54 protein-coding genes and 1 pseudogene (1 of these 55 cut by a window edge) are annotated in these 56,374 nt (G+C 58.8%); 16 read left to right on the top strand and 39 right to left on the bottom strand.

The features are described 5' to 3' along the window. From ACSBQS_RS18735 to purM, 18 genes are all read right to left on the bottom strand, one after another. Positions 1-30: the beginning of a hypothetical protein gene (locus ACSBQS_RS18735; protein WP_047025625.1), read on the bottom strand. The gene continues 1,536 nt to the left of window position 1, outside the view; the window shows 30 of its 1,566 coding nt (coding positions 1-30); it begins with the start codon at positions 28-30; its stop codon lies off the left edge, out of view. Next, positions 27-4,028 carry an amino acid adenylation domain-containing protein gene (locus ACSBQS_RS18730; protein WP_434991273.1) on the bottom strand — a complete coding sequence of 1,334 codons (4,002 nt, stop codon included), beginning with the start codon at positions 4,026-4,028 and terminating at the stop codon, positions 27-29. Before ACSBQS_RS18730 ends, ACSBQS_RS18735 begins: the two co-directional genes overlap by 4 nt. A 354-nt stretch (positions 4,029-4,382) precedes the next feature. Beyond that, positions 4,383-5,510, bottom strand: a complete 1,128-nt coding sequence (locus ACSBQS_RS18725; protein WP_434991272.1) for an ABC transporter permease — start codon at positions 5,508-5,510, stop codon at positions 4,383-4,385. Positions 5,511-5,548: 38 nt separating this feature from the next. Further along, positions 5,549-6,643 (bottom strand): ABC transporter permease, encoded by a 1,095-nt coding sequence (locus tag ACSBQS_RS18720; protein ID WP_434991271.1) that lies wholly within the window; start codon positions 6,641-6,643, stop codon positions 5,549-5,551. A gap of 59 nt (positions 6,644-6,702) precedes the next feature. Then, entirely contained in the window at positions 6,703-7,413 is a 711-nt protein-coding gene (locus ACSBQS_RS18715; protein WP_047025626.1) for an ABC transporter ATP-binding protein, read from the bottom strand. Then, positions 7,406-8,440 (bottom strand): efflux RND transporter periplasmic adaptor subunit, encoded by a 1,035-nt coding sequence (locus ACSBQS_RS18710; RefSeq protein WP_434991270.1) that lies wholly within the window; start codon positions 8,438-8,440, stop codon positions 7,406-7,408. The genes ACSBQS_RS18715 and ACSBQS_RS18710 overlap by 8 nt, the downstream gene beginning before the upstream one ends. 6 nt (positions 8,441-8,446) lie before the next feature. Beyond that, positions 8,447-8,662: a hypothetical protein gene (locus ACSBQS_RS18705; protein WP_033644030.1), complete on the bottom strand. Its 216-nt coding sequence runs from the start codon at positions 8,660-8,662 to the stop codon at positions 8,447-8,449. Then, on the bottom strand, positions 8,655-11,192 hold the full coding sequence (locus ACSBQS_RS18700) for a lantibiotic dehydratase (RefSeq protein WP_033644029.1): 2,538 nt from the start codon (positions 11,190-11,192) through the stop codon (positions 8,655-8,657). The genes ACSBQS_RS18705 and ACSBQS_RS18700 overlap by 8 nt, the downstream gene beginning before the upstream one ends. Beyond that, complete coding sequence (locus tag ACSBQS_RS18695; protein WP_033644028.1) at positions 11,189-12,220, bottom strand: PqqD family peptide modification chaperone; 1,032 nt, start codon at positions 12,218-12,220, stop codon at positions 11,189-11,191. The genes ACSBQS_RS18700 and ACSBQS_RS18695 overlap by 4 nt, the downstream gene beginning before the upstream one ends. Before the next feature lies 1 nt (position 12,221). Then, on the bottom strand, positions 12,222-14,624 hold the full coding sequence (locus tag ACSBQS_RS18690) for a nitroreductase family protein (protein ID WP_060660375.1): 2,403 nt from the start codon (positions 14,622-14,624) through the stop codon (positions 12,222-12,224). After that, a complete protein-coding gene (locus tag ACSBQS_RS18685; RefSeq protein WP_021504405.1) occupies positions 14,624-15,241 on the bottom strand; it encodes a hypothetical protein in 618 nt (205 codons plus the stop codon). Before ACSBQS_RS18685 ends, ACSBQS_RS18690 begins: the two co-directional genes overlap by 1 nt. A gap of 12 nt (positions 15,242-15,253) precedes the next feature. After that, a complete protein-coding gene (locus ACSBQS_RS18680; RefSeq protein ID WP_050594440.1) occupies positions 15,254-16,600 on the bottom strand; it encodes a YcaO-like family protein in 1,347 nt (448 codons plus the stop codon). Further along, entirely contained in the window at positions 16,587-17,495 is a 909-nt protein-coding gene (locus ACSBQS_RS18675) for a thiopeptide-type bacteriocin biosynthesis protein (RefSeq protein WP_071841623.1), read from the bottom strand. The genes ACSBQS_RS18680 and ACSBQS_RS18675 overlap by 14 nt, the downstream gene beginning before the upstream one ends. A gap of 19 nt (positions 17,496-17,514) precedes the next feature. Then, positions 17,515-18,570, bottom strand: a complete 1,056-nt coding sequence (locus ACSBQS_RS18670; protein WP_197666702.1) for an ABC transporter permease — start codon at positions 18,568-18,570, stop codon at positions 17,515-17,517. Between the two features lies 1 nt (position 18,571). Continuing rightward, positions 18,572-19,582 (bottom strand): ABC transporter ATP-binding protein, encoded by a 1,011-nt coding sequence (locus ACSBQS_RS18665; protein WP_052133767.1) that lies wholly within the window; start codon positions 19,580-19,582, stop codon positions 18,572-18,574. A gap of 72 nt (positions 19,583-19,654) precedes the next feature. Beyond that, positions 19,655-19,897, bottom strand: coding sequence for a hypothetical protein (locus ACSBQS_RS18660; protein WP_127897176.1), 243 nt, complete (start codon positions 19,895-19,897; stop codon positions 19,655-19,657). A 725-nt stretch (positions 19,898-20,622) separates the two neighbouring features. Next, complete coding sequence (gene purN / locus ACSBQS_RS18655; protein WP_197666703.1) at positions 20,623-21,261, bottom strand: phosphoribosylglycinamide formyltransferase; 639 nt, start codon at positions 21,259-21,261, stop codon at positions 20,623-20,625. Then, positions 21,261-22,298: a phosphoribosylformylglycinamidine cyclo-ligase gene (gene purM / locus ACSBQS_RS18650; protein ID WP_025303843.1), complete on the bottom strand. Its 1,038-nt coding sequence runs from the start codon at positions 22,296-22,298 to the stop codon at positions 21,261-21,263. The genes purN and purM overlap by 1 nt, the downstream gene beginning before the upstream one ends. A gap of 255 nt (positions 22,299-22,553) precedes the next feature. On the opposite strand from purM, the gene upp reads away from it, so the two are divergent. Further along, positions 22,554-23,180, top strand: coding sequence for a uracil phosphoribosyltransferase (upp, locus tag ACSBQS_RS18645; protein ID WP_004941642.1), 627 nt, complete (start codon positions 22,554-22,556; stop codon positions 23,178-23,180). Positions 23,181-23,256: 76 nt separating this feature from the next. Further along, complete coding sequence (uraA, locus tag ACSBQS_RS18640) at positions 23,257-24,546, top strand: uracil permease (RefSeq protein WP_046687617.1); 1,290 nt, start codon at positions 23,257-23,259, stop codon at positions 24,544-24,546. A gap of 47 nt (positions 24,547-24,593) precedes the next feature. Here the strand turns inward: uraA and ACSBQS_RS18635 are convergent, their stop codons facing one another. Both ACSBQS_RS18635 and ACSBQS_RS18630 read right to left on the bottom strand, forming a co-directional pair. Beyond that, on the bottom strand, positions 24,594-24,842 hold the full coding sequence (locus ACSBQS_RS18635) for a GlsB/YeaQ/YmgE family stress response membrane protein (protein WP_016926728.1): 249 nt from the start codon (positions 24,840-24,842) through the stop codon (positions 24,594-24,596). 33 nt (positions 24,843-24,875) lie between these two features. Next, the gene (locus tag ACSBQS_RS18630; protein WP_016926729.1) at positions 24,876-25,391 is read right to left on the bottom strand and encodes a hypothetical protein; all 516 of its coding nucleotides are present in this window, start codon (positions 25,389-25,391) and stop codon (positions 24,876-24,878) included. A gap of 272 nt (positions 25,392-25,663) precedes the next feature. On the opposite strand from ACSBQS_RS18630, the gene hda reads away from it, so the two are divergent. Further along, positions 25,664-26,365: a DnaA inactivator Hda gene (gene hda / locus ACSBQS_RS18625; RefSeq protein ID WP_025159568.1), complete on the top strand. Its 702-nt coding sequence runs from the start codon at positions 25,664-25,666 to the stop codon at positions 26,363-26,365. Positions 26,366-26,378: 13 nt separating this feature from the next. On the opposite strand, the gene ACSBQS_RS18620 is transcribed toward hda, so the two are convergent. The 4 genes from ACSBQS_RS18620 to ACSBQS_RS18605 all read right to left on the bottom strand — a co-directional run bounded on the left by ACSBQS_RS18620 (position 26,379) and on the right by ACSBQS_RS18605 (position 29,206). Continuing rightward, positions 26,379-26,918: a helix-turn-helix transcriptional regulator gene (locus tag ACSBQS_RS18620; RefSeq protein ID WP_197666704.1), complete on the bottom strand. Its 540-nt coding sequence runs from the start codon at positions 26,916-26,918 to the stop codon at positions 26,379-26,381. Between the two features lie 13 nt (positions 26,919-26,931). Further along, entirely contained in the window at positions 26,932-27,162 is a 231-nt protein-coding gene (locus ACSBQS_RS18615; protein WP_033644019.1) for a hypothetical protein, read from the bottom strand. 200 nt (positions 27,163-27,362) lie between these two features. Next, entirely contained in the window at positions 27,363-27,716 is a 354-nt protein-coding gene (gene arsC, locus ACSBQS_RS18610) for an arsenate reductase (glutaredoxin) (protein ID WP_047025632.1), read from the bottom strand. A 20-nt stretch (positions 27,717-27,736) separates the two neighbouring features. After that, positions 27,737-29,206: a beta-barrel assembly-enhancing protease gene (locus ACSBQS_RS18605; protein WP_033651532.1), complete on the bottom strand. Its 1,470-nt coding sequence runs from the start codon at positions 29,204-29,206 to the stop codon at positions 27,737-27,739. A 340-nt stretch (positions 29,207-29,546) separates the two neighbouring features. Here ACSBQS_RS18605 and ACSBQS_RS18600 point away from each other — a divergent pair, with 340 nt between their 5' ends. After that, complete coding sequence (locus tag ACSBQS_RS18600) at positions 29,547-30,086, top strand: RrF2 family transcriptional regulator (protein WP_033644016.1); 540 nt, start codon at positions 29,547-29,549, stop codon at positions 30,084-30,086. A gap of 159 nt (positions 30,087-30,245) precedes the next feature. Beyond that, on the top strand, positions 30,246-31,454 hold the full coding sequence (locus ACSBQS_RS18595) for an NAD(P)/FAD-dependent oxidoreductase (protein WP_434991269.1): 1,209 nt from the start codon (positions 30,246-30,248) through the stop codon (positions 31,452-31,454). A gap of 34 nt (positions 31,455-31,488) precedes the next feature. Here the strand turns inward: ACSBQS_RS18595 and ACSBQS_RS18590 are convergent, their stop codons facing one another. Then, positions 31,489-31,950: an Lrp/AsnC family transcriptional regulator gene (locus ACSBQS_RS18590; protein ID WP_021504394.1), complete on the bottom strand. Its 462-nt coding sequence runs from the start codon at positions 31,948-31,950 to the stop codon at positions 31,489-31,491. Between the two features lie 192 nt (positions 31,951-32,142). Between ACSBQS_RS18590 and ACSBQS_RS18585 the strand changes: the two genes are divergently transcribed. Continuing rightward, positions 32,143-32,760, top strand: a complete 618-nt coding sequence (locus tag ACSBQS_RS18585; RefSeq protein WP_047025633.1) for a LysE family translocator — start codon at positions 32,143-32,145, stop codon at positions 32,758-32,760. 2 nt (positions 32,761-32,762) lie between these two features. On the opposite strand, the gene ACSBQS_RS18580 is transcribed toward ACSBQS_RS18585, so the two are convergent. Continuing rightward, positions 32,763-33,215 (bottom strand): GNAT family N-acetyltransferase, encoded by a 453-nt coding sequence (locus tag ACSBQS_RS18580; RefSeq protein WP_033651529.1) that lies wholly within the window; start codon positions 33,213-33,215, stop codon positions 32,763-32,765. 30 nt (positions 33,216-33,245) lie between these two features. Continuing rightward, positions 33,246-33,554 (bottom strand): hypothetical protein, encoded by a 309-nt coding sequence (locus ACSBQS_RS18575; RefSeq protein WP_230328417.1) that lies wholly within the window; start codon positions 33,552-33,554, stop codon positions 33,246-33,248. Between the two features lie 772 nt (positions 33,555-34,326). On the opposite strand from ACSBQS_RS18575, the gene ACSBQS_RS18570 reads away from it, so the two are divergent. Next, the gene (locus ACSBQS_RS18570; RefSeq protein ID WP_033644006.1) at positions 34,327-35,403 is read left to right on the top strand and encodes an AI-2E family transporter; all 1,077 of its coding nucleotides are present in this window, start codon (positions 34,327-34,329) and stop codon (positions 35,401-35,403) included. 43 nt (positions 35,404-35,446) lie between these two features. Here the strand turns inward: ACSBQS_RS18570 and bcp are convergent, their stop codons facing one another. Both bcp and ACSBQS_RS18560 read right to left on the bottom strand, forming a co-directional pair. Beyond that, positions 35,447-35,911, bottom strand: coding sequence for a thioredoxin-dependent thiol peroxidase (bcp, locus tag ACSBQS_RS18565; RefSeq protein ID WP_033635500.1), 465 nt, complete (start codon positions 35,909-35,911; stop codon positions 35,447-35,449). A 2-nt stretch (positions 35,912-35,913) separates the two neighbouring features. Further along, positions 35,914-36,519: a glycine cleavage system transcriptional repressor gene (locus ACSBQS_RS18560; protein WP_369795937.1), complete on the bottom strand. Its 606-nt coding sequence runs from the start codon at positions 36,517-36,519 to the stop codon at positions 35,914-35,916. 110 nt (positions 36,520-36,629) lie between these two features. Between ACSBQS_RS18560 and dapA the strand changes: the two genes are divergently transcribed. The 6 genes from dapA to ypfH all read left to right on the top strand — a co-directional run bounded on the left by dapA (position 36,630) and on the right by ypfH (position 43,422). Further along, a complete protein-coding gene (dapA, locus tag ACSBQS_RS18555; protein ID WP_033644005.1) occupies positions 36,630-37,511 on the top strand; it encodes a 4-hydroxy-tetrahydrodipicolinate synthase in 882 nt (293 codons plus the stop codon). A 16-nt stretch (positions 37,512-37,527) separates the two neighbouring features. Further along, positions 37,528-38,580, top strand: coding sequence for an outer membrane protein assembly factor BamC (gene bamC / locus ACSBQS_RS18550; RefSeq protein WP_033644004.1), 1,053 nt, complete (start codon positions 37,528-37,530; stop codon positions 38,578-38,580). Between the two features lie 170 nt (positions 38,581-38,750). After that, on the top strand, positions 38,751-39,464 hold the full coding sequence (gene purC / locus ACSBQS_RS18545; protein ID WP_033644003.1) for a phosphoribosylaminoimidazolesuccinocarboxamide synthase: 714 nt from the start codon (positions 38,751-38,753) through the stop codon (positions 39,462-39,464). 209 nt (positions 39,465-39,673) lie between these two features. Further along, a complete protein-coding gene (ypfJ, locus tag ACSBQS_RS18540; RefSeq protein WP_033644002.1) occupies positions 39,674-40,543 on the top strand; it encodes a KPN_02809 family neutral zinc metallopeptidase in 870 nt (289 codons plus the stop codon). A 56-nt stretch (positions 40,544-40,599) separates the two neighbouring features. Next, positions 40,600-42,612 carry a tRNA(Met) cytidine acetyltransferase TmcA gene (locus ACSBQS_RS18535; RefSeq protein ID WP_047025634.1) on the top strand — a complete coding sequence of 671 codons (2,013 nt, stop codon included), beginning with the start codon at positions 40,600-40,602 and terminating at the stop codon, positions 42,610-42,612. Between the two features lie 120 nt (positions 42,613-42,732). Continuing rightward, positions 42,733-43,422, top strand: coding sequence for an esterase (gene ypfH / locus ACSBQS_RS18530; protein WP_197750041.1), 690 nt, complete (start codon positions 42,733-42,735; stop codon positions 43,420-43,422). 28 nt (positions 43,423-43,450) lie between these two features. Here the strand turns inward: ypfH and ACSBQS_RS18525 are convergent, their stop codons facing one another. The 7 genes and pseudogenes from ACSBQS_RS18525 to ACSBQS_RS18495 form a co-directional block, all read right to left on the bottom strand. Continuing rightward, a complete protein-coding gene (locus ACSBQS_RS18525; protein ID WP_004941720.1) occupies positions 43,451-43,636 on the bottom strand; it encodes a YpfN family protein in 186 nt (61 codons plus the stop codon). 2 nt (positions 43,637-43,638) lie between these two features. Beyond that, positions 43,639-44,313, bottom strand: a complete 675-nt coding sequence (locus ACSBQS_RS18520) for a M15 family metallopeptidase (protein WP_033643999.1) — start codon at positions 44,311-44,313, stop codon at positions 43,639-43,641. Continuing rightward, positions 44,310-45,437: a succinyl-diaminopimelate desuccinylase gene (dapE, locus tag ACSBQS_RS18515; RefSeq protein ID WP_033651525.1), complete on the bottom strand. Its 1,128-nt coding sequence runs from the start codon at positions 45,435-45,437 to the stop codon at positions 44,310-44,312. The genes ACSBQS_RS18520 and dapE overlap by 4 nt, the downstream gene beginning before the upstream one ends. Further along, on the bottom strand, positions 45,434-45,820 hold the full coding sequence (locus ACSBQS_RS18510; protein WP_197666705.1) for an ArsC family reductase: 387 nt from the start codon (positions 45,818-45,820) through the stop codon (positions 45,434-45,436). Before ACSBQS_RS18510 ends, dapE begins: the two co-directional genes overlap by 4 nt. Before the next feature lie 256 nt (positions 45,821-46,076). Then, the gene (locus tag ACSBQS_RS18505) at positions 46,077-46,628 is read right to left on the bottom strand and encodes a LuxR C-terminal-related transcriptional regulator (protein WP_434991268.1); all 552 of its coding nucleotides are present in this window, start codon (positions 46,626-46,628) and stop codon (positions 46,077-46,079) included. 729 nt (positions 46,629-47,357) lie between these two features. Continuing rightward, a complete protein-coding gene (locus ACSBQS_RS18500) occupies positions 47,358-47,789 on the bottom strand; it encodes a GNAT family N-acetyltransferase (RefSeq protein ID WP_042785169.1) in 432 nt (143 codons plus the stop codon). 9 nt (positions 47,790-47,798) lie between these two features. Then, a pseudogene (locus tag ACSBQS_RS18495) lies at positions 47,799-48,277 on the bottom strand (tetratricopeptide repeat protein). Between the two features lie 216 nt (positions 48,278-48,493). Here ACSBQS_RS18495 and ypfM point away from each other — a divergent pair. Continuing rightward, complete coding sequence (ypfM, locus tag ACSBQS_RS18490) at positions 48,494-48,553, top strand: protein YpfM (RefSeq protein ID WP_100396732.1); 60 nt, start codon at positions 48,494-48,496, stop codon at positions 48,551-48,553. Between the two features lie 124 nt (positions 48,554-48,677). On the opposite strand, the gene acrD is transcribed toward ypfM, so the two are convergent. Further along, positions 48,678-51,812 (bottom strand): multidrug efflux RND transporter permease AcrD, encoded by a 3,135-nt coding sequence (acrD, locus tag ACSBQS_RS18485; RefSeq protein WP_434991267.1) that lies wholly within the window; start codon positions 51,810-51,812, stop codon positions 48,678-48,680. A gap of 292 nt (positions 51,813-52,104) precedes the next feature. On the opposite strand from acrD, the gene ACSBQS_RS18480 reads away from it, so the two are divergent. Beyond that, the gene (locus tag ACSBQS_RS18480) at positions 52,105-52,383 is read left to right on the top strand and encodes a winged helix-turn-helix domain-containing protein (RefSeq protein ID WP_004941750.1); all 279 of its coding nucleotides are present in this window, start codon (positions 52,105-52,107) and stop codon (positions 52,381-52,383) included. A 31-nt stretch (positions 52,384-52,414) separates the two neighbouring features. On the opposite strand, the gene ACSBQS_RS18475 is transcribed toward ACSBQS_RS18480, so the two are convergent. Both ACSBQS_RS18475 and narQ read right to left on the bottom strand, forming a co-directional pair. Then, positions 52,415-53,047 carry a response regulator gene (locus ACSBQS_RS18475; RefSeq protein WP_033643992.1) on the bottom strand — a complete coding sequence of 211 codons (633 nt, stop codon included), beginning with the start codon at positions 53,045-53,047 and terminating at the stop codon, positions 52,415-52,417. 161 nt (positions 53,048-53,208) lie between these two features. Beyond that, entirely contained in the window at positions 53,209-54,885 is a 1,677-nt protein-coding gene (gene narQ / locus ACSBQS_RS18470; RefSeq protein WP_060660384.1) for a nitrate/nitrite two-component system sensor histidine kinase NarQ, read from the bottom strand. A 386-nt stretch (positions 54,886-55,271) separates the two neighbouring features. Here narQ and nudK point away from each other — a divergent pair, with 386 nt between their 5' ends. Then, positions 55,272-55,847 (top strand): GDP-mannose pyrophosphatase NudK, encoded by a 576-nt coding sequence (gene nudK, locus ACSBQS_RS18465; protein ID WP_197750044.1) that lies wholly within the window; start codon positions 55,272-55,274, stop codon positions 55,845-55,847. Positions 55,848-56,374 lie beyond the last annotated feature (527 nt).

Raw genomic sequence — 56,374 nt, 5'->3', positions numbered from 1 at the left:
CAGGTCCTTAAGTAAAAAAGAATCGCTCATTGGGTGATGTACTCTATGGTGTAGTTCAGTTCTGATACGGACGTGCGCTGCGCGAAACGAGCAAAAGCGGCGTCCAGATGCCCGGCGATATCGCGCAATGCTTCCGCCCTGGCCATCGCGGGGTGATCGCAGTCGATGTCGATATTTTGTATTCGTCCATGTACATAGGGGCGCCAGGCCTCCAAATCCAACCAGTCTTCTGCGCGCGGCGCTGCTGCCGTGAAGAACAGCAAATTACCGTAGAAGTGGCCGTGTTCCGACTGGCCGACCAGGCGGCGGCTATTAATCACCACGTCAATCAAGCGGTCGAGCGTGCCGTCATCCAGACTGGCCAGGGCGCTGCCGTGTTTTCGCAACAGGGCGATTGTTTCCGCGCGTTGCAGGATCTCGCCTTTCGGCACGACCAGCGAAGGCAATTCTTGATCGAAGGGCAAGGCGATGCCCGCAATGAACAACAGGGCGGCCAGCGCCAGGCTCTCCTCCTCTTCGCCATTGAGCGTTTCAAAAGCGAAGCGTCGCCACAGATCGCTGGGATAGGCATCCATCATCGCCAGCAATTCGACCTGCTGATCTTGTTGCTCTAGGTGGATGGCGACATTGTGGGCGATCATGCCGCCAACCGACCACCCGATGATCCAGTAAGGCCCCTCGGGCTGATGGGCGCGTATGCGCCTGGCATATTCTGCGGCCATTTCATCCATCGTTCGGGTGATATTGCTGCCCGGCGTCAGGCCTTGAGCTTGCAAGCCGACGATTTCACACGGCGTTTTGAGAAAACGCGCCAGGCCGCTGTAACACCAGGCGATGCCACCGGCCGGATGGATGCAAAACAGCGTCGGCAGCGCGTTTTGCGAAGCGCCGGCGCCAGGGCGCAGCAGCAGTGTGGCATCGAGCATATCCGGCGCTGAGTGCTGGCCTTGTTCGGCCAGCGCCCGGGCTGAAGGATGAGCAAAGATACTGGCGATGGTGATTTGCCAACCCAGGCCGGCGTTAATGCGGGCGGCGACATCAACGGCGCTCAGCGAGTTGCCTCCCAGTTCGAAGAAGTTGGCTTCAGGCGCCACGGCAGGCAGGCGCAGCGCATCGGCAAAATATTCGCACAGCCGTTGCTCCGTCAGGGAGGAGGGAATGCCACCGCCCTGTGATTGCGGGCTTTGCGGAGCGGGCAGCGCTTTTCTATCCAGTTTGCCATTGCGGCTGAGCGGCAGTTCGGAGAGAAACACCAGGCACTGCGGCAGCATGTAGGCAGGGAGATATTCCCGGCAGAGCGCTAGTAAGGCTTTTTCATCGGCCTCGGCGCCGCTGGCCACGACATAGGCGACAATGCGCCCGTCATGCATGTTGGCGCAGGACTGGAGCACCTGCGGATGTCGATTGAGAACCGCGTCAATTTCCTCCAGCTCAATACGCTGCCCGTGTATTTTTATCTGGTGATCCAGCCGCCCCAAATAGTCTATTTCGCCATTCGGGCGCCAGCGCGCCAGGTCTCCCGTGCGGTAAAGGCGCTTGCCGTCCGCCGTGGCGAAAAACCGTTCTGCCGTCAGCTCGGGTTGGCCCGCATAGCCGTCAGCGAGACAAATGCCCTCAATGTGCAATTCCCCTTCGATGCCAATGGGGGTGGTGTTGCCGAAGGGATCCAGCACGTGGATGCGCGTATTCCAAATGGGGCGGCCGATAGGCACGCTGCGCTTCTCGTCGCTGCAGCTCAGCGCGTGGTAAGTGACATCAATGGCGGCCTCCGTCGGGCCGTAAAGATTATGCAAAGGCGCCGTCAGCAATGTCCGCTGCCGTTGGGCCAGCTCCGGCGACAAGGCTTCCCCGCTGGCGAATACCCTGAGCAGCGGCAGCGGTTCGGGCCTGCGTTCGACTGCGTCGAGAAACAGCGCCAGCATCGATGGAACAAAGTGCAGCGTTGTGATGCGATGCTGCACGATGCAATTCAGCAGGTACGCCGGATCGGTATGGCCGCCGGGCCGCGCCATCACCAAGGTTGCGCCCCCGATCAGCGGCCAGAAAAACTCCCAAATCGACACATCAAAGGTGGCCGGCGTTTTCTGCAGCACGCGATCCTGCGTTCCGAGAGGATATTCGGCCTGCATCCATTGCAGGCGATTGGCCAAGGCAAGATGGCTCACGATCACCCCTTTTGGGGCGCCGCTGGAACCGGAGGTGAACAGAATATAAGCCGGATCTGCGCCGCTTTGCCGCGTGACGAGCGGCAATGCCGCGTCGCCCTGATGGGCGGCTAGTGAGTACAGCGCGGCGAGATCGAGCCGGGGAACGCTGTCCGGCAACCTGTCGTCATCGGCGCGATCGGCTATCAGCAATGCCGCATTGGCCTGCTCGAGCATCTTTTGCTGTCGCCGCGTCGGCAGTTCGGGCGACAGCGGCAATAGCGTGGCGCCGGCACGCATAATGGCCAGCAGAACCACTTCTAAGGCTACGCTGCGTTCAAGTGTGACGGCGATCACCTGGCCGCGAGCGCCTTGCAGATGGCGTTCAAGGGCATGCGCGCACCGCCGTGAGCGCAGTTCCAGCGCCGAATAGCTCAGCCGTTCGTTTTCGTCGAGCACGGCTAGCTGATGCGGAGTGGCTTGAGCCTGTTTGAGGAACAGGCCGAGGATCGTGTTGGCGGGTAACGGCTGGGCGGTGTCGTTCCATTGCGCGATTAACGCCAGTTCCGCCGGTGCTGGCAGCGTCAGTTGTTGCAGCGGAAGGGTCGGCGCCGCAACCAACTGCATGATCCAATGCAACAGCCGCCGCACATGCAATTGCAGCTCTGCGTGATGATGGCGCGCGGCATTGGCGATAAGACGCAGGCGGCGCGGTTGCAGGTCCGTACCCAGTTCCAGGTGGAGGTTAAGATCGCGTACGGGGCCGGTGGCGATATGTTTGACCGTGGCGCTTAGCTCCGCAAAATCGAGCGTCGCAGGCGGAGGCAAGATGTTCAGTTCGATGCCGTAAAGGGGCAGAGTATCGCCTACCCTGCCGATGGCTCGGCCGATCCATTCTCCGCGGTAGCGCTGGTGCGCGAGCAGCTCGCGCCGGCTGCGGGCGACGGTGGCGCAAACGTCGCGAAAGTGCGCGTGTTGCGGCAAATCCAGCAGAAGCGGCAGGATATTGCTGCGTGTGACCGCCGCCTGGGCGCCATAAGTATCAAGCCGCCCCATGCAGGGCAGGCCGAACAACAGTTGCCGCTCGCCCGACTGACAGCGGGAGAAATAGCTGGCGAACGCGCTGAGCAAGATGTCGGATAACGCGATCCCGCTGCTTTGGTAGAAGCAGCCCAGGGCTAGCGCCAGCTCGGTATCGATAACGGTCTCGACTTCCAACGTGTGCTCGGCCATGGCTTGCGCTGGCGCACCCAGAAAGGTCGGCGCAGGCAACTGCGCGCAGCGCTGCATCCAGTAGCGGTGATCGTCCGCATATTGCGCGCTCTGCCTGTAGAAGACGTCGTCCTGGCAGAGCGTGGTCAGTTTGACAAAGCGGCTGGGGAGAGGCGGCGTTCCTTGCAACAGCGCTCGGTAATGCTCCCCCGCACGGCGGTGGAGCAGGGAATAGGCGTAGGCGTCGAAAGCGATATGGTGTATTCGGGAAAACCATATCGCTTCGCGTTCATTCAAAACATACAGCTGATGTTCATGAAGATGTAAATTCTCCGGTCCCTGTTCCCGTTGCGTTATCTGTTCCATCGCGCGCCAGGCGAGCGCCTCCGGGTCTGCGTGATGGCTGAGATCGCAGACGGTCACGCGGCCAGCAGGCTGGCGGATGCCGAAAGACGGAGTGCCATCGATATCGAGGAAACGGTGGTTGAGCACCTCAATATCCTGCAGAGCCAGTTCGATGGCGTTGAGCAATAATGTCCGATTAATTTCACCGTGCAGGCGCAGGGCTTGCGCCGTCGCATAGAGTTTGGAAGAGTGGCTCGCTTGCGATGCGTACCATACGCCCTGCTGGGTGTCCGCCAGGGGGGTATTATTAAGGGATGAATCATTCATTTTTTCTCTGGCTCCTGTTCTGGAGTGGTACTCAAGTGCCTTGTCACCAGGCTTTCCATTTTCTTTTGGCCTGCAAAATCAAATCAATATCTCTGTGTAATTGATATTCAGTGCTTTGGGTTTTTCACCTAGCGCGATTTCATTCAATGAATGCCCTGCGCTCTTCGTTGGCGACAATGACCGGCGGGGGAAATTGCCTTGCCCTTATCGCCAAGGTCATCGCAAAATCTTCTGCCGCGTTTCGCCGGGCATACCGCAATAAATTAAGTAGCTATCATTTTTTAATCGCTATTGGGCCGCACCCCGGCGGCGACGCGCGGCTTGCTTTTCGCCGGCTCTCTGTTGCGCCCGGCATTATTTTCCCTTTGTCGCTGCGCGAATGGCCGGCAGCACAAACAGTGAGGCGATAAAGCTGATGAATACGCCATAAGCGATACTGATCATCTGCATTTTTCCGCTGACCATCATGGGGAACACCAGCTCATGCGCGTGGCCAAACGTGGTGAACGTGATGTCGTTGAACAGCAACATGCTCAACAAGGCGCCAATGGAAGAGCCTGCCAGGCCCAGCAAGAGGGTTTGGCAGAGATAAGACACATCAATAACCCTGCCGAATCCCAGCAACAGCGTTATTGCCAGCTGGTCTTGTTGGTTGGCAATGAGCGATTCACACAGCGCGATGATGCCCGCAGTCACCGACACCCCCGCCAGCAATGAAAATAACAGGCCGAACCACAGCAGCACCTGGCCCAACCCTTCGCTGCTGCCGGCATAGTAGGTTCGGCTGTCGCTAATGGCGACTCGGTCATTGAGCGTCCCCTGGATGGCTTGTTGCAGTTGCTCGACAGAGGTGACATTGCTGGTCAATGCCACCAGGTTGTAATCGAGTCCCGCGCCCCAGCTGGTGCGGATATGTTCCAGATCGGCCATGAACTCGGACTGCCGCGGCGAACCGCCGGTGGTAAATTCACCGACGATTTTCCAATCGCGGTCGTGCAGGCGTATGGTCTCGCCCACGTGGAACGCCGGATAATGCCGCGCCAATGACGCGCCGACGACGAGCTCATTTTGCCCCGGCTGAAATGCTCTGCCGCGGGTGAGGGTGACCAGCGGTTGCCCGTTGTTCGCGTTCATCAGCGTGAATGCCGCCGGCGTTACGCCGCGCACCAGATACTCTTTCTCCACGTTGTCTGGGCGGAGCCGCACCAGGACAACCCACTCCGGCGAAGCCGCAACAAGGCCGGGCAAGCGCGAAAGTTGCGCCGCCTGCGTTCGCGTTATCGTGCTGGTCAGTTCGGAAGAGGAGTCTTTGCTTTGCGCAAAATACAGGCCGGGTTCCGCACTCGACTCCAGCGCGCCGATCAGCCCTGCGCGCAGTGAAAATAACGATGTCACAATGACCGCGAGAAAAATGAAGCTGGATAGAATCGCGGTGAAATAAAGCGGCCGCCGCCACAGGTTGCGTAATCCAATGCCCAGCAATATCCCGAGCTGGTGGATTTTCGAGGATGAACGCGGGTTCATTTTCTCTCCTCCTGCAGGCGAGCGATTTGCAAGAGGGAGGGTAATGCGCAGACCAGGGATAAAATAAAGACCAGCAGGAGGCCGATGGCATAATCCTGGAAATGCGGCTCAACGGCGTTTAATACGGCGGGGAACAGCGTCGGCAACAGCAGAATAAAAATAACCGACAACACTATGCCCACGATGGCACCCGCCAAGGTGATGGCGCCGAGTTGCACGGCAACCGCTTTAATCAACTGTGATTTGCGAAAACCCAGATAATTAAGGGTGCGGTAGTCGCTCAAGGCTTTATGCGTCATGACATAGAAGTTGGTGCTGAGCAGCAGCGCCAATAACAGGCACAGCGCCAGATTGACCCAAAAAATCACGCGATGGAAATCGAACAATTTACTCATAAACAATTTTATATGCAGGCGTACGGGGGCTGTCTGCGTGGTGCCGCGCAACCGCTCCGCGCCAAACAGGGCATCAATCTGCCGGGATAGGTTCTCGGCAGACATGCCGGGTTTAGGGGTCGCCATGAAAAAACTCACCAGCCGCTTGCCATTTTGTCTCACGCTGTCGAGGTAGTCATAATGCATCCAGACCGCGGGAGGGGTGTCGGTTTGGGTTTCTTCAACGATGCCAGTAATGTAAAGATCGAGAATGGGGTTAGGCGCGAGCTTCCAAATCGCGGATGAAAGCGGCAGCCGATCGCCCGCTTTTAAGCGATATTGCGCCGCAAAACGGCTGTCGACCAGCACGCCTTGCCGGTCATTCTGCCAACGCTCCAGTAAGCCCGGCGCTATTTTTAAAGAGGGGATCATGGCGAAGTAGTGTTGGTCTTCTACCGCGATAGCGGGCACGAACCATCCGGGGTGGCGATAGTAAGCACCGACCCAAACTCCCCAGCTCAGCCGATCCAACGCCGGCAGTTGACTCATTTTCTGATGATAAAACTGCGGCAGCAGCATTTGGGAACTGAGTGCATTCAGCACCAGTAGCCGGTTGTCTGCGCCGGGCGGATCGCTTGCCTTTAAGCTGAAGGCGCGATCAAAGGTCAGCATGAGCAGCAGCAACATGACGCCGCTGGCGATAAACAGCAAGATCATGATAAATCTTCTCGACTGCTCAGTGGCGGAGCGCCACAACCAGAGGTAAAACACGGCTCTCATGGCATATCCCTACGGATCAGCTTGCCGTCCCTGAGTTGGAATTGGCGCTGTGCCCGCGCGGCGACCTGAATATCATGCGTCACGACGATGATAGCCTTGCCCTGCTCCCGGCTCAGTAGCGTCATAATATCCATAATTTCCTCCCCCGCCTCCTGGCTGAGATCGCCGGTAGGCTCATCGCACAGCAGCAGATCCGGATTAGTGACTATCGCACGCGCAATGGCCACGCGTTGGCGCTCTCCTCCGGAGAGTTCATCCGGCAAGTGGCGGCGCCGGTGTTCCATCTGAACCAGCTCCAGCGCGGCGTCGACGCGTTGCCGGCGCTGTTTGGCGTCCATATGCCAAAGGTGCAGGGGGAGGGCGACATTCTCTTCGGCGCTGAGCACGGGCAACAGGTTATAAAACTGAAAGACGAAGCCAATATGGCGGGCTCGCAGCGAGGTGCGTTCTTCAGGTCGCAGCCGATGCAGCGAATGCCCTTGCAAAAATACCTCGCCCCGATCGCAGACATTAACGCCGGAGATCAGATTGAGCAGCGTCGATTTCCCTGAGCCGGATGGCCCCATGATGCTGACCATCTCGCCGCCGTGCAGGCTAAAATCAAGATCGTGCAATACCGTGATGTGCTCGCGCCCTTTTTTATAGTCTTTGCCGGCCTGTTGCAGTTGTACGACCGGATCGCTCGGCGCGGTTGCCGTTTTATTCATAAAAATCTACCTGAATTGACATATTATGTTTCAGCCAGGGCTGTTGCTGAGCGAGCTTGATAATGACTAAAACCGCCGCGCGTTGCTCATCCACCACCGAAGAGATAAGGCTGACGGTGCCTGAGATCTGTCGATCGGGGAGGCCATCCGGCTTGATTGTCACTCGTTGTTGGGGCGCGACTTTCGCCAGCTGGCTTTCGGGCAGCCAAACTTCGGCATCAAAATCATCCAAACCGACAATGGTGGCGATCCCCGTGCGGGTGAAACCGCCGCCGGCGGAAATGGGCGAGACCGTTTCCCCCGGGGAGGCGTCTAACGACACCACCTGGCCGTCGAAGGGCGCGCGGATAATCGTACGCAACAGGTCGATTTCACTGGCTTTTATCTGCCAGCCCACTTGTTGTAATTCTGCCTGATATTGGCGGCGCTGCGCCTCGAACGAATCCAACTCCGCTTTGGCGCTATCGACATCATCCTGGCTCACATAGTTGAGCGGCAACAAACGGTTCAATCGCTGCAGCTGATTGCGCGCGCGCGGCAGGCGGGACTCTGTCTGCGCGAGTTTGCCCGCCGCGATTTGCTGGCTGGCCTGGAGCGACGCAAGCTGCGCTCTTAGCGAACGCCCGTCGAGTGATGCCAATCGCTCGCCTTTTTTTACCTTGTCCCCGCGTTGCACATAAATCTCTTGCACCGTTCCCGTAATCTCTGCCGAAACGGTGGAGAGGCGCGAGGCCTTGATGAATCCTGCGGCCGTGACTGCAGATGCGGCCGCCGCAGGGGGCGCTGGCTCGACAGGTGCTGCGGTGTTGGCCTGAGGCTCGGCGGCGCTGGCGCGCTCGGCCGCTGCTGGCTGGGTAAACCATGCCCTGCCGGCAACGAGACCTAAGGCTAACGCCAGCGCAATCGCTCCGACGAGCGCCGCTTTGCGCCATGGCCGCCCGCGCGGCGGAGTATGAGGCGAGTTCAGCAGGTGCAACGCCTGCTGGCGGACGGCGTTGCGCGGTGCCTCTGAAGATGGGGAACGCATAGGTGCTTAACGATCCCCTACTGTCAGACGCAAGATCACACCAATGAAGAGCAGAGCGGCTCCCGAAGCGTAAAGTGGGAACCAGCGCGCCCACCAGTTGGTGGAGAACAATGACGCACCGTTGGCGTTGCTCGCCGTGTAGCTACTGTAGATATTGAGGGCCAGGGCGACAGCGAACATGACGAGGCCGATAATAAGCAGCAAGCCTGATACTTTATGCATGGGATTTCTCCTTCAGAGGGGACATAAGAGAGGCGTCGAGGTAATCGCCAGGGATGACCATCTCAGTGTGAATTTCAGTGAGATAGGTTTCATTCTTCACTTCCATCCAACTGTTTTCCGGTGACGGGAGAGCCTCTCGGAAGACTAACCAGTCAACTTTTCGCGCCAGTAGCAGCAATTGGTCAAGGCAATGTGAATTGCCCAGCCTGCACCACATCGGCTTGCGAATCTTGTCGTTGTTAAATGACTGCCAGCTAAGATGATCGTTGAATTGCCCGTTCACATAGCTGTCTGTCGGAATGCCGTTCTTCAGTAACAATGCCAACAGGCGCGCCGGATGCTCCGCCGCCTGATGCCCGGACAGCTCATGGAAAATGCGGGAAGAGCGGACCCACCAGGTTTCACGGATCAGGACACAGTCTTCCTCCTCCATGCGCGGGGCATGGCGGAAGTCATGATCCAGCTCATTGGCCATCAATCGCTTGTAGGCGGGGCGGCCAATCTGCACCGGTTCGGCCAGTACGGTAAGCAGGTATTTGGTTCCCCAGGCCACCATCGGCGTCGCCGCGCCGAGGTAACATAATTGGAACGCTTGTCCCTGGTTGTCCGTCAGCTTCAGCAGGCCGCTCTGCGTATCATGATGCAGTTGGAGCCGGTCGAGCGTCAGGTCGCCGGCAACCTGAGGCGGCTCATCCAGGCACAGATGATGAGCCGCCAGGCGGGCCTGAGCCTGGAGATTGCTGGACTCGCCGCTGACGCTGAAGGTTAATGGCAGCGCCGGCGCGGCGAACTGGCGCAGCCAGTTTTGCAACTGATGGCGCCTGTCGTCGGCCTGGCTGTCGTTGGTCAACGTGGTGCGCGCCAACTGCCAGCCGATACGCGAATACGCATTGTTGATGACCACTTTGCCCCGGGGATGCGCTAGCTGCCCCACATGACGGGCATCCAATTGCAGGAAGAGCGTTACCGGCAGCTTCAGGGCGGCGGGATTGATATTGTGCTGCCGCCAGCGGGCCGTTGTGGCGGCGGACTGCGAGATACGTTGTTGGGTGAATTGAATAAATCCCTGCCAGCTCTGCTGCAAAAACAATGAGACATCGGTGCAGTGGCCACCTGCGCCGTATTTGTCGATAAAGTTCTGCAGCAGCCAGAGGTACTCCTGCGACAACGTGGCGCGTTTGGCCACCGCTTTCGCTACGCGGGCAAGTACATTGGGAATGAAAGCGTCAGGCAATGTCATCCTGATCCCTTCCCGCCAGGCGTCTTCATATAAAATATTGCGAATTTCGGGCATCTGATGGCGGGTCAGCCGCTCCCAGCTCTGTTGAATCGTCTGTTGAGCCTGCTCAAGCAGCGCAACGCGCTCCGCGTTTTCTGCCGCACCAAAGCGTTCGGGCAGTTCGGGCAGGTTGCGCAGAGCGTCGCTGGAGAGCTCCGCCGGCATCAGCGCCAAAACATCGGCCAGAGGGGCAGGATGATGCGTTCCCCACTGTAATGTCGGGCGCAAGACGTCCTTGCGCACCAGCTTTCTCAGCAGTCTTTCCGCTTCGGACGGGGCCATCCCAGCCAGTTCGAAATGCGTTCGCCACGCGCTCCAGCTTTGCTGGTGGCTGGCGCTCAGAACGGCGTCGATTTCCGCCGCCTCCAGGCCCAGGACAAATTGCTGCTCTTCGTTCCATAACAAACCGTGGCGTTTCTCATAGCGATAGAAATGGCCGCGCATCTGGCTGGCGGAAATGCGTTGCAAGGAGGGGTTACGGCACAGCGGCAGGTCATGTTTCGCCAACCAGAGCTGCGTATACAGCGCGTCGCGCAAGGCTAATGCGATGGAGCGGTTGAGGTGTACGGTCGAGGTCACCTTGCCTTCACCGGTTTGCAGAGTGGCTTCGCCGGCCGAGCTTTCAAACGGGACCAGGCTAAAAGAGGAAAAGGTGCTGAATGGGCTGACTTTGCCCGCCGCTCGAATCATGTAGGCAAACAAGGAGCGCTCTACGCGCCGGCGCCGTTTGGCCGGCCAACTCTGCCAATTTTGTTCCAGATCGCAAAGCAACTGCGGGGAGGCAAGGCAGAGCGCCCGGCGCAGAGCCGGTTCGTTGGCGGCTTTGAGCAACAAGGCCTGCGTCTGTTCGTTGACACGCTGCCAGCGTTGGTTAAAGGTTGCCGCCAACTGCCGGCGCTCATTCGCTATCGCCAACCATTCGGTCAGTTGCTCCAGAGCGGCTGAGTCGTAATGCGCCAACCAGGCGCGCACTTCGGCAGACAGGTTGAAATAGCGATCGTTGAAGATATGGCGGCGACAGCGAATCATATCCTGGCGAACGCTGTCCGCCGAGGGTAATGCGATATTCGCATGCAGCCTGGCGATAAGCGCCTGCCCGAGTTGCCGCCAGGCCGGCTCCTGCAAGTGGTGTTGCCGGATAATCGCGGATAAATCATCCGGAAGTTGGCTGACATAGTGCGCCGGCAGGCCTGCGGTGCGCAGCATGATAAAAGGGGCGACGAGCAACAAAGGCTGCGCGGGTAACGTCATGATAATACTCCAGATGCCAACCAGTTATTCACCTTCTGCCAACTCACGAAGCTTAACCAACCCATCGCCGCCGCCATGCAGAGGCTGTAAAGCAGGCAATAACTGCGGAATAGGCGGCGGCCTCGGGCAGACCACTCGCGGGTTTTCTTATTGGCGCCGGGTTGGGCAAAAGCGCGAAATGCCCGCGTGGCATCCGAAAGCCGAAAAGGGGTGAGATTGAAAAGCAGGCCGAACAGTATCAACAGCAGTAACGGCCGTATCGCGGTGGCGACGGCGCTTTCACTCAGCGCCGCGAGCGCTCCCAGACACAAGAGATCCATCAATGGCCCTGCCATCGCCACCCAGGCCTTCATGCCGCGCAGTGGGAATAGCGCGATGGCGCTGGTGTTGACAAACACGGAGGGCAGCCACCAGCCGCGAAATTGCAGACCTGCCCCCAGAACCGGGCAGCCGTAAAGACGGCAAACGACGGCATGCGCCATTTCATGCAAAAACAGCCATAACGGTATGCCGACAAGCATCACCATCAGCTGGACGCTGGCCCATTCGCCCTGCAGCAGCCAGGCGTTTAGCCCTGGCAAACACGCGATGAAACGCCACAAGGCAGCGGCAATCGCGAGGCTCAGCAGGCCGTAACCTAACCCGCGCGGGACAACCCGCAGCACGGTGGCGATTTTATGTGCGGCGCGATCGGGGTTAGGCAGCTGATATCGCCCGGCCACTTTCGCCGCCGCAGGCGGCTTTTGCGCGCCATCAACGATCATATTCGCCTGTTTCAACCGCAGCAGAAACGCGGACAGCGCCTGTTGGCACTGTTCGGGCGTTGCGTTCGGGTGGTGTTCTGCCAGCTCCGCCAGGAGGGCCGCCATGGAGCTGCCCCCTTGCAGCTGTTGGGCAAGCCGGGCAGAAAACCCACTCAGCTTTAACGGCGCATTACTGTTTTCTTGCAGCAACAGCGCCACATTCGCCTGCGGAGAGATCAGTTTCACATCCTCGTTTAAACGCAACAGGGGGGATGCAGGCGGCATGTTAAACACCCTCTGCCGGCGGAGGGGACGCCAGCACTAGACAGAACAGCGGCGCCTCGCGATAGCCGTCGGCGCCCGCGTGGCGAATGAGCCCTTCTTCGATCACGCCTCCCGCCAGCGTTCCGGTCAAGCCGCAGTCCAGCGCCGCCAACCAGCACTGCATCGCGCTTGCCGCGGCGTTTTGCAGCTGCATGCGGTATCCCGCCGCGCCATGGTCATGCAGGGTCTTTTCAAGATCGGCAACCCACATCAGCAACGCGCCGGCTTTATGGAACGCTAATTGATTGATGCAATCAGCCAAATGTGCGCGGCCAAACCCGCTATCCCGTTTCCGCCAGTAACGGCGATCTGCCTGACTGCACTGATAAATGCCCGCGGCAAGTTCGCCGCTGGCTTCCGGCAGCAATATCCAGGGTTCCATTGGCAACGCCGGCATCCCGCGCAGGCGGCTTTGTTCAAGACCGGCATGCGCGACGGCGATCAGGGTATTCAGCCAGGTTTCCGGGAACGGGCTATCGGCATAGTCATACGTCGCCCTGCGGCGCTCCAGCAACGCGGAGAGCGGCTCATCGCGGTGCACAGTCGCCAGTGATGAAAGAGCAGCGGGCGTGGGCGACGCTGGCGCGGCGGCCGGCCGTGGGCGGTGGCTAACGGCGACCAGGCTGCTCGCCGTTTCATAAAGTGGAGCAGGGCACGGCTCACCCTGTGACGGGGGCGCTTGCACATGCAAGACCTGGCAGAGGATATGGGGGTTATCCTGTTGCGTGAAGAAGAGCAATGACGCCAACCATTGCAGGTCGACGCCATGATCTTCTCTCAGCGTCCAGCCCGCCGCGCGCGCGGAAAGCGCGCAATATTGATTAACCACTCCAGCGTCAAGGTTAACGATGTTATAGCTGAAGTCGTTATATTTGCCGCGCACGCGGTTCAGGTTGCCGCTGATAATGAGTGAAATCGGCTCTTCGGGATGCTGGAGCAAGTGTTCCAATTGCTGGCAGTCAATGCCGTCAATCCTGACGAGCTGGTGCTTTTCACCGAGATAGAACCAGGCCCCGCAAGGTATCTCCGGCAGCGGCCGGCGGACGACCACAAACATATCGCACGAGAGCAGTTGCCCACCGCTGGGCGCGATGCGGCGTAATGTGCCGTCTTCACCTTTTTGATAACCCGTGGCGTGGCGCAGCAACCAGCCCAGATTGGCCAGTGTCAACGGTTGTGACGGCATTGCCGACATTCGCCAGGGCGGCGGACAGCGCTCCGCCAATGCGCTGTCGGGCAGGTTGATATGCTGCTGCCCATGCAGCCTGACCGGCCTTGAGGCGTGGCGGTTGAGGTTATCCAGCGTGAAGTGCATCTGATGCGAACGCGGTGGCAACAAGCCCTGCGGCGGCAAGCGTGTGCCGATATGGTGCTGCCAGGCAGTAAATGCCTCTTCCCCCGGCGGCAGATAGGCGGCATGGCCTAAACCGCTTAGCGCGGTACCGGGAATGCGGGCGACCTTATAGGCTAAGGTGTACTCCCCCTCGCCCCGATGGCTATGGGAAACGACCTTGTTGAGGTAGCTTTCAGAGGACAGCCCGAGCAGAATTTGCCCCAGCTCATGGGCGGCATAGACGGCGCGGAACGCCACCTCTTGCCGATCGTTGGCGGGCGATGGCTGCTCACATTGCGTGCGTGCGCATTGATAACTGGCGCTGATGTTCGGGAGGGTATAAGGGCCCACCAGCGTGCGATCCGCGCCAATAATGCAGCTCAGATAACGCACGCCGGCCTGGTGCAACCCATCGGCGCATGCCTGGCGGAAAACGTCGGACTCGCTGCCGTCAAAAATGATCAGTGCATCATCCCAGGGGAGGGCGCTGGACGTTGGGCGCTCGGTCAGAACGTCAATGCTGGCGGCCATAGGCGCCAACGCGTGTTGCAGCAGCGATGACACATCTTCCGGGCAAACCAGGGCGAGCCTGCGGCGGCGGGCGGACTGCAGCGCCGCAGTGCGGTTGGCGTGCAGGCGGGTATTGTCGACAAAGCGGCCGCAATAGCTTGCCAAATGGCTTGGGGCGCCGTCATCCAGGCCTTCACCTTCTTCAAGGAAGCCATAGCGAAACAGTAAGGACAGCATGCCCAGGGCATTCTCGCGGCTCATGGTCGCGTCGTCGGTCAGCACGCTTTCCAGCACGTTGACGCCATCGAGGCGCTCGAGGAAGACCGCCAGCGTGTTTATCCCCTGAACGCAGGTCAGGATGCGCGGCTGATAGGCGCCATACACGGCTACGCGGGTATCGCTTTCAGGAATGAAAATCAGTTCCGGAATTAATTTGGGGCGCTTGGGCAGCAAAGCGTAAAGATCGTTATGGTGGCTAAACTGTGCGCCCGACAAGACGGTCGACATATGAGTGGCTTTCATTAGCGTAAGGCTCCTTCCAGGTGTTCGGCCAACAAGGCCGTGCCCTGAGCCTGCGAAATATGCCGGTTTTCACGGCAGCTGCAGCCGTGTAACGCCACCACGGAACTGCTCGCGGTGCGATTGCTGCCAAAGCTCACGGCGGTCAGTTTGCCGAATTGGTCTTCGGGGAGCTGCGCATACTGCTTTAACCGTAATCCAGCCATCAGCACCAGCGCCGGCGTATATCCGCGCAATGCGTTCTGCGGCTGCTGTTCATGATATCGCTGCAGGTTCAAATCCATCATTGCCGTACGCGGCGTTTCGGCGAGGCTGAGCAGGCGCTTCGCCGCACAGGCATAACAGGCGGTTCGGCCTGGGATGACTAGGGGGCCGCAAAACAGCATATGGTCGTTCAACACGGTGCAAGCGTGAGGGATCCCGGCGCGAAACAGCTGCGTGGTGAGCTGTTCAAGCTTAAGCGGCGCGCCGCCGGATAGCGCGATCCCGACGAACGAAGCCTTGCTGTCGGCCCAGGAATAGTTCAGTGCGGTTGCCAATGTCAGTTGAGAGATCCCTTCCTGGCAGTGCATATAATCGGCCACGTCATTGCCGAACGCGGTGTCACTGACGATAATCATTACCACTCTCCTTCAGGCAAAAGGTTGCGGCCACGGATTTATCGTGGCGGCTTTGCCTAATTGTTCACTCAACCGTTGCTGCTGTTCCCGTAGGCGCGGATGCCCGAGATAGCGGGCGCGATAGCATGCCGTCATGGGCAAAAGGGCGGGGATGACAGCGCGCACCACATGTAAACCGGCATCGCGCAGTTCATCCGTCGTCATGTCCGCTATCACGACGTCCATCTTGAGTTGACGAAAACGCGCCACCAATTTTTTCAGCTGTGCTGCCGGCGTTTGCGGTTGCCCGGCCTGCAGGCGGCTAATCGGCATCTGCCGCTCGCTGGCGGTGAGAAAATCGAATGCGGAGCGCTGTTCGGCTCGCCCCATGAAGATGGCGCCATGTTCGAGAGCGATAAAATCGCGTATATCGTCCGGCACCGGCAGTTGATGTTCGAGTACCGAACGCCCCATGGCGCTTTCTCGGATAATCTTGCCGCAGCTGCCCCAGGGATCGAACCCCGTAGAGCAGTTGACGAACTGGGCCGAGGTCGGATGCCCGTCGCGCAGCTGCAATCCGTAGATTGTCGGGCAGCCGATGTCGGTAGTGGCATCGAAGAACAGCTGTTCCAGCCCACTGGCCGCCAGGCGTGAAAACTTGTCTTGTAATCTATCCGGTACCGGTTCATCGAAGCGGATGCGCGCTAAAGGCATTTGCAATAGCCAGGTAAGGGCAATCGCATCGCGTTCGATGACTTCATTGATCGCGGTTACCGTGGCGGTGGTGAGGTCGGTGTGCGCCGCGACGCCTGTCGATATCGGCAACCAGAAACGCTCGCTTTCCCAGGGCCGCACATACAGATGCGACATGATCAACGGGATCTTGCGCGGGCGGGAGTCCGTCAACGAGTAACCTTCCACCCAGCGCAACGGCTGGGCGTCATCAATGGGTTTGACCGGGCAGAGCGGATCGGCGAGCTCCTCCTCGCTGCAACGGGGCAGGCTGTCGGCCGCCAAACCGTCAGCCCCGAGTTCGCGGAAGCTGGCGACCGAAACATCGCGAGGATGGTAGACGCAGGTGGCGTATCGCTCTGCCGCTTCGGCGACAGCGCGGACGATCGCCATATCGACGTGTTCATCGGCGCCGCAGCCGGCAAGCGCGATTTTTTGCAGGTCGTTGCCTTTATTGTCAATGATATGGGGATATGGCATTGACAGATTGCCCAGGCTGGCCAGAACCGACGAAAAGCGGGGGATATGCATCTCCTGCGGTTCCAACGGGTAGACGCTGCCGACAACGCCCGTCAGCGGCGAGAGCAGCGACATGAACGGATATTTCTGGCGCATGGACGCGGAAACGGCAAAGTTATGATGATGCATGAATAACTCCGCTTTCCAGGCTTTTACTTAGCAACACGGCCAGCCAGGCTTCATCCAGCGTGCTTAAGCCAAGGCGATTGTTCATTAGGTGCATGAATTGGAATGCCAGATTTTTCGCGAGGCCGTCACTGTATCGTTCGCAATGGCGTTCATAGTTACGCCGGGTCTGGTCTAGCGCAGACTGCCAGCGATCCACCAGTTCGGCGCTTTGCGCGTCTTGCCGTATCTGCGGCGACAGAAGAACCGAGTTTTCATCAATCAGTTCCCATGCGCGATCGGTAAAGCTGTTTTTGATCATTCCGATATCCGCAGAGCCCGCCAGCCAGAAAGTCGAGAAGCTTTCAAGGAAGGCGGAACGCCGGGCAACAGGAATGAACGTTTCCAACATGGCCAGCATCAGAGGCAACGCAAACTCTTTGCGCGTCATGCCGCCGCCTGCCTCGGCCAGCAATATGGCACGGGCAATGTCACTGGATTGGTGAAACAGCGCTTCGGCGATGCCAATGCCCGTTTCGCCCCCGTAGACGTCCGTTTCCGGCTCATATTCCGCGCGTTCGCAATGGACCGGGAGTTCATGCGTGGGAAACGGCGTGTTGCCGCGGAAGCTGACCAATGGCGTCCACAGGTTGGCCGGGCGCAGCGGCAGGCTATTCAGCGCATCATGCAGCGCAGCGTAAATGGCGGTTTCCAGGCGCTGGCTGTCCTTTTCCTGCAGCAGAAAACGAACGCGTAAATGTAATCCTTTTTCATCGATATAACGTAAGAAGAACCAAGGAGAATCAGGAGCGTACGCCAGTGCTTGGGTCAATCCCTGGGTGATCAGAAAGTCCATTCCATCATGATGGCTACCGATATACAGCTTGTAAAAATGCCAAGATGCCGATCTGTTTTTCATCTTTGCGTACCTGTTTTTTTTAAGATTGTTTTGGCTGGAAAAGGAACCACTTAACGCCGACAAACAGCGTGATCACACCCCATATCGCCATGCCGATACAGTTAATGAAGAAGGGGAATACGCCTTCGCTGCCATTCATGGCGTATCGCAGTGCATCGGCGACAAAACCGACCGGCGTCGTCAAAATTAACCATTTGAGTGGCGGGAATGCGCTCAGATCGAGGAACAATTGCCCGAAACACATGCACCAAAAGTTGAGTAAGGTCAGGGCGATTGTCGCGACGGTATTCGTGCGGAATAAGCCGGCCAGCGCATACCCAAAGCTCACCAGCAACAGTGCGCCGGCGACGAGCAGCACGATAAACAGCAGGGGATGCTCAAGGGTAAAGCCAAAGACCAGACTGCTAATGAGCATTAACAGGGCGATCTGAACCAGTGATATCACCAGGCGGACGCTGACCTGTGATGCGAGCAGAATCCAGCGCGGCAACGGAATGACGCCGTAATAGCGGTAAGTGCCTTTTTCTCGCGCGGCGATCAGCGGCGTCGCCGTGCCAAATAAGGCGACTTGCAACAGGGCCAGCGTCAGCAAGGACGGGAAGATAAAACTAAAATAGTTGAAACGCTCAGTTTTCAGCGTAATGAAGCGTATCGGCTGCTGGGCGTCGGCCGGTTGCTGATTGAGTGCGGCGGAAACCAGTTGAGCGACGGAGCTCATGGATTCCGTCGTGGTGATCGCAGGGCGTTGTTGTACTGCATCCCAACTCACCGCCGCGTTCACTTCATTCGCGCGCACCAGCGCTTCCGGATCGCTTCGAAGCTGGCGCTGGACGGCCAGGCCAGGATAATTGTTCAATTTAAGCCAGAGAGCCTCTGTTTCCGGCGAGTCTCCGACAACGCTCACCTGCATGGAGAACGGTTGATGATTGCCATTAATAATTTTTGCCGTTATGCCAAAGGTAAAGATGAAAAATAACGGCAATACAAGAGAAAATAAGGTTGATAGCGGATCGCGTAAATATTCTTTGGTGTTGGCGCCGAAGAAGCGCCGATAAATCTGCCAGCTATGGCTCATGTTAATCCCTTAATGCTTCGCCTGTCAGATGAATGAACACATCCTCGAGGGTGTTTTTGCTTACCTGCATTTGTTCGGGTTCACAACCCAATCGTTGTGATAACGCAATCACTTGCGGTAACACCTGTGCCAATTCTTGGGTGGGAATATGTAGGCGGCGGAAGGTTTGATCATGTTCATCGCTTTCCTGCGTCGCCTCAGGGAAGAGCGCGAGGAACTCGTCAACCGACGTCAACGGCACTGAGAATCGGATATGATGCCCAGGACAATAACGCTCAATAAGCTGTTGTGGGCTGGCATTCTCCAGCAACCGGCCGTGGTTGATGATCATCACCCGGTCGCATAAATTCTCCGCCTCATCCATTTGGTGAGTGGCGATCAATACGCCCGTGCCAGATTGACGAGAATTCGCAATAATGTGCCGCCAAATATAGCGTCGGCTTTGCGGGTCAAGATCGCTGGTGGGTTCATCCAGCAAAAGAAGCTTGGGTTTGCCGGCCAATGCCAGCGCCAACACCAAACGTCTTTTTTGCCCCCCTGAAAGCCGCGAGAAACGCATTTTACGCTGCGCTTTTAGCGCCACAATGTCCAATAACTGCTTAACCGACAACGCATCCGTATAAAGTACCTGATAGAGCGAAATGATCTCTTCAACGCGCAGCAGCGAAGGCAAACTAAAGGATTGCGGAACGACGCCTAACTGTTGCTTGATGACGTGATTAAGCCCTTGTCGAACGTCTTCGCCAAATAAACGCACCAAGCCGGCTTCAAAGGGCTGTCCTCCGTACAAGGTTTCCATGAGCGTCGTTTTTCCGGCACCGTTAGGTCCGACCAATCCAATGATTTCTCCCGGCTTGATTTGCAGCGAGATGTCATGAAGAACTTGCGTGTCACCATAAAACTTATTCAGTGACTCGACCTCTAATAGCGGCCGTTGGCGATCCCAGGATATATCCAGGGTTGGCTTATGACTGCTGTCGAAATCTAAAGTGGCGTCAGTGTACGTGCTCATTGTTTAAAGCCAGTGAGTAGAGTTTCAGATAACTAACTGGCACAGTATCTTGTACCGGTTGTGGGTAATGATTTAGCTGCCGCTACTGGTAACGCTGCCCATTGTGCCGATGCAGCTCGCCGTTGCAATGCAGCCGCAGCCCGCTGTAGAGGCGGTGCTGACGCTGCTGCCGGTTGAGGCGCAATCGCTGGCAAAGTGCAGCGTTTCAGGCAGTTCTTCGACTAATAAATCAATGCCGTCAGAGGGCATGGAAGGCGAGTCGAGAACAATATCGAAACGGTGGGATTGACGAGTCAGAGAGGTATGATTAAGCATAAATATCCTTATTAATCAGTTTATTGATGAGTTAGCTATAACATGATTCGAGCTGCTGCATATCGTTGAAATATATTCAAACGAATTCATCTCAATGGGATATTCCCCATTAAATATTTATCTGAAAAATAAAAATCAATTTTAATATCGCGCTAATTATATAAAAATAAGCAGCGACGATACTGAATTCTTTCATATTGAATTATTTGCATTTGAAGGCGTCATATATGACTGGCGCTTGCGAATATGAAAGGAATCCTATGTACGTAATGTTAAGTTATCGTGTTAGACACACTCTTACATACTTGTAATAGAACGGCAACACATCATTACAATTGACAGGGGTGTTTTCTGTTATTGCAACGAAGCTCACAATAATCATGGGGTTGACGTTAATTTATTTAATTTAAAACTATGTATAAGGGATAAATATATTCTTTTTTGAAAAATTTCACCCAATATTGTTTAGGGTGGAAAGTATTATAATGGTTTTATTTTTTGACAAGGATTATTGCGCGCGGAACCACAGTTGGCTTGGCGTCCGTGATGCGTTCCGTTCCGGGCGGGGCATTGATGCGACATACTGGGACGCGCTCACGACGGGGTTGGCCCTAAAGCGGGCAGTTTGGCCACGGCGCAGCGAGCCTTTTGGAACCATCGCGGCGGGCAGCGAAAAAAAACGGCGCCGCGTGGGCGCCGTTTAGGCAAGGTTCAGGCTGCGCGCATCAGTCGGCAGCGTGGCCCTGCGGCGGCAGGCGTTCGCCGTCCAGCCAGGCGGCGCCGTCGCGCATCGCCAGGCGGCCGTCGACGAACCAGCTCACCACCAGTGGATAGATCGTGTGTTCCTGGGTTTGCACCCGTTCAACCACGTCATCCTCCTCGTCGTCAGTGAAAATCGGCACCTTGGCCTGCAAAATCACCGGGCCGCCGTCGAGCTGTTCGGTCACGAAGTGCACCGAGGTACCGTGTTCGCTGTCGCCGTTGTCGATGGCCTGACGGTGAGTATGCAGCCCCGGGTATTTTGGCAGCAGGGAAGGGTGAATGTTCAGCATGCGGCCGGCATAGCGCTGCACGAACTGCGGGCTGAGGATACGCATGTAGCCGGCCAGCACCACCAGATCGGGCTGGTACTGGTCGATGGCGTCCGCCAATGCGGCGTCGAACGCCGTGCGATCGGCGTAGGCCTTGGCATCCAGCGCCTGGGCGGCGATGCCCGCCGCTTCGGCGCGTTGCAGGCCATATGCCTGCGCCTTGTTGCTGAACACCGCCACGATTTCGGCGGCGATGCGGCCCTGCTGGCAGGCGTCAATCAGCGCCTGGAGATTGCTCCCCTGGCCGGAGACCAACACCACGATCTTTTTCATCAGTTGATGACCACTTGTTGTTCGTCGGAAGAGGCGGTCAGTTTACCGATTTTCCACGCTTTTTCACCTGCCGCGGTCAGCAGCGCGATGGCCGCTTCCACTTCGGCTTCCGGCAGGGCGATGACCATGCCTACGCCGCAGTTGAAGGTGCGATACATTTCATGACGGCTGACGTTACCGGCCTGCTGCAGCCAGGTGAACACCGCCGGCCACTGCCAGCTGGCTTCGTCGATCACCGCCTGCATGCCTTCCGGCAGCACGCGTGGAATATTTTCCCAGAAGCCGCCGCCGGTGAGGTGAGCGATGGCGTGTACGTCAGCCTTCTCGATCAGCTCCAGCACGGACTTCACGTAAATCTTGGTCGGTGCCAGCAGGTGGTCGGCCAGCGGTTTGCCTTCCAACTGAGTGGCGGTCGGATCGGTGTTGCTCACTTCCAGGATTTTGCGCACCAGCGAGTAGCCGTTGGAGTGCGGGCCGGAAGCGCCCAGGGCGATCAGCGCATCGCCGGACTGCACTTTGCTGCCGTCGATGATCTCGGATTTTTCGACCACGCCGACGCAGAAACCGGCCACGTCGTAGTCTTCGCCGTGGTACATGCCCGGCATTTCAGCGGTTTCGCCGCCCACCAGCGCACAGCCGGACTGTTTGCAGCCCTCGGCGATGCCGGTGATCACGCTGGCCGCGGTGTCCACATCCAGCTTGCCGGTCGCGTAGTAGTCGAGGAAGAACAGCGGCTCGGCGCCCTGAACCACCAGATCGTTGACGCACATCGCCACCAGATCGATGCCGATGGTGTCGTGGCGTTTCAGATCCATCGCCAGACGCAGCTTGGTGCCCACGCCGTCGGTACCGGAAACCAGCACCGGCTCGCGGTATTTCTGCGGCAACGCACACAGGGCGCCAAACCCGCCCAGACCGCCCATCACTTCCGGGCGACGGGTCTGTTTAACTACACCTTTGATGCGATCTACCAATGCGTTGCCTGCATCGATATCGACACCTGCGTCTTTATAGCTGAGAGAGGTTTTGTCGGTCACTGCGCGATTCCCCACGACGATTTGCGGTTTGAAAACTGTGCTTCCGATGTTGATTCCGGAATAAGGCGCGGCAATTCTAACAGCGCAGGCAAACGTTTGCGAGCGGCTTGTGAACCGGCTCCGCTTTTTCGTCATCTATACTGATATTCAAACTTTTGTTGATCCCGATCGGGCTATTGTGGGTGGCGCGGCGAAAAAAAGGAGGTATAATCCCGCGATTTTTTTGGCCGCAACCACCTTAATAGGAGAAAAATGATGAAGATCGTTGAGGTGAAACACCCGCTGGTAAAACACAAGCTTGGCCTGATGCGCGAAAATGACATCAGCACCAAACGCTTCCGTGAGCTGGCCTCAGAAGTGGGTAGTTTACTGACCTATGAAGCGACCGCCGATCTGGAGACGGAAAAAGTCACCATCGAAGGCTGGTGCGGGCCAGTTGAAGTGGATCAGATCAAAGGGAAAAAGATTACCGTAGTGCCAATCCTGCGCGCAGGCCTGGGCATGATGGAAGGGGTGCTGGAGCACGTGCCGAGCGCGCGCATCAGTGTAGTGGGCGTATACCGCGACGAAGAAACCCTGGAGCCGGTGCCGTACTTCCAGAAGCTGGTTTCCAACATCGAAGAGCGCATGGCGCTGGTCGTCGACCCGATGCTGGCCACCGGCGGTTCGATGATCGCCACTATCGATCTGCTGAAGAAAGCCGGCTGCCACAGCATCAAGGTGCTGGTCCTGGTCGCGGCGCCGGAAGGCATCGCCGCGCTGGAGAAAGCGCATCCGGACGTTGAGCTGTACACTGCCTCCATCGATCAGTGTCTGAACGACAAGGGCTATATCGTGCCTGGCCTGGGCGATGCGGGCGACAAGATATTTGGTACTAAGTAAACATTTGAGCCGACTTAACGAGTCGGCTTTTTTTTGACTAAAACCTATAAAACCAATAAACCGAGGAAAAGCACACATGACCCGTCGCGCCATCGGCGTCAGCGAGCGCCCGCCGCTGCTCCAGACCATTCCGCTCAGCTTCCAGCACCTGTTCGCCATGTTTGGCGCCACCGTGCTGGTGCCTATCCTGTTCAAGATCAACCCGGCGACCGTGCTGTTGTTCAACGGCATCGGCACGCTGCTGTATCTGTTCATCTGTAAAGGCAAGATCCCGGCCTACCTCGGTTCCAGCTTCGCGTTTATCTCGCCGGTGTTGCTGCTGTTGCCGCTCGGTTACGAAGTGGCGTTGGGCGGTTTCATCATGTGCGGCGTGCTGTTCTGCCTGGTGGCGCTGATCGTGAAAAAGGCCGGCACCGGCTGGCTGGACGTGATGTTCCCGCCGGCGGCGATGGGGGCGATCGTCGCCGTCATCGGCCTGGAGTTGGCGGGCGTGGCGGCCAATATGGCGGGGCTGCTGCCGGCGGAAGGCGCCAGCGCCGACTCGACCACCATCACCATTTCGCTGGTGACGCTGGCGGTCACGGTGCTCGGTTCAGTACTGTTCCGCGGCTTCCTGGCGATTATCCCGATCCTGATCGGCGTGCTGGTGGGCTATGCGCTGTCGTTCTTCATGGGCGTGGTGGATTTGACGCCGATCCGCGAGGCGCACTGGTTCGCGCTGCCGACCTTCTACACCCCGCGCTTTGAGTGGTTCGCCATCTTCACCATTCTGCCGGCGGCGCTGGTGGTGATCGCCGAGCACGTCGGCCACCTGGTGGTGACCGCCAACATCGTAAAAAAAGACCTGATCCGCGATCCGGGCCTGCACCGCTCGATGTTCGCCAACGGCATCTCGACGGTATTCTCCGGCTTCTTCGGCTCCACGCCGAACACCACCTACGGCGAGAACATCGGCGTGATGGCCATCACCAAGGTCTACAGCACCTGGGTGATCGGCGGCGCGGCGGTGCTGGCGATCCTGTTGTCCTGCATCGGTAAGCTGGCGGCGGCGATCCAGGCGGTGCCGGTGCCGGTGATGGGCGGCGTTTCGCTGCTGCTGTACGGTGTGATCGGCGCTTCGGGCATTCGCGTGCTGATCGAATCCAAAGTGGATTACAACAAAGCGCAGAACCTGATTTTGACCTCGGTGATCCTGATCATCGGCGTGAGCGGCGCCAAGGTGCACATCGGCGCGGCGGAGCTGAAAGGCATGGCGCTGGCGACCATCGTGGGGATCGGCCTGAGCCTGCTGTTCAAGGCCATCAGCCTGTTCCGCAAGGAAGAAGAGGTGCTTGACGCGCCGGACGAATCGGCGGAGCAGAAGTAACGAAAAGGGCAGCCCAGGGGCTGCCCTTTTGACTTATGGCATTCGCCTTAGCTGCGAATTTTGCGGTACACGAACAGCACCACGATGGCGCCGATAACCGCCACCACGAAGCTGCCGAAGTTGAAGCCGTCAACCTTGCCGTAGCCGAAGAAGGTGCTGATATAGCCGCCGACCACGGCGCCGATGATCCCCAGCACGACGGTCAGAATAAAGCCGCCGCCGTCTTTGCCGGGCATGATCCACTTAGCCAAAATACCGGCGATCAGGCCGAAGATAATCCAGGAAATAATCCCCATTTACTGCTCCTTTCTTTTGTGGCTGAGAATAGCTTACTGCTGGGTGGCCGGCTGAGTATTGCCGTTCACCGCCGCATCGGTCTCTTGTTTCAACTCTTGCGCTTTGTTTTCGGCGCTGTTCTTGATGGCTTCGGTCTTCGCCTTGGCCTGTTCGGTCAGATCGTTGGCGCCGTTGATGGCGTCGTTTTTGATGGCCTTGGCCTGATCCACCAACTGCTGGCTCTGTTTGCCTGCGTCGTCTTTGATCGCGGCGGCTTTGGCCTTGGCGTCGTTGGTGATGGCGTCAGCCTGCTTGGCGGCGTCTTCTTTAATCGCCGAAGCTTTGTCTTTCAGCTGATCCGCCTGAGTGGCGGCCTCTTTTTTGATTTCATCCGCCGTCGCTTTCGCTTTGTCCGTCAGATCGTCCGCTTTTTTCTGGGCGGCGTCTTTCATCTGCTCGGCGCTGTCTTTGGCTTTATCCAGGTTGGCGTCAACCTTGGAGGAGTCATCACAGCCGGCAACCAACAACCCGATAAAGGAGGCCAACAGCACTTTATTCCATACTTTCATCGTCTATATCCTTGCAGAAACCTTGTTGATGGTGATTGCATTTAGCCTACCTATACTAGGTCAGATTTTACTTAAATTACAAATTTAACCTGCGCAGGCATGGAGTTAGGGAATGATATCGGATAATTCTTGCCTCGGCGGGCGCCGCCGCCGATCAAGCGGCGCTTAGGCATTGTTCACTATTGCGGCATAAGATCCTGCCGGTTCAACAGCGCCCGTTTTCTGTGTTAAACTGCCCACGTTTTTCTGCCAGTTTTGGTTGAGGTGCTTCTCTGAATACGCCGGCACAGCTTTCACTGCCACTTTATCTTCCCGATGATGAAACTTTCGCCAGTTTTTATCCGGGCGAGAACCCATCCCTATTAGCCGCGATCCAATCCGCCGTCCGTCAGGAACATGGCAGCTATATCTATTTCTGGTCGCGTGAAGGCGGCGGGCGCAGCCATCTGCTGCATGCGGCCTGCGCCGAGCTTTCGCAGAAAGGCGAAGCGGTGGGCTATGTGCCGCTCGACAAGCGCGCCTACTTCGTGCCTGAAGTGTTGGACGGCATGGAGCAGTTGGCGCTGGTCTGCATCGACAATATCGAATGCATCGCCGGCGACGAAGAGTGGGAGATGGCGATCTTCAACCTCTACAACCGCATCCTGGAAACCGGCCGCACCCGTTTGTTCATCACCGGGGATCGTCCGCCGCGTCAGCTGAACCTGCGTTTACCGGATCTGGCTTCGCGCCTGGACTGGGGGCAGATCTACAAGCTGCAGCCGCTGTCGGACGAAGAGAAACTGCTGGCGCTGCAGCTGCGCGGCAAACTGCGCGGCTTCGAGCTGCCGGAAGACGTGGGCCGCTTCCTGTTGAAACGGCTGGATCGCGAGATGCGCACGCTGTTTATGACCCTCGATCAACTCGATCGCGCCTCGATCACCGCCCAACGCAAGCTCACCATCCCGTTCGTTAAAGAGATCCTGGGGCTGTAACGGGCTAATCTGCCTATTTTTCCGCGTGTTCCAGCAGGGAGCAGTAGTGCTCAACCTGCTGGCGTTGCCGATCGCTTCGCAGTTGCAAAGCGAGATTGATATGTTCCAGACACTGCGCATTGTCTGCAAGCCGTGGGTCGATTTTCCCCTGCTGTGCCAACCAGGCCGCCACGTCAGCCCAGCGCCACAGCGGTGAGGCGCCGCCGAGCCGTTGAATGGGGGAAGGGAAGCCGCCGGGGCCGCGAGTTCCGTCTTTTAGCATGGCGATCGCCTGACGCGACAGTTCGGTGAGCTCGGCAATATCGCTTAATCCCACCAGACTGGAGTCCACCGATATCACCTTGGCGCCGATATTTGCGGATTCAATATCGCTGATGGCGCTGCAAATCGCGTGCGCAAAGTTATCGCTTTCTCGATCGAACTCCAGGTAAACGGCTTTACCGTAGAAACAGATCAGCGCGTCATCGCATCCCGCCGCATACAGCGCATCTTCCAGCCCGGCGGTATCGGCGGTGACCCCATCCAGCGTCAATGAGAAATGATAGAGCGTCATGGTGATTCTCCGGTTATTTTTTCTGCGACAGCGCCAGGCAGTGATCGACTTTGCGCCGAATCTGTTTGGCATGTACCTCTGGGTTTTTTGGCGTGCTCCAGATGCTCATCATATGTTCTTGATGCCCGGCAAAGGCGCAATGTAGTCGGCCAAATGCGTGCCCCTTGCTGGGCCGAAAATGCCAACCCTGAGAAAGGGCGTAAGCTAATGCCGCCTGAATGTGCTTGTCTGGGTGTTTTTTCATCGCTCGTCCAGTGATGCGATCAGGGTAGGTGGGGTGTTGACGATTGTCAACGGCTGTTTCACCGAGAGATTTGGCGTTTGCGCAGCATAGCAGCGGAAGAAGACCGTGATGATGAAAAGTATTTATATAACAATTAATTAAAAATAGCCCTGTTCAGGGCTATTGGTATTTTGCGGTTCAATAAGAGATTTGCCGGACGATTACAAAATCTCCAGCACCTGCTCCGGCGGCCGGCCGATGCGCGCCTTGCTGCCTTTCACCACGATGGGGCGTTCGATCAGTTTCGGGTTCGCCGTCATCGCCGCCAACAGTTGCTCTTCGCTCAGGCTGTCGTCCGCCAGCTTCAATTCCTTGTACAGATCTTCTTTTTTGCGCATCAGATCGCGCGCCGATGTGAAGCCCAGTTCCTTCAACAGCTTTTTCAGCTCATCGACCGTAGGGGGCGTTTCGAGGTACAGCACCACCTTGGGATCGACGCCGTGCTGTTCCAGCAGCGCCAGGGTTTCACGGCTCTTGGAGCAGCGCGGGTTGTGGTAAATCGTGACGTTTTTCATGGCGTTCATTCCTTGTTGAATCAGCTGCGCTGGTATTGGCGGAAGCGCTGTTGCAGTTGGCGCAGCTGGTCGATGCGCGCATCGTAGCGCGCCTGTTTCAGGCTGCCGAGTTTCTGCAGCGAGCTGGCATTGCTGAGCAGGCCGATAGCCTGATCGAGCCGGCCGTTCAGCGCCAGGCTTTCGGCGCGGGCCGACAGCTCTTCATCGCGCAGCCCCTGAGCGGCGCTGGCCTGCGCCAGCAGATCCCAGCCGTTCGGATCGTCCGGATGGGCAAAGGTATAGCGGTTCAGGATCTTCGACGCCTGCGCCGGCTGGTTGCCTTCGACATAGGCGTTGGCCAGGTTGAGCTGCAGCACCGGGTTGTTGTTCTGGGCGGCGTTGGCCGCCTGCAGGCGGGCGATGGCCTGCGGCGCGCGTTTCTGGCCGAGATCGATATCGGTCATCAGGTCAATCAGCCAGACGTTTTTCGCATCCTGCGCCAGCATCGGTTGAATGATGTTGCGCGCGTCGTCGTATTTTTTCGCTTCATAGAACAGGATGGCGCGGCCGTATTTGGCGGCCGCCTGTTCGCGCACGTTCCCCTTGCTGAGCGAGCCGAGCAGCTCTTCGTTCAGGCCATAGCCTTCCGAGCTGTACATGCCCAGTGCGCGCACCTTGGCCATCAGGTAATCCTGCGAAGACTGCACGATGTGTTTTTGCATCTGGTTGGCGCGGTTGCGCGCGTCGGAGAGACGGCTGTCCGGCAGCGGGTGCGTCAGCAGCATTTCCGGCGGCTTGGAGGCGTAACGCGACTGATCCGAGAGTTTCTGCAGGAAGTCGGGCATCGCTTCCGGATCGAAACCGGCGCGCTGCAGCACCTGAATGCCGATGCGATCGGCTTCCTGTTCGTTCGATTGGGTAAAGCTGATCATGCCCTGCTGGGTGCCGGCCATGGTGCCGCTCAGCGCCGCCATGCCCATGGTCGGGTTGGCCATCGCCAGCAGGATGGAACCAAGCGCGCCCACCCAGGTCAACGGGGCGTTGCGTTGCTGATCTTCCATTGCGCGCGCCAGGTGGCGCTGGGTGACGTGCGAGATTTCGTGCGCCAGCACCGAGGCCAGCTGGCTTTCGTTGTCGCTGACGCGGAACAGGGCGGAATGCAGCACCACGTTGCCGCCGAAGAAGGCGAAGGCGTTGATTTCGTCGTTGCGCACCAGATAGAAATGGAACGGCGTGCGCACCGAATAGGCGCTGGCCACCAGCCGGTTGCCCAGTTGGTTGATGTATTGACTCAGTAGCGGATCGTTGATCAGCGGGGCGCTGGCGCGTAGTTGGCGCACGTAGAAGTCGCCCATCGCCAGCTCTTGTCCGATGCTCAGGGTGCCGCCGGCGGAGGTGCCCATATCCGGCAACTGGTCCTGGCTTTCCGCCTGTGCTGGCGCCAGGGCGGTGGCGTTCAACGTGCCGAGCAACAGCACCGCTAACGCGGTTTTGGTCAACCGGTTGGTCATAGTCAGGCGTTTCCCTTAAATAATCATTTCTAAGACGTCAGCAGCAGACAAGAGTTCTTTATTCCCACGGCGCGATCCGCGTGAAAGTGCGGCGGATCACAAACCGCCGCGATGGCAATCATCACATCATAGTCAGCGGCAGGCGACAAGGAAACGTTAGCCGGGGGCGAATAGGGCAAAAAAGTTTTATTTTTCATTTCGAAGGGCGTTTTCTCCGTCGGGAGCGAGACGGAACTTCAATAAAACGCGGATAAAGTTAGTCTGTGTTTTATTGACAAGATAAACGCAGACTCATATAGTCTGCGTTATTGAAGGTTTACTGACGGTCAAAAACGGACACATGGCGTACATCACAACCAGCGTTGAATATGGCATCCACTGCCTGCTGTGGCTGGTCGGCGATAACCAGCGCGCGCTCAGCAGCCGCGAACTCGCCGAACTGCAAGGGATCTCCCCCAGCTTTCTGGCCAAGATTTTCCCCAAGCTGGAAAAGGCGGGCATCGTCGCCGCCAGTGAAGGGGTGCGAGGCGGTTACCGGCTGGCCCGTCCGGCGAAAGAGATCAGCTTTCTGGAGATTATCGACGCCATCGAGGGGCACAAGCCGCTGTTCGATTGCCAGGAGGTGCGCGGGCGCTGTGCGGTGTTCGATGATTCCCCGCCGGAATGGGCGGTCTCCGGCAAATGCGCTATCCATGCGGTGATGCTGCAGGCGGAGAAGGCGATGCGCGATGCGCTGGCGGCGCAGACCCTCGGCGACGTCGCTGCCCGTTTTGGCCGCAAGGCGCCACAGGGCTTCTTCGGCGAGGTCAACATCTGGCTCGACGAGCGCATGACGGAACGCACCGCGCGCAGCGGCAAAACGGCTCGCGCCAAGACCTAAACTCCGCCTTTCCTTAAAACAAAACACATTTTTCCCGCCTCTTCGGAAGGGGCGGGCGGTCCTTCTGCACCCTGCGACGGGAGCGGAACGGCGCCGTTCATCCGAAAAAACTGCGGGCAGCCTCGTCGCCCGGTCAACCCTGTATGAAGGAGTCATCCCATGACGCAGAAAATAGTGATTGCCGGTTCCGGTTTTGCCGGTTTTTGGGCCGCCGTGTCCGCCATGCGCGCCATTACCCTTGCCGGTAAGCATGACGACATCGAGGTGCTGATGGTTTCGCCGACGCCAACGGTCACCATCCGGCCACGCCTGTATGAAGCGGTGCTGGAAAACATGAACCCCGACATTTCCGCGCAGCTCACCGCCGTCGGTGCACGGCACCTGGCCGGGACGGTGGAACGTATCGACGCCGCCGCCAAAACGCTCAGGGTGGCGCCGGCGGTGGGGGAACCCCTTGAGTTGGCCTACGATCGTTTGGTGTGGGCCACCGGCAGTCGGCTTTCCGTGCCTGCGGTGCCGGGCTTTGCCGAATACGGTTTCAACGTCGATACGCTGGAAAGCGCACAGCGCTTGGGCGCTCATATCAAAGCGCTGGCGGCCAAACCGTCAACGCCGGCGCGCAACACCGCCGTGGTGGTGGGAGCGGGGCTGACCGGGCTGGAGAGCGCCGCGGAGATGCCGCAGCGGCTGCGCGATGCGCTGGGGCAAAACGAGAATGTGCGCGTGGTGATCGTCGATAGCGCCCCGGAAGTGGGCGCAGGAATGGGCGCGGAGCCGGGGGCGGTGATTCGCCAGGCGCTGGCGGAGTGCGGCGTGGAAGCGCGAGCCGGCCTGCGCGTTTCGGCTATCGATGCCGAGGGGGTGATGCTGTCGAACGGTGAGCGCATCGCCGCCAACACGGTGATCCTGGCGGCAGGCGTGCGTGCGCATCCGCTGACCGAGCAAATCCCCGGCGAACGTGACGCTAATGGCCGAGTGATCGGCGACGCCTTCCTGCGCGCGCCGGCGGCGGCGGGCATTTTCGTGACCGGCGATACGGTGAAAGCGGCGACCGACGATCTCGGTAACCACAATCTGATGACCTGCCAGCATGCGATGAGCCTCGGCCGCGTTGCCGGTCACAATGCGGCGGCGGAGTTAGTCGGGTTGCCGACGCACCCGTATAGCCAGCCGAAGTATGTGACCTGTCTGGATCTGGGTCCCTGGGGCGCGCTGTATACCGAAGGCTGGCAGCGCCAGGTGCGCTTTACCCGTCAGGAAGGCAAAAAGATTAAACAGGAGATTAACACGCAGTGGATTTACCCACCGGCGGCGGACCGCGAGGCGTTGTTCGCCGTCGCCAATGCGGATTTCGTGATTGTGCCTTAAAAAGATAAAAACGGGAGCGGCAACGCTCCCGTCGTCATTTCCCCAGCGGCAGGAAAGAGCGTTCCGGCACCACGGTTTTCATCACCAGCGTGGAGCTCAGGCGCTGCACGCCCGGCAGGGCGGAGAGCTTCTCGTCGTAAAGCTGCTGGAAGGCGGGCAGATCGCGGGCGATAACGTGCAGCAGATAATCGGGATCGCCAAACAAACGCTGTGCCTGCACCACCTGCGGAATGTCCACCATGGCGTTTTCGAAGGTTTCAACGGCGCGGCGATCGCCTTCGCGCATGGTGACGAACACCAGAGCGGAGAAGTTGTAGCCCAGGCTGCCGGGATCGAGCTGGGCGCGGTAGCCCCTGATCACCCCGGATTCTTCTAATGCGCGCACCCGGCGGTGGCAGGGGGATACGCTCAATCCGATCCGCTCGGCCAGCTCGGTCACCGACAAACGCCCGTCGGTTTGCAGTTCCGCAAGAATTTTGCGATCAATCTTATCCATTTGGAAAAATTTCCCCGCTTATGCCGATTTCAGGCAAGTAATTGAAAGCACATTTTAACGCCTTGAGGATATTCTTGCCATCTGTTGAACGGTTTTGACGGCCGCCGCCAGGCGGCGGCCGTGCTTATTCTACGAGGAAAACGCGATGGTTCTCTGTTCGGTGCGACGCTGTGCGTTTGAGAGGGCGCCGGCATGACGCTCGCTCTGTTCGCCGCTTTTTGGGCGGTGTCGATTCTGTTGGTGATCACGCCGGGTATGGATTGGGCTTATGTGATCTCGGCGGGCATTCGCGGCCGGGTGGTGGTGCCCGCCGTCGCCGGTTTGTTGTTCGGCCACCTGCTGATGATTGCGATCGTGGTGGCGGGCGTCGGCGCGTTGCTGGTCGGCAATCCGCTGGCGCTGACGGCGCTCACCTTGCTGGGGGCGGCTTACCTGCTGTGGATCGGTTTCAATATGCTGCTGCATCCGCCGGTGCCGGGCGCCGGTGAGGATCAGCGTTCCGATTCCTGGCTGCGCTGGGCCGGCAAGGGCGTGTGCGTCAGCGGCCTGAACCCCAAGGTGTTTCTGCTGTTTCTGGCGCTGTTGCCGCAGTTTACCGACGCCCGGGCCGAGTGGTCGGTGCCGATGCAGATGCTGGCGTTGGGCGCCGTGCATTTGATCAGCTGCGGCCTGGTGTATCTGCTGGTGGGATTCGGTTCACAGTCCGTGCTGCGCACGCGCCCGCAGGCAGCGAAGGGGGTGGGGCGCCTCTCCGGCGCGGCGATGATCGTCATCGCGCTCGGGCTGCTGGCCGAGCAGGCGTTGAAATAGCATTACCGTCGGTAGATGTCCGGTCGGGCGATCTGCCAGACAAAGTCGGGGTGGTTGATGGCCGAATAGCCCACTTTCTCATAGAGCCAGGGGGCGGTGCTGGTGACCAGCATGATTCGCCTCAGCTTCGCCATCAGCGGATGGGCCTGGCAGCATTCCGCCAGCCACAGACCCAGCCCGCTTTTTTGATGCGTCTCCAGCACGTACACGTCGCACAGATAGCCGAAAGTGGCGTAATCGGTGACCAGCCGGGCGAAACCGATCTGCCTGGCCTCGTGATATAAACCGAAGCACAGGCTGTGGGTGAGGGACTGGCGGACGGTTTCTTTATCGATTCCCTCCGCCCATGAGGAACGGGTCAGAAAAGCGTGAATGGCATCGAGATCCAGCAGGGCGGGATCGGTGCTGACGAGATAGTCCGCACGCTGCCAGACAAGTGGGGAAGGTATGGTCATGCTATTCCTTTTCTTTTCGTTAACGCATCGCTACTGGCGGTGGACCAATCCGCTGATCAAATCCAGCGCGTCGTCCGCCGCCGCCACTTCACTTTCGCTGAGCGCCTGCCGCTCGATGAAGCTCTCGATAGCTTCCAGCAGAGAGAAGACGCTGATTTCATCCCCTATTTTCACGACTTCGCATACGCCGCGCCCAATTGCCTGGCAGATTGCCTCATCAAATTCAAATGGCTTGTTGTTCATCTCTCCCCCGACGGCATTTGGGATTATGACGACCATGTTACCGGTTTTTACACGGCGGCGGTCTGACGAAAATCCCATTTCTTTTCGTTGCTGCACAATGGCTCACGATCGCCTGCGTTGGCGAAATTCTGATTTCCTTACGGCGGTCAGATTTCCCTTGAGACCGCCTGAGCGGCGCGGTATTGTCGCCAAATGACGACAATACCGCCTCATTGTCCGCATAAAAAATTTATGACGTTATCATCCCTTCATCCCTTCATCCCGCTGCCGTGCGGGATTTTTTTATGAGGTTTTTCTCAAAGTGCGGAGAACCTCGACACGATCGCTTGCCATGCTCTGGGAATAATCCTAGCTTGAAATAGTCATTTAGGGTTAGCAATCCCTCATGACCTCCTTGTAATACTTGATGCACCAGAACGTTTTCTCCCCCCGCTTAGGCGGGGGTTTTTAATGGTGTGCATCGGCAGAGTCCTTCAACGTAAAGAACCGACAGAGTTCGTGGCGATAATCGGTTTACGCATCATCAAGGGACAGGACAATGAAAAATGATCTGGCGGCGGCGATCGCCATCGGCTGTGTGTTGTTGTTCGCATTGGCGGTCGGTTCGCCGCTCTCCATCAGTGCCTCGCTGTAATCTTCTGCGGCCCCGCCCGGGGCCGTTCACCGACTCTGACGCGGCGTCTGCGGATTTTTGCGCCGATCGCCCACCGGCGCGATAAATTCAGCCAAATCGCTGTTGATGTATGGCGAACTTTGAGTACTCTGAGTGCTTTGCACACCCCCACGTGCGCCGTTCTATCTATGCTTTAATCAGGCCCATCACAGGAATCGCCATGCCCGCCCGTCAAATCTCGAGGAGCCCGCTCTGATGCTGGAGATGCTATTACAGTGGTACCGCCGCCGTTTCACCGATCCACAGGCTATCGCGTTGCTGGTGATCCTGGTCGCCGGCTTCCTCATTCTCTATTTTTTGCACGGCATTCTGACCCCGCTGCTGGTCGCCATCGTGCTGGCGTATCTGCTGGAGTGGCCGACCGCGCGCCTGCAGCGCATCGGCTGTTCGCGCACCTGGGCGGCGAGCATCATGCTGCTGGTGTTTGCGGGCGTCGCCATGCTGCTGGTGTTCGTCGTCGCGCCGACTGCCTGGCAGCAGGGCATCAATCTGATGAGCGATCTGCCGGGCATGCTCAACCAGTTCTATAACTTTGCCGCGACGCTGCCGAAGCGTTATCCGGCGCTGGTGGATGCCGGCATCATCGACATGATGGCGGAAAATCTGCGCAGCCGGCTGTCCGGCATGGGCGAGTCGGTGGTGAAATTCTCGCTGGCGTCGCTGGTCGGCCTGTTGACGCTGGCTATCTACCTGATCCTGGTGCCGATGATGATGTTCTTCCTGTTGAAAGACAAAGAGCAGCTGCTGAACGCGGTGCGCCGCGTGTTGCCGCGCAATCGCGGTCTGGCGGGGCAGGTCTGGAACGAGATGAATCAGCAGATCACCAACTATATTCGCGGCAAGGTGCTGGAGATGGTGATTGTCGGCGTGGCGACCTACCTGGTGTTCGCCGTGCTGGACATGCGCTACTCGCTGCTGCTGGCGGTGCTGGTGGGTTTTTCGGTGCTGATCCCCTATATCGGCGCGGTGCTGGTCACCATACCGGTGGTGGTGGTAGCGCTGTTCCAGTGGGGCGTCGGCGCCGATTTCTGGACGCTGATCGTCGCCTATCTGGTGGTGCAGGGGCTGGACGGCAACCTGCTGGTGCCGATCCTGTTCTCCGAGGCGGTCAACCTGCATCCGCTGGTGATTATCCTGTCGGTGATCGTGTTCGGCGGAATGTGGGGCTTCTGGGGCGTGTTTTTCGCCATACCGCTGGCGACGCTGGTGAAGGCGGTGATTCACGCCTGGCCGGATGAACTGCGGGTCGAGGTGGAAGACAAGGCCGGCTGACGGAGGGAGACGAAGCGCAGCTGGCCGCTGCGCTTCGTGAGAATTACTGCTGCAGGTAGTTCAGAACGATGTCGTGGTGATTGGTGGTTTTGAAATCATCAAACACTTTTTCAATCTTGCCTTTGGCGTCGATCAGGAAGCTGATGCGATGAATGCCGTCATAGGTCTTGCCCATGAAGGTTTTCTCGCCCCACACGCCAAACTGTTGCGATACCTGATGGTCTTCATCAGACAACAGCGTGAAGTTGAGCAGCTCCTTTTCGGCGAAGCGCGACAGTTTTTCCGGTTTGTCGGTGCTGATGCCCAGCACTTCGACGCCGGCCTTTTTCAATTCGTCCATGTTGTCCCGCAGGCCGCAGGCTTGCACGGTGCAGCCCGGCGTCATCGCCTTCGGATAGAAATAAACCAATACTCGCTGTCCCTGGAAGTCGGCCAAATTAATTTCCTCACCGTCCTGGTCAGGCAAACTAAATTTCGGCGCTGTGTCACCGGCTTTCAATGGGCTCATCACTACTCTCCATCTTTCTCATCATGCTGTGGATAGTTCACCACGCTAATACTGCCTTGCGCGTTCAATTCTGTACATAGGCGATGGAAGGCTTGCTCAATATTTGAGGCGTCTCGATCGCCGGAACTGTGGGCGGTGATTTGAATATACAGCTGCGGCGGCAGGTCGCCGTCCGCCGGCTGCGTGCGTGAGACCAGCTCGGCGATATTCATCTGGCTGGAGTCGAACAGATCGGTAAAACGTTCGATGATGTGCGGCGAGTCCTTCACCTCGACCTGAACCCACACGGTGGCCGGCATCGGCGGCCTTTCATGCGAGTTTGTGCGCTTCATCACGATCAGCAGCTCCAGCTCCGCGCCTTTTTGCGGCAGGGTGGATTCGATCAGGGTGATGGCGTTCCAGCTGCCGGACAGCAGCATGATGAACGTGAACTCCTCTCCCAGCATGGCCAGACGGCTATCTTCGATATTGCATCCGCAACTGCTGACGTGGCGGGTGATGGTATTGACGATTCCGGGGCGGTCGGCGCCGAGCGCGGTAATCACGAGATAGTGTTCGTCTGACTGAGGCAAAATGGCGCTTCCTGTCGTGCTTAATGGGGTTACCATGGTAAACATAAAAAAAACCGCCTGCCAAGCGCTTACAACGCGGTTGTGCGCTTGCTTTTGGATAGGCAGCAAAAGTACCATGAGTGACTTGTTTGTGGAGGGGACGGCCAATGTTTACGGGAAGTATTGTTGCACTGGTTACGCCGATGGACGACAAAGGTGCTGTCGATCGCGCGAGCCTGAAAAAATTGATCGATTATCATGTAGCCAGTGGCACCGCGGCGATCGTTTCCGTAGGGACCACCGGCGAGTCCGCAACGCTTGCCCATGACGAGCACGTTGACGTGGTGCTGCAGACGTTGGAGCTGGCCGACGGCCGCATTCCGGTGATCGCCGGCACCGGCGCCAACGCTACCGCCGAAGCCATCGCGCTCACCACCCGCTTCGCCAACACCGGCGTGGTAGGTTGTTTGACGGTGACGCCGTACTACAATAAGCCGACGCAGGAAGGGCTGTATCAGCACTTCAAGGCGATCGCCGAGAGCACCGAGCTGCCGCAGATCCTGTATAACGTGCCTTCGCGCACCGGCTGCGACATGCTGCCGCCGACCATCGCTCGGCTGGCGAAAATCAAGAATATTGTTGCTGTAAAAGAAGCGACGGGGAACTTAAGTCGCGTTAGTCAGATCCAAGTGCTGGTTGACGATGAAGACTTCATTTTGCTGAGCGGCGACGACGCCAGCGGGCTGGACTTCATGCAACTGGGCGGCAAAGGGGTGATTTCCGTGACGGCCAACGTGGCTGCGCGCGAGATGGCGGAACTTTGTGCGCTGGCGGCGCAGGGCAAATTCGCCGAAGCGCGCCGCTTAAATCAGCGCTTGATGCCGTTGCATCAGGATCTATTTGTAGAAGCAAACCCAATTCCGGTGAAGTGGGCCTGTAAGGCGTTGGGATTGATGGCAACCGATACGCTGCGTCTGCCGATGACGCCGTTGAGCGAAACCGCCCGCCCGGTGGTGGAGCGCGCGCTGAAAAGCGTCGGTTTGCTGTAACTCTAAGGGAAATTTGATGGCTTATTCATTGCAAAAGTCGACGGTAGCAAAAGTAGTGGGCATCTCTTTGGTGATGATGCTGGCGGCCTGCAGCAGCGATCAGCGCTACAAGCGCCAGGTCAGCGGCGACGAGGCTTACCTCGACGCGGCTCCGCTCAAGGCGCTGAACGCGCCGTCCGGCATGATCCTGCCGGTGCAGAGCGGCAACTATGACGTGCCCGCCACGACGCTGCAAGGTAACGTCGGCAAGCAACTGGACATTCGTCCGCCGGTGCAGCCGTTGGCGCTGCTGAGCGGTTCTCGCGCGCAATACGCCGGCGACAGCGGCACGCTGCTGCTGGAAAACAGCCCGCAGAACCAAAACCTGTGGTCGCGCGTCGTCAGCCTGCTGCAGGCGAAGAACATCGCGATCGCTTCCCGCCAGGACGCCGGTCAGACCCTGACCACCGACTGGGTGAAGTGGAACCGTCTGGACGAAGACAACCAGTACGAAGGCCGTTATCAGATCAGCGTGCAGCAACAAGGCTACCAGCAGGCGCTGGTGGTGAAAAGCGTTGGCCTGCAGCAGCAGGGCAAGACCGAACAGGTCACCGATCAATCTGAGATCCAGCGTTACAACGGAATGATGATCAACACCCTGATCGAAGGTCTGGACAAGCAGGACAACCTGGCGAGCAGCCAGACCGCCAGCCGCTTCGGCGCGCTGGACGTGCAGAGCGGCGCCGATGATACCGGCCTGCCGATGTTGGTCGTGCGTGGCCCGTACACCGTGGTGTGGGATCGCCTGCCGCCGGCGCTCGAAAAACTGGGGATGAAAGTGGGTGACCGCAGCCGTCCGCAGGGCACCGTCGCCGTGACCTACAAGTCCCTGAGCAGCAGCGATTGGGATGCGTTGGGCGTCAAGGATCCTGAGCTGGCGGAAGGGGATTACAAGCTGCAGGTCGGCGATCTCAACAACCGCACCAGCCTGCAATTCATCGATCCGAAAGGCAAACCGCTCACCCAGTCGAAAAACGACGCACTGGTGGCGGCATTCCAGTCTGCCTTCAGTAAAACCAGCGTTAAATAAACAAAAAGGGGCTTCGGCCCCTTTTTGTTTTGTCTATACGGTATCGTTTGCGTCGCAGGTTTGGCACAATAGTGCCCGGCACGCCAAAGAATTCATTAGGTCAATTCTATACCCCCTAATTTCGGGCCGCGCTCGGGAGACAACGGGGATACATCACTGGAGTAAGTAAGATGCAAAAGCTAGCTGAGCTGTATCGCGGAAAGGCAAAAACCGTTTACACCACCGAGAATCCCGATCTGTTGGTGTTGGAGTTCCGCAACGATACGTCAGCACTGGATGGTCAGCGCATTGAGCAGTTCGATCGCAAAGGCATGGTGAACAACAAGTTCAACCATTTCATCATGAGCAAACTGGAAGAAGCCGGCATCCCGACCCAGATGGAGCGTCTGCTGTCCGACAACGAAGTGCTGGTGAAGAAGCTGGACATGGTGCCGGTGGAATGCGTGATCCGCAACCGCGCCGCCGGTTCGCTGGTGAAGCGTCTGGGCATCGAAGAAGGTCTGGTGTTGAACCCGCCGCTGTTCGATCTGTTCCTGAAAAACGACGCCATGCACGATCCGATGGTCAACGAATCCTACTGCGAAACCTTCGGCTGGGTGAGCAAAGAGCATCTGGCGCGCATGCGTGAGCTGAGCTACCGCGCCAACGAAGTATTGACCAAGCTGTTCGACGACGCCGGCCTGATCCTGGTCGATTTCAAGCTGGAATTCGGCCTGTTCAACGGCGAAGTGGTGCTGGGCGATGAATTCTCGCCGGACGGCAGCCGTCTGTGGGACAAAAACACCCTGGACAAGATGGACAAAGACCGCTTCCGTCAAAGCCTGGGCGGCCTGATCGAAGCCTACGAAGAAGTGGCGCGCCGCATCGGCGTGAAGCTCGACTAAGCGTTGGCACCGCCATTCGGGACGATCCGGCCGGATCGTCCCGCTGTTCTGCATTTTTCCAGAAAATTTCTACATTTCCTCCGCAGCAGACCATTTATAATGATGGATGTGAGATGACTAAAACCTATCCCACTCAGGCTTGAAGCTGCCTTTGCGCTTACCAACGCGCGGCATCTTCAACGAGCAGGGGAAATATCTGGAGTGTATTTATGCGTTGGCAAGGGCGTCGGGAAAGTGACAATGTTGAGGATCGTCGCGGGCAGTCTTCAGGTTTGGGCGGCGGTGGCGGCGGTTTCCGCGTGCCGGTGCGCGGCAAGGGCGGCATCGTCATTCTGGTGGTGGTGCTGGTGGCCGGCTATTACGGCATCGATCTGTCGCCGCTGTTGAACGGCGGTAATGTCGCTCCTCAGGGTCAACAACAGAGCGCCAGCATCAGTCCGAAAGACGATGAGCTGGCCAAATTCACTTCGGTGGTGCTGGCCTCGACCGAAGATAACTGGAAAGAGATTTTCCAGCGCATGGGCAAAACCTACCAACCGCCGAAGCTGGTGATGTATCGCGGCGTGACGCGCACCAGCTGCGGCACCGGTCAGGCGGCGATGGGGCCGTTCTACTGCCCGGGCGACAGAACGGTGTATATCGATCTGTCTTTCTATCAGGACATGAAGACCAAGCTGGGCGCCGGCGGTGATTTCGCTCAGGCCTATGTGGTGGCGCACGAAGTCGGCCACCATGTGCAGAACCTGCTGGGCATCGAGCCGAAAGTACGCCAGATGCAGCAGGGCGCCAGCCAGGCGGAAGTGAACCGCCTGTCGGTGAAAATGGAGCTGCAGGCGGACTGCTTTGCCGGCGTATGGGGCAAATACGCCGAGAAGCAGCAGATGCTGGAAGAGGGCGACCTGCAGGCGGCGCTGAATGCCGCACAGGCGATTGGCGACGATCGGTTGCAGCAACAGAGCCAGGGCCGCGTCGTGCCGGACAGCTTTACCCACGGCACTTCGCAGCAGCGCTACACCTGGTTTAAACAGGGCTTCGACAGCGGCGATCCCAATACCTGCAACACCTTCGCATCCCGTTAACACCTCACGTGCCGGAGCCTGACTCCGGCATTTTTTTCGAATTGAGATACAGCCTTATGCTACAGGCAGCGCAACAACTCATGCGGCGGCAGGGCATCCGGCGCCTGCTGGTGCTCAGCGGCGAACCCGAGTGGTGCCGCGAACAGGCGCAGCGGCTGGCGGCGACGTTGCCCGGCGACTGGCCTTGGGTCGGGGAGAATCCGCCGCCCGGTCAGGCGGCGTTGGCGAGCGGCGCGGTGCGTCAATTGCTGGGGCAGGAGCGGCTGCATGCAGTGTTCGATGCCGGTCATTCGCTGGACGTAGAGGCGTTGGCGGCGCTGTGCGGCGCCCTGCGCGCCGGCAGCTGGCTGCTGTTGTTGACGCCGCCCTGGCGGCAATGGGCTCAGTTGCCGGACGGCGACAGCCTGCGCTGGAGCGATTGCCCGCAGCCGATCACCACCCCGCATTTCATCCGCCATCTGCAGCAGCATCTGACCGACGACAGCGAAGTGACGATCTGGCGGCAGGATGAGCCCCTGACGCTGGCCGCGCTGCCGGCGCGTGAAGGGTGGCAGCCGCCGGATGGCCGGCCGACCGAGGAACAACAGGCGATCTTGACGGCGCTGCTGCAGGCCGAGTCCGGCGTGTGGGTGCTGACCGCCGCTCGCGGCCGCGGCAAATCGACGCTGGCGGGCATGCTGGTGGCGCAGTCGCCGCTGATCTGCTGGATCACCGGGCCGAGCCGCGCCGCCACGGCGGTGGCCGGAGAATGGGCGCAGGGGCGCGCGCAGTTTTGGGCGCCCGATGCCTTGTTGGCACAGTGCCGGGAAGGCGACGTCAGCGCCGTGGGGTGGCTGCTGGTGGATGAGGCGGCGGCGATCCCCGCGCCGCTGTTGCAGCAGTTGATCGGCTATTTCCCGCGCGTGTTGCTGACCACCACGGTGCAGGGCTATGAAGGCACCGGCCGCGGTTTTCTGCTGAAGTTTTGCGCCGGGCTGCCGGCCTATCAGGCGCTGAGCCTGCAGCAGCCGATGCGTTGGGCGCAGGGGGATGCGCTGGAACGGATAACGGACAATGCGCTGTTGTTCAACGAGCTGCCCGCCTGGCCGGCGGATGGCCAGGCGATCGATTACAGCCAGGCGGAACAAGGCGAGCTGTGCGCCGATCCGCAGCGGCTGGCGCGTTTCTACGCCCTGCTGAGCAGCGCGCATTACCGCACCTCACCGCTGGATTTACGCCGGCTGATGGATGCGCCCGGCATGCATTTCGGGCTGGCGCAGGCCGGTTTGGAGGTGGTGGGCGCCGTGTGGCTGGTGGAAGAAGGCGGATTGAGCGCCGAGTTGGCGCACGACGTGTGGGCCGGCCGCCGTCGGCCGCGCGGCAATCTGGTGGCGCAATCGTTGGCGGCGCATGGCGGCCAGTGGTGGGCGCCGACGCTGCGGTCTCGGCGCATTACCCGCATCGCGACGCTGCCGGCATTGCGGCGGCGGGGTATCGCGCGCCAATTGATCGAGCGGCAACGCCGCCAGGCGCAGGGGCTGGACTTCCTGTCGGTCAGCTTCGGCTATACCGAGCCGCTGTGGCGCTTTTGGCAATCCTGCGGTTTCGAGCTGGTGCGCATCGGCAGCAAGCCGGAGGCCAGCAGCGGCTGCTATACCGCGATGGCGATCTTGCCCCTGAGCGAGCAAGGAGAGGCGCTGCGGCACGCGGCACACAAGCATCTGGCGCGCGACTGGCCCTGGCTGCGGCAGCGTATCGCGCTTACGCTGGCGATCCCGGGCGACGACGGCGATACGTCGCTCGGCGAAGAGGACTGGCGCGAGCTGGCCGGGTTCGCTTTTGCCCATCGGCCGCTGGAGGCCAGCCTGGGGGCGTTGCAGCGGTTACTGTTGGCCAGCAGTCTGCCGCTGCCCGCACTGCGCGGCCATCTGCAGCGGCGGCACTCTCCCGCGGAGTGCGCAGAGCGGGCGGGCGTCAGCGGCCAGAAAGCCTTGCTGCGCCATTGGCGGCATGAAACGGCGCAGGCGCTGGAACAGCTGAATGCGCAGCACTGCCGCTACTGGCGCGACTGGGCGCAGTCATTGCAATAAATTGAAGAACTTGCTCAATAAAACCCGATTTTCCCGATTTCTCAGCGGCGTATAGTGGCTGTCAGCGGTGCGGCGACGACAGTCGCTGCGTCAGGTTTGGTTACTATTAAGGAGTCATCGATGAAACATGAGCATTTCGTTGTCCAAAGCCCGGCGACCCCGGCGGCGCAGCTGATCTTGCTGTTTCACGGTGTCGGCGACAACCCGGTGGCGATGGGGGAGATCGGCAGTTACTTCGCCAAAGAGTTTCCCCAGGCGCAGGTGGTAAGCATCGGTGGCCCCGCAGCGTTTGGCAACGGCGCCGGCCGCCAGTGGTTTTCGGTGCAGGACGTGACCGAAGAGAACCGCGTGGCCCGCATCGCAGACGTAATGCCGCAGTTTGTGGCCGTGGTGCGCCATTGGCAGCAGCTGAGCGGCGTTGGCTATGCCGGCACTGCCCTGGTGGGGTTCTCGCAGGGAGCGATCATGGCGCTGGAGGCGTTGAAGGCGGAAACCCGCCTCGCCGGGCGAGTGGTCGCGTTCAGCGGGCGTTTCGCCCAGTTGCCTGAGCAGGCGTTCGGCGACAGCGTGGTACATTTGATCCACGGTGAAGAGGACGCGGTGATCGCGGTGCAGCACGCTCACGCGGCGGCGGAGGCGTTGCGGACCAACGGCGCCGATTTCACGCTGGACGTGGAACAGGACGTTGGGCATGCGATCAACCAGGGCATGATGAACGCCGCGCTGGAAAGGTTGCATTACTATGTGCCGCAGCGCTACTGGGACGAAGCCTTGTCCGGCAAGCGCGGCGAGCTGATCGCCTCCCGCTAAAAATTCAGGGCGCCTGAGCGCCCTGATATCACTTCTTCTTCGGCCAGTCGTCTTCGTCATCCCACTGGGCGTTGTTGTCGCGGTGCGGCGGTATCTCCGGCTTGTTGGCCAGATAGCTTTTGACGTCAACGCGGCGCAGTTCCTTGATGCCGCTGACGACCATCCCCACCAGAACCAGCAGGATAATCCACCAGTAATCAGCTAACCATTGCATAGCTACTCCTTTCCTTTACTGCGTATAAAACGCGAAAAAATCGATGGCAGATGGCGTTCGAGCCATTCGGCACCGGCGACCTCCTTGTCTTGCCAGGCCGCCAGCAACAGCGCCGGCGTCAGCAAGTGTTCGGCCTCTTGCGCCAGCGGCCGGTAGCTCAGATGCCACGGCTCCACCGCCACGCCGCCGCAGTCTTCGGTGAAGGGGCGGTAGAAACCGAATTCGGCCATATGCGCCGTCAGCCACTGGTTAAGGGGAGCAAAGTAGCCGCCTTCCTCATATTCCCACGGTTCCAGCTGCAGCTTTTGCCCTTCCGGCAACAGCGACGGATCGTACACGTCCAGATCGCTGCCCCAGTGGTGGCGGCTGGCGCCCGGCAGAGCCGACCAGCGCAGGATCGCCTCACAGCGCTCGGCGGCGGACAGCGGCGCGACGTCGATCGGTTGACTGTCCTTATCTAATACTGGCCGCTGGCCGCAGAATTTGCCATTCCAGATGGCCAACTGCCGGTCAAAATCGCGGAAGGTGCTGGCGGGCTGGAGATCGAATCCCGCCGCACGCGCCGCCTGCTGCATCGCCAGGAACGCGTTGACGGCTTCCGGCTGCAGCCGATGGTTGCCGCTCAGCGGCGCCAGGTGCTCGGTCGAGCGGCCGGTGAGCATTTCTGCGTTGATCATGCGATCAATTGCTCCATGATGCGTTGATACATGCGGCTCAGCAGCTGCAGATCCGCGGCGTTGACGCATTCGTTGACCTTGTGGATGGTGGCGTTGACCGGCCCCAGCTCCACCACCTGCGCACCCATCTGCGCGATGAAGCGGCCGTCGGAGGTGCCGCCGGTGGTCAACAGCTGCGGCGTCAATTCAGAATAGTGCTCGACGGCGTTGACCACCGCATCCACCAACGCGCCGCGCGAGGTGAGGAACGGCTGGCCGGACAGACGCCACTCGATGCTGTAATTCAACTGATGGCGTTCCAGCAGCTCTTCCACGCGCTGCTTGATCATCGCGTCGGTCAGTTCGGTGCTGAAACGGAAGTTGAACTGTACGTAGAAATCGCCTGGGATCACGTTATTGCTGCCGGTGCCGGCCTGCACGTTGGCGATCTGCATGCTGGTCGGCGGGAAGAACTCGTTGCCGCGATCCCATTCGATCGCCACCAGTTCATTCAGCGCCGGCATGGCGCGGTGCACCGGATTGTCCGCCAGATGCGGATAGGCGACGTGCCCTTGTACGCCGTGGATATGCAGGTTGGCGGTGATCGAGCCGCGACGGCCATTTTTCACCACGTCGCCGACGCGCTCGGTGCTGGACGGCTCGCCGACCAGGCAGTAATCCAGCCGTTCGTTGCGCGCCATCAGCGCTTCAACCACTTTAACCGTGCCGTGAGTGGCGCTGGCCTCTTCATCCGAAGTGATCAGAAAAGCGAGGCGGCCCCGGTGATTCGGGTTGGCGGCGACAAAGCGTTCCGCCGCCACCACCATCGCGGCCAATGACCCTTTCATGTCCGCCGCGCCGCGGCCGTATAGCATGCCGTCGCGGATCGCCGGTTCAAACGGCGGGTTGTCCCAGCGCTTTTCATCGCCGGTCGGCACCACGTCGGTGTGCCCGGCAAACGCCAGGGTTTGCCCTTCGCCGCGCCAGGCCCAGAAGTTTTGAGTGTCTTCGAAGTCCATTGCTTCGACGGTGAAACCGATCGCCTGCAGGCGATCGATCATCAGCTGCTGGCAGCCTTCATCATTTGGGCTGAGGGAAGGGCGTTTGATCAGCTGCTGAGCCAGTTCGATAACCGGGCAAGTCATGCGGCGACCTCGGCGATAAATTGCTGGTAAGCGTCGGCGTTGAAACCGAGCAGGGCACGCCCGTTGCCGGCGTCCAGCAATGGGCGTTTGATGATCGCCGGCTGCGACAGCATCAGCGCGATGGCGGCGTCGGCGTTATCGCAGGCGTTGCGCTGCGCTTCATCCAGCTTGCGCCAGGTGGTGCCGCGGGTATTGAGCAGCGGCTCCCACCCCAGTTGCGCGACGAAACCGCGCAGCCGCTGCTCGTCCAGGCCGTCGGCGCGATAGTCGTGAAAATGATAGGCCACGCCCTGATCTTCCAGCCAGCGGCGGGCTTTTTTGATGGTGTCGCAGTTTTTGATGCCGTACATCGTCAGCGTTGTCTGTTGCGGTTTGTTTGCCATGGCGTAAAGCTACCTGTCTCGTCGAGTCGATACTGAGCGGCGTGGGCGATCTTTGGCCCGCTAGCCGCCCGGCGATAGCAGAGATAATGCCAGTAAAGCGGCGGCGAGATCCAGACAACGATGCGTGCGAGGTGCGATTGCGCGCCAGGGATAAGAGGTCGGCAACGTGGTTGAACGGCTGCCTTCGCCGACCGTGCTGGTGAAAAGGCGCCGGCGAAAGCGTTCTGCCGCCAATGCAGAGCAGGCGGAGAGAGAGCTACTCTTTATTGATCCTTATGTTTAAACGATCGGTCAAACACCGTACGCGGGTAATATGCAAGAGCGGTTTTATCCGGCTGGCGCCGAGTTTTTTCATTATTCGCGACTTGTAATGATTGGCGGTTTTATTTCTGATATTCATGGCATTGCTGATGTCGGCCAGCGATTTTCCCGTCGACCATTCCGAGAGAAAATGCGATTCGCGCTGAGAGAGTTGCGGCGGCTCGGTATAGTGGCTGTAGCGCTTATATAAGTCGCCGATCAGGTGGCTGAAGCGGCTCAATGATATAAGGTTTGATAATATAATGGTCTTGCTGTCGACAATCACCATGTCATGCAGGCAGTCGGTGATAATGACTATTTTGTAGGTATTGGGGTTGGCATATTCATCGCGGTAGCGCGCTTCAAAATTGGCGATGGTGACATCGATAAAGCAGACCCTTTTGTGGCTAAAACCGGCCGGCGCGCGTTTCTCCGCCCAGGTTTGATTGATGAGCTGCCGGATGCCGATAGCGGTATAGGCACACGCGCTGAAAATATCAATTTTCATTTTATTATAATCCCTTAATTTCTATTTCCCGGTGAGGATTGATATCTTAAAACATAAAAAAAGAAACAATCTAAATAATTTCACATTGAACTTATTGGGCGCCGCAGGGAAAGAACGCTATCCTGCGGTGGACAATCAGGAAAGCCTCATATACTAGCATGATTTATAAAGAGTAAATTTGGTTTTTAATCGAGCTGCCCAGTGAAGAAAGAGGGATAGAATAGAAACCCTCTATTAATACTCCGGTTATTAAAAGGAATTAACATAGAAAGTGGCTATCAAAATAAAATATTCGATCGTTAATATCGATCGTTTTTGTGAGGAAGGGAATGTTAATGAATTAATAATTAAGATATTTCTTGCTTTTTAGCGAGGGGTGTCGCTTATTTTTAACGCAGTTCAAAGAGTGTGCTGGGACAATCTCATGACGCGCGCCAAATTAATGGCAAAGATAAATTTTAATCAAAAAAATGCGATGTTTTAAGCTGCGTGCGTTGTGCAAGTGGGGAGGATTTATACGGGGGAACGGCATGAAAGAATGCCGGATCGAAATTTCCGATAAGATCACGTCGGAAATAGCGTCTTGTCTTGCGGACGGATTGGATCGCGTTAACGATGAATATATCGGCTACGACAATCGTCGGCCGTGGTGAAAGATCCTGACAGCGGCAGCAATTCTGCGGGGCATCTGCCGCCCTATTTTTATCAGCCGAACGTTGTAATGCGCGATTAACGCACGTAGCCCCCCAGTTGCAAACGCCGCAGAGCATCCCCCTCTGCGAACACCATGCCGGTGGTCAAATCGTGAAAACCGTACTTTTCATAGAAAGCCAGTTTTTCCGGCACCGAATAGATGAAAACCTTGCCGAGCGGCGCCAGATCTTGCATTACCCGGTCCATCAACCGGCGCCCCAATCCCTGCCCCTGAAAGCGCGGATCGATCGCCACGTCGGCCAGGTAAGCGACCGAAGTCAAATCGCTGATGGCATGCGCGGTGGCGATCAGCTCATCGCCGATAAACCCCCAATAGCAAAACTGGCTGTGTTGGTAAACGCGTTGCAGCGTATGCGGATCGCGTTCGCCCAGCCCGGCGGCCTGCAGCAATTCACACAGCCGCCGCCAGTCGATGGCGCGGCGGTTCATATCGGTGATGATTTCCATCGTTTTCCTCTAATCAATATGATTGAGATCGGCGGCATAGTGCCGAATGGCGCGCTGATAGCCGCGGATGTCGGGGTCTGACGAGGTTTCCGCCAGCAACAACAACAGATCGGCCACGGCCCGTTTACCTTCACCCAGGTTGTACAGCGTCATGGCGCGAAACAGCATCAGCTCGTTGGCCTGCGGGAACTCAGCCAGGCCATCGTCGAAAGCGCGCAGCGAAGCCGGGTACTTCCCCAGGGCTGGTAAGTGCTGCCGAGGCCCAGCCAGGCTTCACGGCGCTGGACGGGCGGCAAATCGCGACCCAACGCCGCGAGATAGCAGGGAATCGCCTGTCGCTCCAAACCCTGAACGTCGTACAGGCAGGCCAGCTGAAAATGCAGCATCGCCGCTTCCGGTTCTGCCGCCAGTTGCCGCAACGCCAGCGCAGTGGCTTCCTGATAATGACCTTGCGCTTTCAACTGTGAGACAGACAAAGAGGTGGACATGATCGGCGCTCCATTGGCGTATTGTTATACCTTTTACACGCTATCGTGGAGAAATTGATATCACAAGGGAATAGCCGCACTGAACATTGATCAGATAAATACGAAAATGTGCGCTAACCCCGGTTTCCTGGCCCGGCATCGTTCCCGTTTCCCTTCACATGGTCAAAAAACAGGCGTAGAATCCGCTTCGTCAAATAATTGAGGTTGTAAAGTATTATGGTTGATCGTGAATTAGGAAACTGGAAAGACTTCATTGATGAGATGTTGGGCAACTGACACAGCGATGAAGCCGATGGCAAGGTTGAGTCATTGGAAAATTACTGAAACACCGTGGGAACGAGATATTCGTTCGAAAAAGCAGCATCGGTCATCCGACGCTGCTTTTTTTATGCGCCGCCGATCACTCTTCGGCGGGCGGTGTGGCGGCAGGATGCGCTTTACCGGGGAAGCGGCGGCGAACCAGCACGAAGAACAGCGGCACGAAGAAAATTGCCAGCAGGGTGGCGGAGATCATGCCGCCCATCACCCCGGTGCCGACCGCATGCTGGCTGCCGGAACCGGCGCCGCTGCTGGTGGCCATCGGCAGCACGCCGAAGATGAACGCCAGCGAGGTCATCAGGATCGGCCGCAGGCGCATGCGCGACGCGTCGAGCGTCGCCGACATCAGATCCTGCCCTTTCTGGTTCAGCTCATTGGCGAACTCGACGATCAGAATGGCGTTTTTCGCCGACAGCCCAATGATGGTCAGCAGGCCGACCTGGAAATAAACGTCGTTCTCCAGGCCGCGCAGCCAGGTGGCGGCGACCGCGCCGATCACCCCCAGCGGCACCACCAGCATCACCGAGAACGGAATTGACCAGCTCTCGTACAACGCCGCCAGACACAGGAACACCACCAGCAGCGAGATGGCGTACAGCGCCGGCGCCTGCGAGCCGGACAGCCGTTCCTGATAGGACATCGCCGTCCATTCCAGACCGAAGCCGGCCGGCAGCTGGCTGACCAGTTTCTCCATTTCCGCCATGGCGGTGCCGGTGCTGACGCCGTTGGCCGCTTCGCCGACGATCTCCAGCGCCGAGCTGCCGTTATAGCGTTCCAGCCGTGGCGAACCATACTCCCAGTGCGAGCTGGCGAAGGCCGAGAACGGCACCATGCCGCCCGTGCTGTTGCGCACATACCATTTGTTGATGTCATCCGGCAGCATGCGGAACGGCGCCGCAGCCTGCACGTAGACTTTTTTCACCCGGCCGCGATCGACGAAGTCATTGACGTAGGTCGAGCCCCAGGCGGTAGAGAGCGTGCTGTTGATGTCGTCGATCGACACGCCCAGCGCCTGAGCCTTGCGTTGATCGATATCGATTTGCAACTGCGGGCTGTCGTCCAGGCCGTTGTGGCGCACGCGCGACAGCAGCGGATTTTGCCCGGCGAGCTGCAGCAATTGATCGCGCGCCGCCATCAGCTTGGCGTGGCCGAGGCCGGCGTGGTCTTCCAACTCCATATCGAAGCCGGAGGAGTTGCCGAGGCCGGTGATCGCCGGCGGACTGCTGGCGATCACCCGGGCTTCGTTAATCTTGCTGAATGCCTGAGTCGCGCGATCGATGATGTCGAATGAGCTGTTGGCGCCCGAGGCGCGCAGGTCCCAGTCTTTCAGCCGGACAAACAGGCGCGCCACGTTTTGGCCGTTGCCCCCCGGCCCGGAGCCGATGATGGCGAACACCGACAACACGTCCTGTTTCTCTTCGGTGAGGAAGTATTGCTCGACCTTCTCCACCACTTTGGACGTTTGCTGCAGGGTCGATCCCGCCGGCAGCTGCACCTGTACGGTGAAGATGCCGCGGTCTTCCTGCGGCAGGAACGAGGTCGGCAGCTTGATGAACAGCAGCGCCATGCCGCCGAGCAGCAGCAGATAAATCACCATATAGCGGCCGCTGGCGTGCAGGATGCGCCCCACGCCGCGCTCATAGCGATCGGCATTGCGGTTGAACATGCGGTTGAACCAGCCGAAGAAGCCGCGCTTGCCGTGATGATGCCCCTTGGTGATCGGTTTAAGCAGCGTCGCGCACAGGGCCGGGGTCAGGATCATCGCCACCAGCACCGACAGCACCATGGCGGAGACGATGGTGATGGAGAACTGGCGATAGATGGCCCCGGTGGTGCCGCCGAAGAACGCCATCGGCACGAACACCGCCGACAGCACAAGAGCGATGCCGACCAGCGCGCTCTGGATCTGCCCCATGGATTTGCGCGTGGCCTCTCGCGGCGGCAAGCCTTCCTCGCTCATCACGCGCTCGACGTTCTCCACCACCACGATAGCGTCGTCCACCAGCAGGCCGATCGCCAGCACCATGGCGAACATGGTGAGGGTGTTGATGCTGAAGCCGCAGGCGGAGAGGATGGCGAAAGTGCCCATCAGCACCACCGGCACGGCGATGGTGGGGATCAGGGTAGCGCGGAAGTTCTGCAGGAACAGGTACATGACCAGGAACACCAGCAGGATGGCCTCCAGCAGCGTTTTCACCACGTCCTTGATCGAGGCTTTGACGAACGGGGTGGTTTCATAGGCCACTTTGGCTTCCAGCCCGTGCGGGAAGTATTGCGACAGCTCGGCGATTTTGTCCTTCACCAACTGGTCGGTCTGCAGTTCGTTGGCGCCGGAAGCCAGCTTGATGTTCATGCCGGCGGCCTGCATGCCGTTGTAGCGGCTGAGGTAGTTGTAGTTCTCGCCGCCCAACTCAACGGTGGCGACGTTGCCCAGCGTCACCAGCGAACCGTCCTGATTGACCCGCAGGGTGATCTGGCGGAACTGCTCCGGCGTCTGGAGCTGCGACTGGGCGTTGATGGTGGCGTTCAGCGCCTGTTTATCGACCGACGGCGTGCCGCCCAACTGGCCGACCGCCACCTGGGCGTTCTGCGACTGAATGGCTTTGACCACGTCCTGGGTCGTGAGCTGATAGCTGTTGAGCTTGTTGGGATCGAGCCAGATGCGCATGGCGTACTGCGAGCCGTAGACGTCCATGCTGCCGACGCCGTTGATGCGGCTGAGCGGATCCTGCAGGTTGGAGACGATGTAATCGGCGATGTCCTGCTTGTCCATGCTGTTGTCGGTGGAGACGAACGCCACCATCATCAGCGTGGTATCGCCGGATTTCGAGACCGTGACCCCCTGATTCTGCACCGCCTGCGGCAGACGTTTGATCGCCGCCTGCAGCTGGTTTTGCACCTGCTGCATCGCTTCGTTGGGGTCGGTGCCGGCTTCGAACGTCAGCGTGACGGTCGCCTGGCCGGTATTGGTGCTCTGCGACGACATATACATCATGTTGTCGAGGCCGGTCATATTCTGTTCAATGATCTGCGTGACGGTGTTTTCCAGCGTTTGCGCCGAAGCGCCTGGATAAGTTGCGCTGATGCGCACGTTCGGCGGCGCCAAATTCGGGTATTGTTCTACCGGTAAAGAAAAAATCGCCAACGCTCCGGTCAGGCAAAGAATTATTGCCAGCACCCAGGCGAAAATCGGGCGATCAATAAAAAAATTGGCCATGCAGCGCGAACCTCGTTATGACTTGTTCTATCTTTAAAACGCATCAGAATTATGCATTTCAGCGGCAGGGAGGGATCCCGGCGCTATTGCACTGTACTCGGGAAAGCCGAGGAAAGCGTGGAGAAAAAAAGGAGATAGTGTAAATAACGGTAGCGTAAAACGGCGTTGGCGCTTGTTTGCCGACAACGAGACGCGATTAAGACATTTTTATGACTGTCGAAGGCCTTGCGCGCCTTTTTCGCGCACAGGGAACCGGAAATAAACAGGACTCACCTTACAGCAGGAGCTTGGCATGGGAATTAACCCGGTATTTGCCCGTCGGCTTTATTTGTGCTGGCTGATCAGCCACAGTGAGCGGCCCAATGTGCCGCGGTTGATGGCGCTGACCGGTTGGCCGCGCCGCACGTTGCAGGATGTGCTGAAGGCGCTGCCCGGCATGGGCGTCGAGCTGCAGTTCGTGCAGCAGGGCGTGCGCAACAACGACGGTTTTTATCAGCTGGAAAGCTGGGGGCCGTTCAACAAGAGCTGGGTGCACCAGCACCATCAGGCGCTGCTCAGCGCCATCGAGTAAGCTGCCCCGGCGCAGCGGCCGGGGCTGACGTTCATTGGCTTTTATGCTCCAGGTACATCACCGTCGCCGCCACGCGAGAACGCACGTCCAATTTGCGGAGTATGTTGCGGATGTGCACCTTCACGGTTTCTTCAGAGATATGCAGCTGCGCCGCTACCTGTTTGTTGGACAGGCCGCGCGCCACCTCTTGCAAGACATCCAGCTCACGTTCAGTCAAGGCGGCAAAGGGATCGCGCTGCTCGCTGCGCGCCAGCAAATAGTCGGCCATGGCGTCACTGATCACGTTCTGCCCCTCGGCGGCGGCGCCGATGTGCTCCAGCAGCAGTTCCGGCTCGCTGTCTTTCAGCAGGTAGCCGTCGGCGCCGGCGTCGATCAGCGCATACAGATCGCTGCGCGCGTCGGAGACCGTCAGCACGATGATGCGCGCGTCCACGCCTTCATCGCGCAGGGCCCGCAGCGTGTCCAGCCCGGACATGCCCTTCATGTTCAGATCCAACAAGATCACGTCCGGGGCGTGCTGCAGCGCCAGCGCAACCGCCTCGCTGCCGTTGCCGGCCTCCGCCACCACGCTAAATCGCGCATCCAGTCCCAGCAGTTGTTTGATGCCGCGCCGCATCAACGGATGATCGTCAACGATCATGACTCGGTATTGCTTCATCACCATGAAATATGCTCCCTGTAGCAAGTAAAGCCACTCAAACGCGCCCTGCGGCGTGCTTCACAGTGGGACTGTCTCTTCAAAAATAGCGGCAATCAGCGCCGTAAACCTCCCCGGACGGCCTTCCGCCCGGCGGCAACCGTAACGCAGAATGAACAGCCGCAAGGTCAGGGCGAGAATGTCAGGCAAACCGCCGTGCCGCCGCCGCTTCTGCGCTGAATGTGCAGCGTTCCTCCCAATCGCGCCGCGCGTTCGCTCATGATGGTCAAACCATAATGCCCTTCCGGTTCCTCCAGACTGGCGATGCCGCAACCGTCGTCGGTAATGCTGAAAACGTTGTCGCCTGCGGCGTTGACCTCGCAACACACCGTAATCTCGTTCGCCCCGGCGTGCTTGACGGCATTGAGCACCGCCTCGCGCACGATCTGCAGCGCGTGCACCTGCTGCTGGGCGTTGAGCGCCTGCGAAGACAGCCGACAGTGTAACTGAATCCGCGCGGGGGTTAGCGCTTTTAATGGCTGCAACAGCTGCTCCAGCGCGGCGTTCAGATCCGCCTCCTGAATGTTGAGGCGGAAGGTGGCCAGCAGCTCTCTCAACTGGCGATAGGCATCGGCCAGCGTGCGATCGAAATCGTCGATAATGGTCTGCGCCGCCGGATCGGCGGCGCTGCGCCGCAGCAGCGTCAGCTGGATGCGCAGGAACGACAGCGTCTGCGCCAGCGAATCGTGCAGCTCGCGGGCGATGGTCGCACGTTCTTCCATCAACAGCAGATATTGGTGCTGCTTTTGCGCCCGGTTGAAGTAAACGCCGCGGCCCAACATATTGGCCAGGCTCTGCATCAGGTGAGGATGCGGCGGGTGCGCCTCGGGCTGCCAGCGCAACTCGCCCAGCGGCTTGTCGCCCTGGGTGATCGGCAGCGCGTTCCAGGCCTGCGTCGGCGCCGCTTCCCCTTCGCTCAGCCGCCACTGGCCCTGGCCGTCCGCTACGTTCAGCTGGATGCAGCGCAGCCGTTCGCTTTGGCGCACGATGCGCAGCACATTTTCGAACGCCTGCTGATCGAGCTGGCGCACGCTCAGCGCCTGCGAGCAGCGATACAGCACCTCAAGCGTTTCATTGGCCTGCTGCAGACGTTGGGTTTTTTCCTGTACCTTCAGCTCCAGCGACTGATAGAGCCGGGCCAGTTCGTCCGACATGGCGCTGAAGGTTTGCGACAGCACGCCGAGCTCGTTCGGCAACGTCACGTCCAACTGCGGGTGGCGAAAATCCCCTTGTTGCACGCGCTGGCTGGCGTCGACCAGATGCTGCAGCGGGGTGACCACCTGGCGGCGCATGAAACGAATGCAAAACAGCACCAGACCGATGATGGCGGCGTAACCCAGCACGCTGACGGCGGCCACCAGGGTCAGTTTCAGTTCGGAATAGCGCTGCAGGGCGGACACGAAATGGTCAACGCGATTGACATGGCCGGCGACCTCCGCCCGATAGGCGATCGCCTGCCCGTTGCGGATCTGCCGCTCCATCGTTTGCCACGCCTGTTGCAGCGCCAGGTAATGGTTGCGCACCTCGGCCGGTACGTAGAAGCGCGCCAGTTTTTGCAGCGCCGGCGCCTGCAATGACTGCCGGTATTGCTGCAGGTGCAGCTCCAGCTCTGGGCTCTGCTGGTCGAGATCGAAGGCCAACCGGTAGCTTTGCATGCGCAGCGAACCGGCGATATTGATCGCTTCGGCATCGCTCTGGCTGCCGGCGACGGTGGTCAACGCCAACCCGGTGGCGAGCACCGACAGTATCACGATGCCGAACAGCGCTTTGGCCAGGCTGCCGGTCACGGAACGTTTAACAAGCAATCAAGGATCCTTCTCTCAGGTAGGGCGCGTCGCCAGTTTCATTCGAAAGCAAAACTATAACTTTTGCAACTAAAATGCACCGCGATTTGTATCAAGTTGTCAACAAAACGGGAACAATTGTGGTTGTGTAATCAAATGAATAGCGAAACACCCGTCGATTTTCAGCGGCGGGCCGGTTTCCTCTGACGATTTGTCTTTGGGGGGCGAATCGCACTGGGTTTTATGCAATCTCATGCGCCTGAGCGCGACTTATTTTTCATTATTTTAAGCAATGTTAAGTCCCGGCTTGTCCGGCGGGGCGCGGTGTGATTTTTGTTGCAAATCGTCTGCCGCGGCGCGGCCTAATCGCGGTATGATCTTCACGTTGTCACGCAAGGGAAAGGGTTATGTCGTCGAAAATTGAGAATGTGAAGAAAGAGCTGCTGTCGGACAACTGGTATGTGCTGCACAAGTACACGTTCGATCTGAAACGCAAAAACGGCGGTTCGGTGCAACAGGTGCGCGAGGTCTACGATCGCGGCAACGGCGCCACCATTTTGCTGTATAACCGCGCCAAGGGCACGGTGGTGCTGACCAACCAGTTCCGCATGCCGACCTATGTCAACGGCAACGAGAGCGGCATGCTGCTCGAGGCCTGCGCCGGCTTGCTGGACGCCGACTCTCCGGAGCAGTGCGCGCGCCGCGAAGCGGTGGAGGAGACCGGTTTTCAGGTCAGCGAGGTGAAGAAAATCTTCGAAGCCTACATGTCGCCGGGCGGCGTGACCGAGATCGTGCACTTCTTTATCGCCGAATACCAGGACGATGAGCGGCGCGCGGCCGGCGGTGGCATTGAAGATGAAGATATCGAAGTGATCGAACTGCCGTTCAGCGAAGCGGTGGCGATGATCGCCGATGGCCGGATTAAAGACGGCAAAACCATCATGCTACTGCAGTATTTGCAGATTCATCGGGTGATGGAATAAAAAAAGCCGGTCATGATGAGCAAGGCGGCTCAGTTAAGCCTGAGTGGCATTTTTTATCCAGCCTCTGGGCGTTCTGTGCAGGGGAATTGCCGTAAATGTCCCGCATTTCTCTGTGGCCAATATGAACGGCAATTGGAGGGGCCGATGGCGCGGCCCCTCCACCCGCGCCTTTGCTTAACACCGTCTGTCCGCTATGCGGATATCCTCGCCGCGTCTGCGTTGTCGGGCGGGTCGGCTGCGACAAACGTCCCTGTTAGTCTCGCCTCAACCGGCCTTCCCTGGCCGGTTGCCCCTGACAACGCTGTCTTGCTCGGCAGCCGGTGATGCGCGCCAAAGGTCAACACCCGAGCTGGCAGCTACCGGGCAACCCGTACTTTATGAGGTTATCGCAGAGAAGAGGAATCGGAGATGAGCACGGTATTGGACGCCCTTGAAGACGCCGAACGCAGGCATAGCGCATTAGGCGAAACCGCCATGGACGGCGGTTTCAGGTGAGACAGGCAGGGACGCCTGTCGCAACCGGCCTC

It is taken from the genome of Serratia sp. H402Y, assembly GCF_051172415.1.
GTDB classification, from domain to species: Bacteria; Pseudomonadota; Gammaproteobacteria; order Enterobacterales; family Enterobacteriaceae; genus Serratia; species Serratia ureilytica.
Note: the sequence above shows the minus strand (reverse complement) of the source record. Positions and strands in the feature narration are given on the sequence as shown.

Bases quoted from the DNA above. Each gene is read 5' to 3' on its own strand.
- ACSBQS_RS18730 (WP_434991273.1), bottom strand. From the start codon at position 4,028: ATGAATGATTCATCCCTTAATAATACCCCCCTGGCGGACACCCAGCAG.
- ACSBQS_RS18720 (WP_434991271.1), bottom strand. From the start codon at position 6,643: ATGATCTTGCTGTTTATCGCCAGCGGCGTCATGTTGCTGCTGCTCATG.
- ACSBQS_RS18715 (WP_047025626.1), bottom strand. From the start codon at position 7,413: ATGAATAAAACGGCAACCGCGCCGAGCGATCCGGTCGTACAACTGCAA.
- ACSBQS_RS18710 (WP_434991270.1), bottom strand. From the start codon at position 8,440: ATGCGTTCCCCATCTTCAGAGGCACCGCGCAACGCCGTCCGCCAGCAG.
- ACSBQS_RS18705 (WP_033644030.1), bottom strand. From the start codon at position 8,662: ATGCATAAAGTATCAGGCTTGCTGCTTATTATCGGCCTCGTCATGTTC.
- ACSBQS_RS18700 (WP_033644029.1), bottom strand. From the start codon at position 11,192: ATGACGTTACCCGCGCAGCCTTTGTTGCTCGTCGCCCCTTTTATCATG.
- ACSBQS_RS18695 (WP_033644028.1), bottom strand. From the start codon at position 12,220: ATGCCGCCTGCATCCCCCCTGTTGCGTTTAAACGAGGATGTGAAACTG.
- ACSBQS_RS18690 (WP_060660375.1), bottom strand. From the start codon at position 14,624: ATGAAAGCCACTCATATGTCGACCGTCTTGTCGGGCGCACAGTTTAGC.
- ACSBQS_RS18685 (WP_021504405.1), bottom strand. From the start codon at position 15,241: ATGATTATCGTCAGTGACACCGCGTTCGGCAATGACGTGGCCGATTAT.
- ACSBQS_RS18680 (WP_050594440.1), bottom strand. From the start codon at position 16,600: ATGCATCATCATAACTTTGCCGTTTCCGCGTCCATGCGCCAGAAATAT.
- ACSBQS_RS18675 (WP_071841623.1), bottom strand. From the start codon at position 17,495: ATGAAAAACAGATCGGCATCTTGGCATTTTTACAAGCTGTATATCGGT.
- ACSBQS_RS18670 (WP_197666702.1), bottom strand. From the start codon at position 18,570: ATGAGCCATAGCTGGCAGATTTATCGGCGCTTCTTCGGCGCCAACACC.
- ACSBQS_RS18665 (WP_052133767.1), bottom strand. From the start codon at position 19,582: ATGAGCACGTACACTGACGCCACTTTAGATTTCGACAGCAGTCATAAG.
- ACSBQS_RS18660 (WP_127897176.1), bottom strand. From the start codon at position 19,897: ATGCTTAATCATACCTCTCTGACTCGTCAATCCCACCGTTTCGATATT.
- purN (WP_197666703.1), bottom strand. From the start codon at position 21,261: ATGAAAAAGATCGTGGTGTTGGTCTCCGGCCAGGGGAGCAATCTCCAG.
- upp (WP_004941642.1), top strand. From the start codon at position 22,554: ATGAAGATCGTTGAGGTGAAACACCCGCTGGTAAAACACAAGCTTGGC.
- uraA (WP_046687617.1), top strand. From the start codon at position 23,257: ATGACCCGTCGCGCCATCGGCGTCAGCGAGCGCCCGCCGCTGCTCCAG.
- ACSBQS_RS18635 (WP_016926728.1), bottom strand. From the start codon at position 24,842: ATGGGGATTATTTCCTGGATTATCTTCGGCCTGATCGCCGGTATTTTG.
- ACSBQS_RS18630 (WP_016926729.1), bottom strand. From the start codon at position 25,391: ATGAAAGTATGGAATAAAGTGCTGTTGGCCTCCTTTATCGGGTTGTTG.
- ACSBQS_RS18620 (WP_197666704.1), bottom strand. From the start codon at position 26,918: ATGACGCTCTATCATTTCTCATTGACGCTGGATGGGGTCACCGCCGAT.
- ACSBQS_RS18615 (WP_033644019.1), bottom strand. From the start codon at position 27,162: ATGAAAAAACACCCAGACAAGCACATTCAGGCGGCATTAGCTTACGCC.
- arsC (WP_047025632.1), bottom strand. From the start codon at position 27,716: ATGAAAAACGTCACGATTTACCACAACCCGCGCTGCTCCAAGAGCCGT.
- ACSBQS_RS18605 (WP_033651532.1), bottom strand. From the start codon at position 29,206: ATGACCAACCGGTTGACCAAAACCGCGTTAGCGGTGCTGTTGCTCGGC.
- ACSBQS_RS18600 (WP_033644016.1), top strand. From the start codon at position 29,547: ATGGCGTACATCACAACCAGCGTTGAATATGGCATCCACTGCCTGCTG.
- ACSBQS_RS18595 (WP_434991269.1), top strand. From the start codon at position 30,246: ATGACGCAGAAAATAGTGATTGCCGGTTCCGGTTTTGCCGGTTTTTGG.
- ACSBQS_RS18590 (WP_021504394.1), bottom strand. From the start codon at position 31,950: ATGGATAAGATTGATCGCAAAATTCTTGCGGAACTGCAAACCGACGGG.
- ACSBQS_RS18585 (WP_047025633.1), top strand. From the start codon at position 32,143: ATGACGCTCGCTCTGTTCGCCGCTTTTTGGGCGGTGTCGATTCTGTTG.
- ACSBQS_RS18580 (WP_033651529.1), bottom strand. From the start codon at position 33,215: ATGACCATACCTTCCCCACTTGTCTGGCAGCGTGCGGACTATCTCGTC.
- ACSBQS_RS18570 (WP_033644006.1), top strand. From the start codon at position 34,327: ATGCTGGAGATGCTATTACAGTGGTACCGCCGCCGTTTCACCGATCCA.
- bcp (WP_033635500.1), bottom strand. From the start codon at position 35,911: ATGAGCCCATTGAAAGCCGGTGACACAGCGCCGAAATTTAGTTTGCCT.
- ACSBQS_RS18560 (WP_369795937.1), bottom strand. From the start codon at position 36,519: ATGGTAACCCCATTAAGCACGACAGGAAGCGCCATTTTGCCTCAGTCA.
- dapA (WP_033644005.1), top strand. From the start codon at position 36,630: ATGTTTACGGGAAGTATTGTTGCACTGGTTACGCCGATGGACGACAAA.
- bamC (WP_033644004.1), top strand. From the start codon at position 37,528: ATGGCTTATTCATTGCAAAAGTCGACGGTAGCAAAAGTAGTGGGCATC.
- purC (WP_033644003.1), top strand. From the start codon at position 38,751: ATGCAAAAGCTAGCTGAGCTGTATCGCGGAAAGGCAAAAACCGTTTAC.
- ypfJ (WP_033644002.1), top strand. From the start codon at position 39,674: ATGCGTTGGCAAGGGCGTCGGGAAAGTGACAATGTTGAGGATCGTCGC.
- ACSBQS_RS18535 (WP_047025634.1), top strand. From the start codon at position 40,600: ATGCTACAGGCAGCGCAACAACTCATGCGGCGGCAGGGCATCCGGCGC.
- ypfH (WP_197750041.1), top strand. From the start codon at position 42,733: ATGAAACATGAGCATTTCGTTGTCCAAAGCCCGGCGACCCCGGCGGCG.
- ACSBQS_RS18525 (WP_004941720.1), bottom strand. From the start codon at position 43,636: ATGCAATGGTTAGCTGATTACTGGTGGATTATCCTGCTGGTTCTGGTG.
- ACSBQS_RS18520 (WP_033643999.1), bottom strand. From the start codon at position 44,313: ATGATCAACGCAGAAATGCTCACCGGCCGCTCGACCGAGCACCTGGCG.
- dapE (WP_033651525.1), bottom strand. From the start codon at position 45,437: ATGACTTGCCCGGTTATCGAACTGGCTCAGCAGCTGATCAAACGCCCT.
- ACSBQS_RS18510 (WP_197666705.1), bottom strand. From the start codon at position 45,820: ATGGCAAACAAACCGCAACAGACAACGCTGACGATGTACGGCATCAAA.
- ACSBQS_RS18505 (WP_434991268.1), bottom strand. From the start codon at position 46,628: ATGAAAATTGATATTTTCAGCGCGTGTGCCTATACCGCTATCGGCATC.
- ACSBQS_RS18500 (WP_042785169.1), bottom strand. From the start codon at position 47,789: ATGGAAATCATCACCGATATGAACCGCCGCGCCATCGACTGGCGGCGG.
- acrD (WP_434991267.1), bottom strand. From the start codon at position 51,812: ATGGCCAATTTTTTTATTGATCGCCCGATTTTCGCCTGGGTGCTGGCA.
- ACSBQS_RS18480 (WP_004941750.1), top strand. From the start codon at position 52,105: ATGGGAATTAACCCGGTATTTGCCCGTCGGCTTTATTTGTGCTGGCTG.
- ACSBQS_RS18475 (WP_033643992.1), bottom strand. From the start codon at position 53,047: ATGGTGATGAAGCAATACCGAGTCATGATCGTTGACGATCATCCGTTG.
- nudK (WP_197750044.1), top strand. From the start codon at position 55,272: ATGTCGTCGAAAATTGAGAATGTGAAGAAAGAGCTGCTGTCGGACAAC.